Origin of the sequence: Nocardia sp. NPDC051929 (genome assembly GCF_044548645.1) — a bacterium.
GTDB classification, from domain to species: Bacteria; Actinomycetota; Actinomycetes; order Mycobacteriales; family Mycobacteriaceae; genus Nocardia; species Nocardia sichangensis.
In genome coordinates this window covers 274116-330956 of record NZ_JBIUCG010000002.1, presented here as the reverse complement: position 1 = coordinate 330956, position 56841 = coordinate 274116, and the positions used below count along the sequence as shown (strand labels likewise).

Annotated in this window: 60 protein-coding genes (2 of these 60 running past the window's edge); 33 read left to right on the top strand and 27 right to left on the bottom strand. The window is 66.6% G+C overall.

Annotation, left to right across the window (positions count from 1 at the left end; genetic code table 11):
- Positions 1-1338, bottom strand: the 5' portion of a protein-coding gene (mqo, locus tag ACIHAX_RS03695) for a malate dehydrogenase (quinone) (protein WP_397275631.1). Its footprint begins 177 nt before the window's first position; 1338 of the gene's 1515 nt are visible here — the first part of the coding sequence; it begins with the start codon at positions 1336-1338; its stop codon lies beyond the left edge, outside the window.
- Between the two features lie 295 nt (positions 1339-1633).
- Between mqo and ACIHAX_RS03690 the strand changes: the two genes are divergently transcribed.
- The gene (locus ACIHAX_RS03690) at positions 1634-2695 is read left to right on the top strand and encodes an alpha/beta hydrolase (protein WP_355070041.1); all 1062 of its coding nucleotides are present in this window, start codon (positions 1634-1636) and stop codon (positions 2693-2695) included.
- Here ACIHAX_RS03690 and ACIHAX_RS03685 read toward each other — a convergent pair.
- The 5 genes from ACIHAX_RS03685 to map all read right to left on the bottom strand — a co-directional run bounded on the left by ACIHAX_RS03685 (position 2675) and on the right by map (position 6498).
- Positions 2675-3238, bottom strand: a complete 564-nt coding sequence (locus tag ACIHAX_RS03685; RefSeq protein WP_355070039.1) for an alpha/beta hydrolase — start codon at positions 3236-3238, stop codon at positions 2675-2677. The genes ACIHAX_RS03690 and ACIHAX_RS03685 overlap by 21 nt on opposite strands.
- A 56-nt stretch (positions 3239-3294) precedes the next feature.
- Positions 3295-3687 carry a PIN domain-containing protein gene (locus ACIHAX_RS03680; RefSeq protein WP_195149221.1) on the bottom strand — a complete coding sequence of 131 codons (393 nt, stop codon included), beginning with the start codon at positions 3685-3687 and terminating at the stop codon, positions 3295-3297.
- Positions 3684-3917 (bottom strand): AbrB/MazE/SpoVT family DNA-binding domain-containing protein, encoded by a 234-nt coding sequence (locus ACIHAX_RS03675; RefSeq protein ID WP_364427036.1) that lies wholly within the window; start codon positions 3915-3917, stop codon positions 3684-3686. The genes ACIHAX_RS03680 and ACIHAX_RS03675 overlap by 4 nt, the downstream gene beginning before the upstream one ends.
- Before the next feature lie 141 nt (positions 3918-4058).
- Positions 4059-5597: a cobyric acid synthase gene (locus ACIHAX_RS03670; RefSeq protein ID WP_397275628.1), complete on the bottom strand. Its 1539-nt coding sequence runs from the start codon at positions 5595-5597 to the stop codon at positions 4059-4061.
- Between the two features lie 37 nt (positions 5598-5634).
- Positions 5635-6498 (bottom strand): type I methionyl aminopeptidase, encoded by an 864-nt coding sequence (gene map / locus ACIHAX_RS03665; RefSeq protein ID WP_355070033.1) that lies wholly within the window; start codon positions 6496-6498, stop codon positions 5635-5637.
- Positions 6499-6710: 212 nt separating this feature from the next.
- Between map and ACIHAX_RS03660 the strand changes: the two genes are divergently transcribed.
- Both ACIHAX_RS03660 and ACIHAX_RS03655 read left to right on the top strand, forming a co-directional pair.
- Positions 6711-7415, top strand: a complete 705-nt coding sequence (locus tag ACIHAX_RS03660) for a hypothetical protein (RefSeq protein WP_397275625.1) — start codon at positions 6711-6713, stop codon at positions 7413-7415.
- 176 nt (positions 7416-7591) lie between these two features.
- A complete protein-coding gene (locus ACIHAX_RS03655; RefSeq protein WP_397275623.1) occupies positions 7592-8200 on the top strand; it encodes a DUF4126 domain-containing protein in 609 nt (202 codons plus the stop codon).
- A 218-nt stretch (positions 8201-8418) separates the two neighbouring features.
- Here ACIHAX_RS03655 and ACIHAX_RS03650 read toward each other — a convergent pair whose 3' ends face one another.
- The 3 genes from ACIHAX_RS03650 to ACIHAX_RS03640 form a co-directional block, all read right to left on the bottom strand.
- Positions 8419-8778 carry a DUF4254 domain-containing protein gene (locus ACIHAX_RS03650; RefSeq protein WP_397275738.1) on the bottom strand — a complete coding sequence of 120 codons (360 nt, stop codon included), beginning with the start codon at positions 8776-8778 and terminating at the stop codon, positions 8419-8421.
- A 556-nt stretch (positions 8779-9334) separates the two neighbouring features.
- On the bottom strand, positions 9335-9715 hold the full coding sequence (locus ACIHAX_RS03645) for a DUF1304 domain-containing protein (RefSeq protein ID WP_356961375.1): 381 nt from the start codon (positions 9713-9715) through the stop codon (positions 9335-9337).
- 93 nt (positions 9716-9808) lie between these two features.
- The gene (locus ACIHAX_RS03640; protein ID WP_356961373.1) at positions 9809-10624 is read right to left on the bottom strand and encodes an amidohydrolase family protein; all 816 of its coding nucleotides are present in this window, start codon (positions 10622-10624) and stop codon (positions 9809-9811) included.
- A gap of 279 nt (positions 10625-10903) precedes the next feature.
- Between ACIHAX_RS03640 and ACIHAX_RS03635 the strand changes: the two genes are divergently transcribed.
- Positions 10904-14326, top strand: a complete 3423-nt coding sequence (locus tag ACIHAX_RS03635; protein WP_397275621.1) for a protein kinase — start codon at positions 10904-10906, stop codon at positions 14324-14326.
- Between the two features lie 115 nt (positions 14327-14441).
- Here the strand turns inward: ACIHAX_RS03635 and ACIHAX_RS03630 are convergent, their stop codons facing one another.
- The 3 genes from ACIHAX_RS03630 to ACIHAX_RS03620 form a co-directional block, all read right to left on the bottom strand.
- Complete coding sequence (locus tag ACIHAX_RS03630; protein ID WP_356961371.1) at positions 14442-15719, bottom strand: diguanylate cyclase domain-containing protein; 1278 nt, start codon at positions 15717-15719, stop codon at positions 14442-14444.
- Between the two features lie 115 nt (positions 15720-15834).
- Positions 15835-16950, bottom strand: a complete 1116-nt coding sequence (locus tag ACIHAX_RS03625; protein ID WP_364427061.1) for a terpene synthase family protein — start codon at positions 16948-16950, stop codon at positions 15835-15837.
- Between the two features lie 305 nt (positions 16951-17255).
- The gene (locus tag ACIHAX_RS03620; RefSeq protein WP_397275736.1) at positions 17256-17927 is read right to left on the bottom strand and encodes a PAS and ANTAR domain-containing protein; all 672 of its coding nucleotides are present in this window, start codon (positions 17925-17927) and stop codon (positions 17256-17258) included.
- Positions 17928-18501: 574 nt separating this feature from the next.
- Between ACIHAX_RS03620 and ACIHAX_RS03615 the strand changes: the two genes are divergently transcribed.
- The 3 genes from ACIHAX_RS03615 (at position 18502) to ACIHAX_RS03605 (ending at position 21453) form a co-directional block, all read left to right on the top strand.
- Positions 18502-19371, top strand: coding sequence for a helix-turn-helix transcriptional regulator (locus ACIHAX_RS03615; RefSeq protein ID WP_355070013.1), 870 nt, complete (start codon positions 18502-18504; stop codon positions 19369-19371).
- A 102-nt stretch (positions 19372-19473) separates the two neighbouring features.
- Complete coding sequence (locus ACIHAX_RS03610; RefSeq protein ID WP_397275618.1) at positions 19474-20859, top strand: APC family permease; 1386 nt, start codon at positions 19474-19476, stop codon at positions 20857-20859.
- A 96-nt stretch (positions 20860-20955) separates the two neighbouring features.
- Positions 20956-21453 (top strand): hypothetical protein, encoded by a 498-nt coding sequence (locus tag ACIHAX_RS03605; RefSeq protein WP_397275616.1) that lies wholly within the window; start codon positions 20956-20958, stop codon positions 21451-21453.
- Here ACIHAX_RS03605 and ACIHAX_RS03600 read toward each other — a convergent pair whose 3' ends face one another.
- From ACIHAX_RS03600 to ACIHAX_RS03590, 3 genes are all read right to left on the bottom strand, one after another.
- The gene (locus ACIHAX_RS03600) at positions 21454-21897 is read right to left on the bottom strand and encodes a DUF4254 domain-containing protein (RefSeq protein ID WP_356961367.1); all 444 of its coding nucleotides are present in this window, start codon (positions 21895-21897) and stop codon (positions 21454-21456) included. It abuts the gene before it with no gap.
- 270 nt (positions 21898-22167) lie between these two features.
- Positions 22168-22971, bottom strand: coding sequence for a phosphotransferase (locus ACIHAX_RS03595; RefSeq protein ID WP_397275613.1), 804 nt, complete (start codon positions 22969-22971; stop codon positions 22168-22170).
- 484 nt (positions 22972-23455) lie between these two features.
- Positions 23456-24220: an SDR family oxidoreductase gene (locus ACIHAX_RS03590; RefSeq protein WP_397275611.1), complete on the bottom strand. Its 765-nt coding sequence runs from the start codon at positions 24218-24220 to the stop codon at positions 23456-23458.
- 63 nt (positions 24221-24283) lie between these two features.
- Between ACIHAX_RS03590 and ACIHAX_RS03585 the strand changes: the two genes are divergently transcribed.
- From ACIHAX_RS03585 to ACIHAX_RS03575, 3 genes are all read left to right on the top strand, one after another.
- On the top strand, positions 24284-24634 hold the full coding sequence (locus ACIHAX_RS03585; RefSeq protein ID WP_355070001.1) for a helix-turn-helix domain-containing protein: 351 nt from the start codon (positions 24284-24286) through the stop codon (positions 24632-24634).
- Positions 24635-25190: 556 nt separating this feature from the next.
- Positions 25191-26249, top strand: a complete 1059-nt coding sequence (locus ACIHAX_RS03580) for a MerR family transcriptional regulator (RefSeq protein WP_397275609.1) — start codon at positions 25191-25193, stop codon at positions 26247-26249.
- A gap of 269 nt (positions 26250-26518) precedes the next feature.
- The gene (locus tag ACIHAX_RS03575; protein WP_364427082.1) at positions 26519-27010 is read left to right on the top strand and encodes a hypothetical protein; all 492 of its coding nucleotides are present in this window, start codon (positions 26519-26521) and stop codon (positions 27008-27010) included.
- Positions 27011-27058: 48 nt separating this feature from the next.
- Here ACIHAX_RS03575 and ACIHAX_RS03570 read toward each other — a convergent pair whose 3' ends face one another.
- Positions 27059-28405 carry a TIGR03118 family protein gene (locus tag ACIHAX_RS03570; protein WP_379251431.1) on the bottom strand — a complete coding sequence of 449 codons (1347 nt, stop codon included), beginning with the start codon at positions 28403-28405 and terminating at the stop codon, positions 27059-27061.
- Between the two features lie 107 nt (positions 28406-28512).
- On the opposite strand from ACIHAX_RS03570, the gene ACIHAX_RS03565 reads away from it, so the two are divergent.
- Entirely contained in the window at positions 28513-29019 is a 507-nt protein-coding gene (locus ACIHAX_RS03565; protein ID WP_397275734.1) for a peroxynitrite isomerase, read from the top strand.
- Here the strand turns inward: ACIHAX_RS03565 and ACIHAX_RS03560 are convergent.
- Positions 29008-29454 carry a DUF4254 domain-containing protein gene (locus tag ACIHAX_RS03560; RefSeq protein WP_397275606.1) on the bottom strand — a complete coding sequence of 149 codons (447 nt, stop codon included), beginning with the start codon at positions 29452-29454 and terminating at the stop codon, positions 29008-29010. The two genes, ACIHAX_RS03565 and ACIHAX_RS03560, sit on opposite strands and share 12 nt — an antisense overlap.
- The gene (locus ACIHAX_RS03555) at positions 29451-29912 is read right to left on the bottom strand and encodes a DNA-directed RNA polymerase subunit beta (protein WP_364427089.1); all 462 of its coding nucleotides are present in this window, start codon (positions 29910-29912) and stop codon (positions 29451-29453) included. Before ACIHAX_RS03555 ends, ACIHAX_RS03560 begins: the two co-directional genes overlap by 4 nt.
- 281 nt (positions 29913-30193) lie before the next feature.
- Here ACIHAX_RS03555 and ACIHAX_RS03550 point away from each other — a divergent pair, with 281 nt between their 5' ends.
- From ACIHAX_RS03550 to ACIHAX_RS03500, 11 genes are all read left to right on the top strand, one after another.
- On the top strand, positions 30194-31042 hold the full coding sequence (locus ACIHAX_RS03550) for a helix-turn-helix domain-containing protein (RefSeq protein WP_397275604.1): 849 nt from the start codon (positions 30194-30196) through the stop codon (positions 31040-31042).
- Positions 31039-31251, top strand: a complete 213-nt coding sequence (locus ACIHAX_RS03545) for a DUF397 domain-containing protein (RefSeq protein WP_397275602.1) — start codon at positions 31039-31041, stop codon at positions 31249-31251. Before ACIHAX_RS03550 ends, ACIHAX_RS03545 begins: the two co-directional genes overlap by 4 nt.
- Positions 31252-31489: 238 nt before the next feature.
- On the top strand, positions 31490-32029 hold the full coding sequence (locus ACIHAX_RS03540) for a DUF3558 domain-containing protein (protein ID WP_397275600.1): 540 nt from the start codon (positions 31490-31492) through the stop codon (positions 32027-32029).
- Positions 32030-32069: 40 nt separating this feature from the next.
- Positions 32070-32549 (top strand): hypothetical protein, encoded by a 480-nt coding sequence (locus ACIHAX_RS03535; RefSeq protein ID WP_397275598.1) that lies wholly within the window; start codon positions 32070-32072, stop codon positions 32547-32549.
- Positions 32546-33712, top strand: coding sequence for a hypothetical protein (locus ACIHAX_RS03530; protein WP_397275596.1), 1167 nt, complete (start codon positions 32546-32548; stop codon positions 33710-33712). The genes ACIHAX_RS03535 and ACIHAX_RS03530 overlap by 4 nt, the downstream gene beginning before the upstream one ends.
- A gap of 97 nt (positions 33713-33809) precedes the next feature.
- Positions 33810-34586: an ESX secretion-associated protein EspG gene (locus tag ACIHAX_RS03525; protein WP_397275594.1), complete on the top strand. Its 777-nt coding sequence runs from the start codon at positions 33810-33812 to the stop codon at positions 34584-34586.
- Between the two features lie 94 nt (positions 34587-34680).
- Complete coding sequence (locus ACIHAX_RS03520; protein WP_355069975.1) at positions 34681-34938, top strand: hypothetical protein; 258 nt, start codon at positions 34681-34683, stop codon at positions 34936-34938.
- 784 nt (positions 34939-35722) lie between these two features.
- Positions 35723-36037 carry a hypothetical protein gene (locus ACIHAX_RS03515; RefSeq protein WP_355069971.1) on the top strand — a complete coding sequence of 105 codons (315 nt, stop codon included), beginning with the start codon at positions 35723-35725 and terminating at the stop codon, positions 36035-36037.
- Positions 36034-36909, top strand: coding sequence for a WXG100 family type VII secretion target (locus ACIHAX_RS03510; protein WP_397275592.1), 876 nt, complete (start codon positions 36034-36036; stop codon positions 36907-36909). Before ACIHAX_RS03515 ends, ACIHAX_RS03510 begins: the two co-directional genes overlap by 4 nt.
- A gap of 17 nt (positions 36910-36926) precedes the next feature.
- Positions 36927-37469, top strand: a complete 543-nt coding sequence (locus ACIHAX_RS03505; RefSeq protein WP_397275590.1) for a hypothetical protein — start codon at positions 36927-36929, stop codon at positions 37467-37469.
- A 159-nt stretch (positions 37470-37628) separates the two neighbouring features.
- Positions 37629-38231 carry a hypothetical protein gene (locus ACIHAX_RS03500; protein ID WP_397275588.1) on the top strand — a complete coding sequence of 201 codons (603 nt, stop codon included), beginning with the start codon at positions 37629-37631 and terminating at the stop codon, positions 38229-38231.
- A gap of 76 nt (positions 38232-38307) precedes the next feature.
- Here the strand turns inward: ACIHAX_RS03500 and ACIHAX_RS03495 are convergent, their stop codons facing one another.
- Entirely contained in the window at positions 38308-38610 is a 303-nt protein-coding gene (locus ACIHAX_RS03495) for a hypothetical protein (protein ID WP_397275586.1), read from the bottom strand.
- Positions 38611-38904: 294 nt separating this feature from the next.
- A complete protein-coding gene (locus ACIHAX_RS03490; RefSeq protein ID WP_355069961.1) occupies positions 38905-39117 on the bottom strand; it encodes a hypothetical protein in 213 nt (70 codons plus the stop codon).
- Between the two features lie 32 nt (positions 39118-39149).
- On the opposite strand from ACIHAX_RS03490, the gene ACIHAX_RS03485 reads away from it, so the two are divergent.
- The 7 genes from ACIHAX_RS03485 to ACIHAX_RS03455 all read left to right on the top strand — a co-directional run bounded on the left by ACIHAX_RS03485 (position 39150) and on the right by ACIHAX_RS03455 (position 46342).
- Positions 39150-39278 carry a hypothetical protein gene (locus ACIHAX_RS03485; RefSeq protein WP_397275584.1) on the top strand — a complete coding sequence of 43 codons (129 nt, stop codon included), beginning with the start codon at positions 39150-39152 and terminating at the stop codon, positions 39276-39278.
- Between the two features lie 169 nt (positions 39279-39447).
- On the top strand, positions 39448-40185 hold the full coding sequence (locus ACIHAX_RS03480) for an IPT/TIG domain-containing protein (protein WP_356961338.1): 738 nt from the start codon (positions 39448-39450) through the stop codon (positions 40183-40185).
- Between the two features lie 786 nt (positions 40186-40971).
- Positions 40972-41193: a hypothetical protein gene (locus ACIHAX_RS03475; protein WP_355069956.1), complete on the top strand. Its 222-nt coding sequence runs from the start codon at positions 40972-40974 to the stop codon at positions 41191-41193.
- Entirely contained in the window at positions 41190-41627 is a 438-nt protein-coding gene (locus ACIHAX_RS03470) for a hypothetical protein (protein ID WP_355069954.1), read from the top strand. Before ACIHAX_RS03475 ends, ACIHAX_RS03470 begins: the two co-directional genes overlap by 4 nt.
- On the top strand, positions 41624-41929 hold the full coding sequence (locus tag ACIHAX_RS03465; RefSeq protein WP_355069953.1) for a hypothetical protein: 306 nt from the start codon (positions 41624-41626) through the stop codon (positions 41927-41929). Before ACIHAX_RS03470 ends, ACIHAX_RS03465 begins: the two co-directional genes overlap by 4 nt.
- Before the next feature lie 334 nt (positions 41930-42263).
- Positions 42264-45212, top strand: coding sequence for an IPT/TIG domain-containing protein (locus ACIHAX_RS03460; RefSeq protein ID WP_397275581.1), 2949 nt, complete (start codon positions 42264-42266; stop codon positions 45210-45212).
- 122 nt (positions 45213-45334) lie between these two features.
- Positions 45335-46342 carry a hypothetical protein gene (locus ACIHAX_RS03455; protein WP_397275579.1) on the top strand — a complete coding sequence of 336 codons (1008 nt, stop codon included), beginning with the start codon at positions 45335-45337 and terminating at the stop codon, positions 46340-46342.
- 18 nt (positions 46343-46360) lie between these two features.
- Here the strand turns inward: ACIHAX_RS03455 and ACIHAX_RS03450 are convergent, their stop codons facing one another.
- The 5 genes from ACIHAX_RS03450 to dxr all read right to left on the bottom strand — a co-directional run bounded on the left by ACIHAX_RS03450 (position 46361) and on the right by dxr (position 52995).
- A complete protein-coding gene (locus ACIHAX_RS03450) occupies positions 46361-48148 on the bottom strand; it encodes a penicillin-binding transpeptidase domain-containing protein (protein ID WP_364427135.1) in 1788 nt (595 codons plus the stop codon).
- A gap of 74 nt (positions 48149-48222) precedes the next feature.
- Entirely contained in the window at positions 48223-49086 is an 864-nt protein-coding gene (locus ACIHAX_RS03445) for a GNAT family N-acetyltransferase (protein ID WP_355069946.1), read from the bottom strand.
- A gap of 68 nt (positions 49087-49154) precedes the next feature.
- The gene (ispG, locus tag ACIHAX_RS03440) at positions 49155-50312 is read right to left on the bottom strand and encodes a flavodoxin-dependent (E)-4-hydroxy-3-methylbut-2-enyl-diphosphate synthase (RefSeq protein ID WP_355069944.1); all 1158 of its coding nucleotides are present in this window, start codon (positions 50310-50312) and stop codon (positions 49155-49157) included.
- 109 nt (positions 50313-50421) lie between these two features.
- On the bottom strand, positions 50422-51621 hold the full coding sequence (locus tag ACIHAX_RS03435) for a site-2 protease family protein (protein WP_355069942.1): 1200 nt from the start codon (positions 51619-51621) through the stop codon (positions 50422-50424).
- Positions 51622-51855: 234 nt separating this feature from the next.
- A complete protein-coding gene (gene dxr, locus ACIHAX_RS03430; protein ID WP_356961328.1) occupies positions 51856-52995 on the bottom strand; it encodes a 1-deoxy-D-xylulose-5-phosphate reductoisomerase in 1140 nt (379 codons plus the stop codon).
- Between the two features lie 144 nt (positions 52996-53139).
- Between dxr and ACIHAX_RS03425 the strand changes: the two genes are divergently transcribed.
- Positions 53140-53406 carry a DUF2631 domain-containing protein gene (locus tag ACIHAX_RS03425; RefSeq protein WP_355069939.1) on the top strand — a complete coding sequence of 89 codons (267 nt, stop codon included), beginning with the start codon at positions 53140-53142 and terminating at the stop codon, positions 53404-53406.
- A 132-nt stretch (positions 53407-53538) separates the two neighbouring features.
- Positions 53539-53853 (top strand): hypothetical protein, encoded by a 315-nt coding sequence (locus ACIHAX_RS03420; protein ID WP_355069937.1) that lies wholly within the window; start codon positions 53539-53541, stop codon positions 53851-53853.
- A 51-nt stretch (positions 53854-53904) separates the two neighbouring features.
- Here the strand turns inward: ACIHAX_RS03420 and ACIHAX_RS03415 are convergent, their stop codons facing one another.
- Entirely contained in the window at positions 53905-54828 is a 924-nt protein-coding gene (locus tag ACIHAX_RS03415) for a LysR family transcriptional regulator (protein WP_397275575.1), read from the bottom strand.
- Between the two features lie 61 nt (positions 54829-54889).
- Between ACIHAX_RS03415 and ACIHAX_RS03410 the strand changes: the two genes are divergently transcribed.
- A complete protein-coding gene (locus ACIHAX_RS03410) occupies positions 54890-55303 on the top strand; it encodes a DUF5997 family protein (protein ID WP_397275573.1) in 414 nt (137 codons plus the stop codon).
- 79 nt (positions 55304-55382) lie between these two features.
- Here ACIHAX_RS03410 and rlmN read toward each other — a convergent pair whose 3' ends face one another.
- The gene (gene rlmN / locus ACIHAX_RS03405) at positions 55383-56492 is read right to left on the bottom strand and encodes a 23S rRNA (adenine(2503)-C(2))-methyltransferase RlmN (protein WP_355069932.1); all 1110 of its coding nucleotides are present in this window, start codon (positions 56490-56492) and stop codon (positions 55383-55385) included.
- Between the two features lie 125 nt (positions 56493-56617).
- On the opposite strand from rlmN, the gene ACIHAX_RS03400 reads away from it, so the two are divergent.
- A protein-coding gene (locus tag ACIHAX_RS03400; protein WP_355069930.1) for a lipopolysaccharide assembly protein LapA domain-containing protein crosses the window boundary here: on the top strand, positions 56618-56841 show its 5' portion. Its footprint extends 133 nt past the window's final position; the window shows 224 of its 357 coding nt (coding positions 1-224); it begins with the start codon at positions 56618-56620; its stop codon lies beyond the right edge, outside the window.

The window sequence follows — 56841 nt, the reverse complement described above, 5'->3', positions numbered from 1 at the left end:
CGGGAAGCACCGCTGCAGCACGTCCAGCATTGCGGTCACGCAGGTGGAAGCGCCCGGGGACGCGCCGAGCAGACCGGCGATCGTGCCGTCCTGGGCGGCGATCACGGCGGTGCCGAACTCGAGCACGCCACCCGCGCCCTTGCGCCGGATCACCTGCACGCGCTGGCCCGCTGTAATCAGCTCCCAGTCCTTGGCCTCGGCGCGCGGGATGAACTCCGACAGCGTGATCACCTTGCCCGCCTCCGACTTCAGCAGCTCGCTGACCAGGTACTTGGTCAGGCCGAGTTCGGTGACGCCGACGCCGAGCAGCGAGAAGATGTTGTTCGGCCGCACCGACTTGAACAGGTCGGTGTTCTTGCCATCCTTGAGGAACTTCGGCGTCCAGCCCGCGTACGGGCCGAACAGCAGGCCCGGCTTGCCCTTGATGACGCGAGTGTCCAAGTGCGGCACCGACATCGGCGGAGCGCCGACCGCGGCCTTGCCGTACACCTTGGCCTCGTGCTGGTTGATCAGCGCCGGGTTCACGCAGCGGAAGAACTGACCGCTCACCGGGAACCCGCCGAAGCCCTTCGCTTCCTTAATATTCGCCTTCTGCAGCAGCGGCAGCGCGCCGCCGCCCGCGCCGACGAAGACGAACTTGCTGATCAGCGTGCGACTTTCACGGGTGCGTACATTGCGGACCGTGACCAGCCATGATCCGTCGGACTGCTTGGACAGGTCACGCACCTCGTGCCCGAAGGCCAGGTCGGCGCCGGAGGCGCCGAGGTAGGCGAGCAGTTCCTGGGTGAGCGAGCCGAAGTCGATGTCGGTGCCGCCGTCGGTCCAGTTCAACGCGATCGGATCGGAGAAGTCGCGCCCGCGCGCCATCAGCGGCAGGCGGCGGGAGAACTCGTCGGGGCTGTCGACGTACTCCATGCCCTCGAACAGCGGGTGCGGCGCCAGCGCCTCGTACCGCTTGCGCAGGTACTGCACGTCGTCGGCGCCGTGCACGAAGCTGACGTGCGGGATGGGGTTGATGAAGGCGGACGGATCGCGCAGGATGCCGTTCTCCACGCCGTAGGACCAGAACTGGCGGGAGACCTGGAAGCGCTCGTTGATGTCGACGGCCTTGGTGATGTCCACCGAGCCGTCGGGCCGCTGCGGGCTGTAGTTCAGCTCGCACAGCGCCGAGTGTCCGGTGCCCGCGTTGTTCCACGGATCGCTGCTCTCCGCGGCGGCGGCGTCGAGCCGCTCGAACAGGGAGATCGACCAGTCCGGCTGCAGCTGCCGCAGCAGCGCGCCGAGGGTGGCACTCATGATGCCGGCACCGATGAGTACTACATCGGTCTTTTCAGTCATGGCAGCGTTCGGCACGGGTAGATCGACTTCCTTGTCTGCGCGGGCCCACCGGGCGGGTGGACCAGCCTGGGCACGGTGTAGTTGTGGCTCGGTTCCGGCGTCCGCCGGTTCCGAACGGCATGGCGGGAGTCAGGTTACCCGCCGTTCACCTAAGCCCAATTGTGCACCTCACCACGCCGCCACCCCGCAGCGAACCTGCAGAATGTGCGGAATGCGACAGAGACGGTCGTCACTTCGGCGGCCGGGCGGCGGCCGCGGACTGTCCGCGTTCGACACCGTCCAATAGATTGGTCGCGTGACGAACGAACAGTCGCTTGCCGAGCCGGTCAGCACCTCCCCGGATGGCGCAGGCTGGCGCCCCGACGTCCTCGGCCCGCACTATCAGCAGCGCACGCTGGACCTCGGTCCCGACCCCGACGGTGAGGGCGAGGTGGTCGCCACGCTGGTGCGCTACGTCCCGTCCGGCGACGTCGAGCAGACCGCGGGCGCGGTGCTCTATGTCCATGGCTTCACCGATTACTTCTTCCAGGAGCACCTGGCCGAGCACTTCACCGCGCGCGGGTTCCAGTTCTATGCTCTCGACCTGCGTAAATGCGGGCGGTCGCTGCGTGAAGGGCAGACCCCCCACTATGTGACGGATCTCGCTTTCTACGACCGCGAGCTGGCGGAGTCGCTGCGGATCGTCCGGGCCGAGACCGGTGCTCCCGTCGTGCTCAACGCCCACTCGACCGGCGGCCTGGTCGTGTCGCTGTGGCTGGACCGGCTCAATCGGGCCCAGGGCACGGCCGCCGCGGGGATCACCGGCGTCGTGCTCAACAGCCCGTGGTTCGACCTGCAGGGTCCCGCGTACTACCGGAGCATCGGAACGCCGATCATCAAGGCCGTGGGACGGTTCCGGAAGATGGTCCAGCTGCCCGGCGGCAAGATCAGCACCTACGGCGACAGCCTGCACCACTCGGCGTCCGGTGAGTGGGAGTACAACCTGGACTGGAAGCCGTTGCAGGGCTTTCCAGTCCGGCTCGGCTGGCTGCGCGCGATCCGCAACGGCCACGCGCGGCTGCACCAGGGCCTGGACATCGGGGTGCCCTCCCTGATCCTGCGCTCCCGGATGACCAAGTTCGCCAAACAGTACGGTCCCGCCGTGGCCGTGGCCGACGCGGTGCTCGACGTCAAACAGATCCAGCGCTGGTCGGGTTGCCTTGGCGACCGCACCAACATGGTGCCGATCGACGGCGCCAAGCACGACGTGTTCCTGTCCGGCCCGGAACCGCTGGCCCAGGCGTTCCGCGAGCTCGACAGCTGGCTCGACTGGCTCGCGGACTACCAGGGCGCGAAGTCACCAGAGGCTGGTGCGTAGCACGATCTCGGTGGCCAGCTCGTGGTCGGCTTCGGTGGCCACGTCGGTGACGTCGACCTCGACCACCCGGAATTCGCCGTAGACGAACCGCCCCGACGTGTCGGCCACCGAGCGCGGCAGATTCTTGGTCACCAAGAGCGTGGTGGGCACCTCGACCGGACCGGTGGACGCATCCACCACCGTTCCGTCGGCGCCGGGAGTCGCCGGGTGGCCGCGATCGGCCACGACCAGGCTCTGGAAGCGGCCGAAGCCGTGTGCGCACGCCTGCCAGGCCAGCACGGCACCCGCGCCGCATCCGGCCACGTTGACCCACGGCAACCCCAGCTCATCGAGGATCGCGGTCACACCGGCCGCGTCGAGGCCGTCGATCGACTCCACCGCGAAGGTGCGCAGATCCGAGGTGTGCAGGCGAGCGCACACCCGATCGAAGACGTCCGCCGGCTCGCCCGCGTCGGGCAGCAGCAGCACGCTGTGCCGGGATTCCGGTCCGTCGATCCGCACGGTCCACGCCCGGTCACCCACCGTGATCTGCCGAGATTCCATGCCGATTCACGCTACACGGCTCGCGGCGCCGTGGCGGCGGGTCCGGGGTGGCGGAATCAGGCGAGCAGGCGCATCCCGGCCCGCTCACCTGCGTTGTGGTCGAAGGTGACGGTCAGGTCACACCCGGCCTCCTGGCCGAGCTGCTGGATCAGCGCGTCGGCGAAGTCCGCGCCGTCGGCGGCCCGGCGCAGCGCCTGGCGAACGGTGTCGGCGCGCTCGACCACGATCTCGCTGGAATCGAGCAGTCCGAGCAACACGTCGGTGACCGCTTCGGGATCCTGTTTGTAGCCGCGGCGCAGCACCCAGTGGATCTCGGCGAGCACGATCATCGTGATGTAGCCGGGTTTGCTCTCGCTGAGCCCGTCGATCACCTGATTGGCGCGGGCGGATTGCTCCGGGTCGTCCTGGGTGAGGTAGCGGATCAGCACGTTCGCGTCCAGGCCGATCATTGCGCCTTCCCTTCCACCACGTTGCCCGCGATGGCCTCGTTCATCTCCCCGAGGCCGATCGGCGAGCCGGACCAGCCCACGATGCCCTTCAGCGACTTGATCGTGCGCGTTTCGGGCACCAGTTCGTAGGTGCCGCTGGGCGTGGGGACGAAGGCGACCCGCACTCCGGTACGCAATCCCATCGCCACACGCACGTCGATCGGGATGGTGATCTGCCCCTTACTGGTCACCGTCGCCGACACCACATTGCCCCCTCGGCTGTTGGGTCTCTTCTCCGCCGCCATCATCCTCGCACCCGACCGCACTCGCTCGACCCAGCCTTACCTGGAGCCGAATTCCTTACTGCAAGGTAAGGCGCGGGGTGGCTCCCGTCAACCGATACGGTCGCTCGCGAGCACCACGTCGGTGGCCATGATCGGCAGACCGGCGGGCGCGCCCTCGGCGACCAGGCGCTCGAGCGCGGCGAGGTCGAGGTGACCTTCGATCAGGTCGGCCAGCAGATCGAGTTGCGCGGCGCGCACCCCCGCGACCGAAACATCTTCGGCCACAGCGAATCCCGACCGGCCTGCCGCGGCGGCGACCGCGCGGAGCCACCCGCGGCGGAACTCGTCGGACTCGAGCAGCCCGTGCAGGTGTGTGCCCCACACCGCGCCGCGGACGCTGCCCTCCGGCTCGCGGTCGATCGTGAGCCACGCCGGGTCGCCGCGATGCGTGACGCGGCCGTGATGGATCTCGTAACCGCGCACGGCGACGCCCGCCGCGTGCCCCGCGCTGCGGCGCAACACCTTCGACTCGGCGAAATCGACGGTGAGGTCGAGCAGCCCGAGCCCGTCCACCGCGCCGGCGCCGGACTCGACGCGGTCGAGAACGCGGGTGCCGAGCATCTGGTATCCGCCGCACACGCCCAGGATCGGCCCGCCCGCGGCGGCGCGCGCCACCAGCGCGTCGGCGATGCCGGTACGCCGCAACCACCGCAGATCCGACACCGTCGCCTTACTGCCGGGCAGCACCACCAGATCGACGTTCGCCAGCCGGGACGGCTCGGTCACCCAGCGCACCGCGACGCCCGGTTCGCAGGCAAGCGCCTCGACGTCGGTGGAGTTGGAGATGCGCGGCAGCCGGATCGCGGCGACGGTCAGCCATTCCTCGCCCACCGGCGGCCGGGGGCGGCCCACCGGCGCGTCGGCGAGGGTGCCCAGCGAGTCCTCCGCGTCGATCCAGAGGTCTTCGGCGTACGGCAGCACACCGAGGGTCGGGCGACCGGTGAGTTCGGTGAGACGCTCCAGTCCCGGCTGTAGCAGCTCAACCGCGCCGCGGAACTTGTTCACGATGAAACCCGAGATCAGTTGCTGGTCCTCGGGTTCCAGGATGGCGACGGTGCCGAACAGGTGGGCGAGCACGCCGCCGCGATCGATGTCCCCGACCAGCAGCACCGGCAGGCCCGCCGCGCGCGCGAGGCCCATGTTCGCCAGATCCGTCGCGCGCAAGTTGATCTCGGCGGGCGATCCGGCGCCTTCGCAGACGACCACGTCGAATTCGGCGCGCAGCGCGGCGAGTTCCGCGGCGACCACATCGCGCAATTCCCGCCGATGCCGGAAGTAGTCCTCGGCGCCGACGGTGCCGATCGCCTTGCCCCGCACCACCAGCTGGGAACGGCGGTCGCTGCCGGGCTTGAGCAGGACAGGATTGAACCGCACGCTGGGCTCCAGCCCGCATGCCTGAGCCTGCAACGCCTGCGCCCGCCCGATCTCCCCGCCGTCGAGCGTGACCACGGAATTGTTGGACATGTTCTGCGCCTTGAACGGCGCGACCCGCACGCCGCGCCGCGCCAGCATCCGGCAGATCCCGGCCACGACGACGCTCTTCCCCGCGTCCGAGGTCGTGCCCGCGACCAGCAGCGCGCCCTTCATCGCGGGCCGGTCTTCCGGCGCACGGCCGGGCCTCCGGTCACGGGAGGGTCAGGATCTCGGTCCCGGAATCGGTGACCACCAAGGTGTGCTCGAACTGCGCGGTCCACTTGCGGTCCTTGGTCACCACGGTCCAGCCGTCGTCCCAGATCTCGTAGTCGATGCCGCCGAGGTTGATCATCGGCTCGATCGTGAACGTCATGCCGGGTTCGATGATGGTCTCCACCGCGGGCTGGTCGTAGTGCAGCACCACGAGCCCGCTGTGAAAGGTCGGGCCGACGCCGTGGCCGGTGAAGTCGCGCACCACGCCGTAGCCGAAACGGTTGGCATAGGACTCGATGACGCGGCCGATCACGTTCAGCGCCCGACCGGGACGCACCGCTTTGATGGCCCGCATGGTGGCCTCCTCGGTCCGCTCGACGAGCAGGCGCACCTCCTCGTCGACGTCACCGGCGAGGAAGGTCTTGTTGGTGTCGCCGTGCACGCCGTCGATGTAGGCGGTGACGTCGATGTTGACGATGTCGCCGTCCTCGATCACGGTCGAGTCCGGAATGCCGTGGCAGATGACCTCGTTCAGCGAGGTGCAGCACGACTTCGGGAAACCCTTGTAACCGAGGGTCGACGGGTAGGCGCCGTGGTCGCACATGTACTCGTGCGCGATGCGGTCCAGCTCGTCGGTGGTGACACCGGGGGCGACCGCCTTACCCGCCTCCTCCAGCGCCTGCGCGGCGATCTTGCCCGCGATGCGCATCTTCTCGATCGTCTCGGCGGTCTGCACCCAGGGCTCGCGTCCCTCGTTGGCGGTCTTCTTCCACGCGTATTCCGGGCGCTCGATGGCGCGCGGGACTTCACGGGTGGGCGACAACGTACCGGGAACGAGAGGCTTGCGGGTGCGGACAGACATAGCGAACAGCGTAATCGGCCGACACCAGCGGTGCCGAGGGCCTCCGGGGACAGGGCCGGACCACGGGCACCGTGCTGATCGGCACACCCTCGGAACGAGCTATCCCGGCACGTCGGCACAGGCGACACCCGAGCGAGTAATTCCGCCGACCACGTCCTCCGTCCACATAAGATCATCTGTCGACCGAAAGCCCTCTTCCGGTGGGAGTGAAAATGGCCACTGAACCAGCTCCTCCACCGCACCGAGACAGAAATGAAGCGGCTTCGTCGCCCGAGATACCCCCCGACCAGTCCGAGGAAAACTCCACGACCGCGAAGGCCGCGCAAGAGGACGTGCTCCCGCGCGAGGCGGACGCGACCACCAGAAGTGGACGCTACGCGCTCATAGCGGCCCTGTGCGCTGCGCTGATCTCCAGTGTCGTGTCGGCGTCGGCGGCCGTGTACGTCACGGTCAACAAGGCAGACAGAGACCAGCAACTAGCGTTGATACAGGTGACTCGCGAGAATCGCCAAAAGTCATACTACGAATTTCTTGCGAGCACTTTCAATTTCGTGGAGCAGACGGGAAAGATGGCCGGTCTCCTTCGCGTGGACAACCTCGACGGCTTCCGCTCGGCGACAGTCGAGTTCAGCCAGCGCATGAACAAGTTCCTGTCCACTCTCTATATGGCCTCCATGACATCCAGCGAAGACATGATCCACCTGTTGGCCAAATTTCCCGAAGAGACCAAAGAATTGCTGGACAAGCACTACATGCCCTTCGTGCAGAAATATACGGTCAGGACCGAGGCCCCTTCCGACAGCGATGAACGGAAGCTCGACGGCGCCGCCCTCGATACGGTGCTCATGAATTTCATCAACAGGCTCGATTCTTTGGTGAGCGACTTCATCGAGCAGGGCCGCAGGGACCTCGGCTAGCCTGCCGGTCCGTGATCGTACGGAATGGGCATGCACTGCCTCCGAGTCGAGCATGTAGGGTCGCCCAACCCGGTAGCCGCGCCGGGCAGCGGAGTCCACCCCCTTGTTCGGCTCGGCAGCCTGGCAACGAGATCACGCCGCCGACACTGCACTCCCGGTCGCCCTACCATGGGCGCGTGTCCGCACTACCTCTCATCTTCACCGCAGGCTGGGCCAGCGGAGTGAACGCATACGCGGTGGTCCTGCTGCTCGGAATCTTGGGCCGGTTCGGATTCACCGATTCGGTACCGGATGGATTGCAGCGCACCGATGTCCTGATCGCGGCGGCAGCGCTGTTCCTGATCGAGGCCGTGGCGGACAAGATCCCGTATCTCGACTCGTTCTGGGACGCTCTGCACACCGTGGTGCGGCCGATCGCGGGCGCCGTGGTCGCGGCTCTGCTGGCCGGACAGGACGGTTCGCTGCCGCAGCTCGCCGCCGGCGCGGTGGGCGGTACCGCCGCGCTGGTGAGCCACCTGGTGAAGGCCGGAACGCGCATGGCCGTCAACACCTCGCCCGAGCCCGCCAGCAACATCGTGGTCAGCACCGCCGAGGACGTGACCGTCGCGGGTGTGGTCACCCTGGCCGTGTTCCACCCTCTGGCGGCGGCGGTGATCGCGGCGGTGCTGCTCGTCATCGGTCTGGCGCTGGTGTACTTCTGCGCGAGCCGGATCCGTCGCTATCTGCGCCGGCGGCGCGCCCGCCGGGCAGCGCGCGCGGGCAACCGAGTCGGAGTCGCTGAATAATTGCCACGCAGGCGAATCCGTCACGGGCGTGCCGCGCCAGTCGACCACGCGGCACGCCGGGCGGGGCGCCCCGTTGCGCCCGCCGTCACTGTGCCGGCGACATGAGCGCCCGGCTGGAGCCGCCGGTCGTGGGACTCGGCGCCGGGACGTCGCCATTCGGACGAGTGACGCTGCGGGGCAGTGTCACTACCGCGGACGAGACCACCGTCGCGACGAACTCATTGTTCGGGCAAACGGCGGCGGCCACCGGCCACGTCGGTTACCAGGTCAGTGTACCCGTCGACGAGCTCGGCCAGTTGGTACCAATGTTTATGGGTATTGTCGCTGCGCCCGCCCTCGATGTGGATGACCTGATTGGCATCCACCCAGCTACGCGCCATCCGGTCCACCACGGCGCCGAGGCTTTCGGTGTGCAACGACGCGCCGTTGCGATGCTGCGGGATCTCCTGCGCGACCCAGTCGTTGATGTCGTCGACCAGTTCGAGTCGCCGGCAGTCGATTTCGGCGATGAGTGCGGCGTCCACCACCTGCGCGCGGCGCTGGTGCAGCTCGGCGAGTGCGTGTGCGGACCGCAGCAGTTCCCGGTCTTGGAAACGCCGTCCCTGGAAAGCGCACAGCAATTGCGGCGCGGTCGGTAAGGCGCCGACCGTCGGCGCGCTCACCGCCGCACTCCGAGTTGACCCGACCCCAACGCTCTTTGTACCAACATAATTGGCTCTCGATTCGGTTATCCCGGCCATCGGATGGGTTGTCACAACTAGGCTAGCTGGATCATGCACGTACAGATGCAAGAACGCAAGATTGCGTCTGCATTTCTGCGGTCAAGGGCTCCATACGGCGCGCGGAGGCCCAGAGCAGACCGGTCGCAACCTTTTTCGGCTCACCGATCGAGCGCTTCCGGCGCCGGTCGGCGCTGACGAGCACCACCACTCGTTCCCCATTTCCGGCCGCCCGCTCGGCCGGTCGCCGGCCCGTGCACACGAATTCGCCCACTGCTGTGCACGTTCGGTAGCCGACAGTGCGCTGTCGATCTTCCTTACGACGTGGGAAGCCCCTCGCGGTCGCCTTGCCACGCGCGCCGATACCGAAGCGTCGCACCGATCCTCAGCCGCTGGCCCGACTACGCGGCCACGTTCACAGCTGGGTCACGGCGGCGAGCAACGTCAGCGCGGGCAAGGCGCCCTGCACCACCGCGCCCCTGGCGAACCGGCGGTCGTGCGCCACCAGCACCACCGCCGCGGCCAGCATCGATCCGCAGCCGGCGAGCACCAGCGCCCATCCCGCCGCGGGCACCGTCCGCAGGATGGCCACGCCGACCAGTGTCGTCACCGCGAGGAACAAGTTGTAGAAACCCTGATTGAACGCCCACGGCCGCGCCGCGGGCAGTTCGGCTCCGGAAACCCGGAATACCCCCTGGTACACCTTGGGGTCGCCGAACCGCACGGACTCCATGACGAAGATGCCGACATGGAGTAGGGCGGCCGCGACGGCGAACACCTGTACGACCCAGAGCATTCGACCTCCTCACGATGCGCGCCGGGGAATCCTATGGCCCCCAGCCGCGGAACGCCGCGCAACACACCGCCGACACGCCGCCGCGCTAGTCGGTCAACCGGCCAGTCCGAAAACGCGTCGGGCATTGCCGCCCAGGTACAGCTCGCGAGTCTCGTCGTCCAGGCCGAGCGCGGCGAGGCCGTCGAGCGCGTGCTGCGGGAAGATCATCGGATAATTCGTACCGAACAACACCTTGCGGCGGCCGCTACCGGACTTCAGGTACGACACCAGTTCCGCGGGAAGGCGTTTCGTCGTGTACGCCGAGGTATCGATGACGACGTTCTCGTGCTTGCGCGCGACCGCGATCATCTCCTCGGTCCACGGATAGCCGATATGCCCGCAGACGATCGTCAGCTCCGGGAAGTCGAGCGCGACCTGATCGATGTACGGGATGGGGCGCCCGGTTTCCGACGGCCGCAACGGTCCCGTGTGCCCGACCTGCGTGCAGAACGGGATTCCCGCATCGACGCACGCGGCGAACAACGGATAGAAGCGCCGATCGGTCGGGGGCACTTCCCACAGCCACGGGAGCACCCGCAGCCCCTTGAAGCCCTGGTCCACGCGGCGGCGCAGCTCCCGTACCGCGTCCATCGGCCTGCGCAGATCCACCGACGCGATGGGGAGCAGGCGCTCCGGCGCCTCGGCCGCCCAGGCCGCGACCTCGTCGTTGGAGATGAGGACGCCTTCCGGCGCGTGCCACGCCGAGATGAGCGCTCGGTCGACGCCTGCGGCATCCATCGCGTCGAGAGTGAACGACAACGGGATCTCGTCGGTCGGTATAACGGCCCCGGTCCACCGCCGCAGCGAGGCGAACATGTCGTGGGCGAGGAATCGCCGAGTCGGATGCTGCGCCCAGACGTCGATGGTCATGCGCGGATTCTGACATACGTCATAGCGCCCCGGACACCCCCGCTACGACGTATGTCGTGGAAAGGTACTTTCGCGACAAACGGTGCGAGACAGCGACTTCCATCGCGACGTACAGATATTGCCGAGTCACGTCAGCCACACCGCGCCCGCCCCCGAAACCGACGATAATACCCTTCCCACCTCATGGTCTATATCAGCCGTAATAACCAGGGAAAGGGTTCGCTGGGCATAAACTGGGTATCTACCGCAGGACCACAGACAGCCGACAAGAGCAGGGCCATGGCAGGTTCGGACCCGTTCGCCACACAGCACGATCGACCTCCAGGTATCGAGCGGGAACTGGAGGGCGCGGGTCTCGACGACCCCGAAGTGATCGGCAAAGGCGGGTTCGGCGTCGTCTACCGCTGCAGGCAGCGGGCGTTGAACCGCAGCGTCGCGGTCAAGGTCCTCACCGCCCGGCCGGATCTGGAGCCGGAGAACGTCGAGCGATTCCTGCGCGAGCAGCAGGCCATGGGCGCCCTGTCCGGGCATCCGAACATCGTGCCGATCCTCCAAGTGGGCACCACCCGCAGCGGACGCCCCTACTTGGTGATGCCGTATCACTCGCACGGTTCGCTGGAGAACCGTATCCGCCGGGAAGGCTTTCTGCCGTTGCCCGAGGCGATCGGGATCACCGTCAAGCTGGCGGGCGCTCTGGAGACCGCGCACCGGGCCGGGATCTTGCACCGCGACATCAAACCGGGGAACGTCCTGCTCACCGACTACGGCGAGCCGCAACTGACCGATTTCGGGATCGCCCGCGTCGAAGGTGGTTTCGAGACCACCACGGGAGTGGTGACCGGCTCGCCCGCGTTCACCGCCCCGGAGGTGCTGCGCTCCGGCGTTCCGTCCGTCGCCTCGGACGTCTACGGGCTCGGCGCGACGCTGTTCGCCATGATCACCGGCCACGCGGCCTACGAGCGACGTTCCGGTGAGCAGATCGTCGCGCAGTTCCTGCGCATCTCCGCCGATCCGCTGCCGGACCTGCGGCTCGACGGCATCCCCGACGAGGTCGCGGCCGCCATCGAGGCCAGCATGGCGCACAATCCCGCGGATCGTCCGCCCTCGGCCGCCGCCTTCGGCGAGATGTTGCGCGAGATCCAGCGCGGTAACGACATGCCGGTCGAGCACATGACCCTGCCCACCGGCGAGCAGCCCGCGCCCGAAGACCTCAGCACGCGGCCGCTCACCGCCACAGCGCGTTTTCCCACTCCCCACCCCAAGACGCCGCCGACACCCGAGACCAAGTTCCGCCCGGCGATGCCCACCCGGCCGCTGGTCCAGCGCGAGCGCCTCATCGACGCGTTGCAGACCGAGCCGCGGCCCCGCCTCGCCGTCATCCACGCCCCGGCCGGGTTCGGCAAGAGCACGCTCGCGGCCCAGTGGGCCAAGCGTCTCGCCGACACCGAGAAAGTGGCCGTGGCCTGGTTGAACGTCGACCGCGACGACAACAACGTGGTGTGGTTGCTGACCCACCTGATCGAGGCGTTCAACCGCGTGAGCCCCGCGCTGGCGCCCGGCCTTGCCCCGGTCCTCGAAGAGGGCGACACCAGCGCAGCGCGCTACGTGCTCACCACGCTGATCAACGCCATCGACGAACGCGACGAGCGGTTCGCCCTGGTGATCGACGACTGGGACCGGATCACCGACCCCGCCGCTGTCGATGCCCTGCTCTACCTGATCGACCAGGGGCCGCGGCACCTGCAGATCATCCTGACCAGCCGATCGCTGGAGGGCCTGCCGCTCGGCACCCTGCGCGTTCGTCACCAACTCGTCGAAATCGACGCCGCCGCACTGCGTTTCGACGCCGGGGAGGCGCGGGCCTTCCTCACCGAGCAGACCGGTCTCACCCTGGCCGACACCGAGAGCGCCGAGCTGCGCGACTACACCGAGGGCTGGGCGGCGGCCTTGCAGCTGGCCTCGCTGTCGCTGCGTGAGCATCCCGATCCGGCCTCGCTGATCGCCCACCTGTCCGGGCGTCATCACGCCATCGCGGAGTACCTGGCCGAGAACGTGCTCGACACCGTCGAGCCCGAACTGCGCGAGGTCCTGCTCGCCACCTCGCTTCCCGAACGGATCTCCGGCGGCCTCGCCACGGCGCTGACCGGGGACCCGCACGGGCAGGCCCTCCTCGAGAATCTCGAACGCCGTAACCTGTTCCTGCGCCGCGTCGACGAAGGCGGCGAATGGTTCCGCTACCACCATCTGTTCGCGGAGTTCTTGCGCCAGCGCCTCGAGCGCGACCATCCCGAGCGCGTGCGCGAACTGCATTGCAAGGCAGCCTCGTGGTTCGGCGACAACAGGATGCTCAGCGAGGCCATCGACCACGCGCTGGCCGCCGACGACGGCGACATGGCCGCAGACCTCCTCGAGGCGAAATCCCGCGCTCTGGTGCAGGACGGGCAGCTCGCCACGTTCCTGGGACTGCTCGACAAGCTCCCGCCCGGCATCGCCGCCAGCCGCCCCATGCTTCAGGTCGGTGTCGCCTGGACGCACGTGCTGCTGCGGCGGCCCACCGAACTGCATGCCGCGTTACGGCTGGTACGGGCGTCGCTGGAGAACGAGCCCGCCGCAGATCCCGATGTCGCGCTCGAAGCCGACCTCATCGAGAGCGTGGAGCGCGCCTTCGGCGACCACCCGGAAGGACTGGACGCCGTGGTCGGCAAATGCCTGGCCCGGGCCGACACGTTGGGGCCGTGGGCGCTGTGCGCGGCCGCCAACCTCGCCGCGTTCTCCGCGATCACCAAGTTCGACTACGAGCGGGCACGGGAGTGGAACGACTGGGCCACCCCCTTCTATCGCAAGAACCGCAGCACATTCACCTTGATGTACAGCCACTGCCTGGTCGGCATCGCGGCCAGGGAACAACTCGACATCGCCACGGCGGAACACAGCTTCCGCACGGCGGTCGAGATATCCACCACCTCGTCGGGCCCGCGGTCTTATGCCGCTCGCTTGGCCGGCGCCCTGCTCGGCGAGCTGCTCTACGAACGCGACCAGCTCGCCGCGGCCGAGCGCCTGCTGGACGAAGCGGGCAGGCTCGGCACCGAGGGCGGCCCGGTCGACCTGCTGATGGCCAACTACGCCACCGGCGCGCGGATCAAAGCCCTGCGCGGTGACCTGGCCGCCGCCGCGCGACGGCTGGACGAAGGCGCCGAGTTGGCGCGGGCCATGAAGCTGCCGCGCCTGGCCACCCGCGTGGCCAACGAGCAGGTCCGGCTGGGCCTGACGGCCACCTACGTCACCGAACCGCCGGCCGGAGAGGGCGGTATCGCCACGATGGCCGCGGAAATGCGTGAGGACTCCGCTATCCGCATGCTGCTGCGTTCGGGGGCCGCCAAAAGGGTGACCGCCGCGTCCACGCGCGCCCGTCAGCTGCGGGATTCGATCGACCCCGATCGACGTCCCCGCGCCGCGGCACAGGCATCGCTGCTGCTCGCCTCCTGCCTCGCGGCGGCGGGAAAGACCGAAGCGGCCAAGGACGAGCTGGCCCCGGTAGTGGTCCGGTACGCCGATGCCGGTCTCATCCGGCCGCTGCTCGACGAGGGCCCCTGGATCATGTCGTTGCTGCACAGCCTGGACTACGACCTGCGCGAAGGCCTCTGGGACGAGGAACGACCGATGATCCCGCCCGCGTTTCTGCGCAGGTTGCTGGCCCGCTGAGCGCCATCGGCCGCCTGAGTCGCCACCCGCCGCGCTACCTCTGCTCGAACGCGGACGCCGGACATCGCTCGGCCGCGACAGTTCGCGCCGACGGGCGGTGGATCGCTTCCGCCCCTCACAACACCGGTTGCGGACCGAGCGAAGTGTCGGTGTCCAGAATGTGCAACACCCACCGGCCCTTGCCGTCGGCCTTCGCTCGGTAGAGGCCGGTGTCGGCCGCGTCGAGCAGCGATTCGGCGTCCGCGCCCGCGACCGCGGTGACGACCGCGCCGATGCTGATCGACATGCGTAGTCGCCGGTCACCGGCCGTGATCGGGTCGACAAGCGCCTCGAGCAGGCTGTTCGCCACGGTGGCCACCCGGTGATCGCTGGCGGGCGGCGGGATCAGCGCGACGAACTCGTCCCCGCCGATGCGGGCGACCAGACACCCGGATCCGCGCACACTATCCTGCAGACGTCCGGCGACCGCGGTCAATATCTGGTCACCTGTGCCGTGGCCGTAGCGGTCGTTGATGTGCTTGAAGCGGTCGATGTCGACGAAACACAATCCCGCCCGATCCCCGTTGCGCGCCTCGTCGATCATCGCGTCGATCCGTTCGATGAGATGCCGCCGGTTCGGCAGTCCGGTGAGCGGATCGTGCCGGGCCTGCCGGTGCAGTTCCTCGCGCATCCGGTGCTGTTCGGTGACGTCCTCGCCGACCGCGAGCAGGTAATCGCTCTGCCCCTCCGCGCCCTTGACGAAGGTGATGGCGAACGACGCCCACCCGTAGCTGTCGTCGGCGCGCCGGATGCGCTGTTCCAGTTTCACCGTGCCCGCACCGGCCGGGACCAGTTTCTCGTACACCAGCGTGCGGATGCCCTCGCGGTCGTTGGGGTGCGCGAAGTCGTAGACCGACACCCCGCGCAAGCTTTCCACCGGGACTCCGATCATCTCGGCCAGACCCCGGTTGACATCCAGCAACGTACCGTCGGTGTCACCGATGGCGATCGCGATCGCTGCGTTGTCGAACACCACACGGAACCGCTCGTCATCGGATCGGTGCGCGTCCTCGTTCGCGCGCCGCTGGGCTTCGTATCCCTGACCGACCTCCGCGAGCAGCGCCGCGAGCCGTCGGCCGGCCTCCGGAGCCGTCGCCTGTTCGGCCAGCCCGTACAGGACCTGGGCCGACGTACTGGGCACGGCCGGGTCGTCGAGTCCCGCGGAGGCCAGCGACGCGCCGACACGCCTGCCGACGCTCGCGTCGAAGGGTTCGGCTTCCAAGCCGGAAGCCAGCTCCTCGACCATCCCGAGTAGCGCGAGCTCGGGGTCCGGTACAGACGCGGACCCACCGGCGACGGCCTGCAGAGCGCGCCACCACATGTTCGCCATCCTGGCGAGTTCGATCTGTTCCACCGCAACCCCCTCACCATTCAGGCCGGAGATAGCCCCCGACGCATCGTATCCACACATGTTCGAGACCGTCGAGTACTGCCGCCTGGAAGCATTCCCAGGAATGGTGAGAGTGGAGCTATAACTGCAACCCGTTCTCCCGGAAGATCGACGCCCCCTTGTACCGCAGAGTCTTCACCTGCCAGACCCAGGTCGCCTGGACGCAGGCGACCAGATCGGCGAGGTGGGTCGCGACGGTGGACGCCAAGGCGGCGTCCACCGCTGCCAGTCGGTCGCACCGTTCGGTGGCGACCGCACACAGTTCCCGGAACTCGGCCAGGCGCGCGCGCACGATCTCCGTGGCGCCCCGCACGGCGTCCTCCAGCGAGTATCCGGGGTGGTTCAGCAACACCGCGGGAATCAAGTTGAAATCCGCCAGATCGACAATGCACTCCTTCTCGAAGGAGAACACGTCGTTCATCAACGCGCCGATCTCGACGGTCAGCACCCGCAGCCGGAGGAGGTCCCCGGCCAGCCCCGTCCGCCGGATCAGCTCCCAGGGCAGATAGTCGTCCCGGCCGAACTCGCACAGCGCGATCGCCGGGTACATACCCGAGACCTGAGCCCGCAGATCGATGTACTCCGCGACGCTGAGCAACCCGCCGCGCGCCCGGGCGTTCTGGTCCTGGATCGCGGGCCGCAGGTGCGCGACGGTGGCTTCGATGAACCGATCGAGCCAGTCCGCGTCCGCGCGGGCGGACAGCATCGTGAGGAACGCCGAGGTCGAGGTCTCCAACGGGGTGGCGTCCGCCGGTGCCGACCCCGTGCACAGGAGCGCGCACAGCCGATCGATCGCCACCCGCGCCTGTCGCTGTTCGTCGTCGCCGAGGTGCCCGAACTTCTCCCGGCCGACAGTGTCGTTGAGCCAGAACAGGATCGCGTTGTACAGGCCGATGATCGTCATCCGCTCGGCGCTGACGGCGCCGGGGTGCAGATAGGGCGTCATGCTGTTGTAGTGCGGGCCCGCGGGCTCGAGCCAGATGCCGTGCTCGCGGCAGAAACGTTCCACCTCCGCACAGGCTTGCTCCCCGAACCGATTGGGCCGGAAGTCGCGGCAGTAGTCGATGATGTCCCAGTCGGGTGTGCCGAACATCGCGCGCAACGACCACTGCCGCCCGGTCCGCAGCAACATCTCGTGTTGCCCGCGCATGTCGACGATCTCCCGCTCGAGTGCCGATGTGTACTCACTGACCACAACGACTCCCTCCCACTATGGTTACTTCTAATGAATTGTCTCCGACTTATCGGTAGTGGGACCGGTCGAAGGGCGAAGATCACGCAACACTCGCGCCCTGAATGGCATTGGTGCATCGCGTATTCGACGGCGACACCGCGGCAAACGAGAGCTCGGTCCGCAGCGCGGCGCCACGGCTCGAGAGTCGACATGGCGCATGGACGCAAGCGGCCGGTACGGGACGCGCAGGGTGCTCCGGTGCCGATGTCGCCGGACGCGACCTCCCCGTAGGGCCGCCTATCGGGTATCGGTCACCGGTACGGCGCTCACTTCGACGCCAGGACGTCGTGCATGGTCAGCAGCAGATGGTCGAAGCGCGCCCGTTGCGCCGCGGGACCGCCACCCATCGCGGGAACCTCGCCGACCAGTTGTTGCGCCAGGGTCCGCAACTTGATGTTGGTTTCCTGGGAGCGCCATTGCAGCACCCGGAAGGCCTGTTCGGCGTTGATGCCGTAGACCACCATGAGCACACCCTTGGCCTGCTCGATCACCGCCCGTGATTGCACCAGTTCGGGCAGCGTGTCGTCGAGGATCTCCTGCCGGTTCTCCTCGAGTGTGCCGGACACGTCGATGAGATAGCCCGCGGTGCCGACCACCGACTCCTGGTCGTCGAGCATGCGATCGGCGACGACGATGACGTGATGGGTGCGCCCGGCGGTGTCGATGACGCGGTGACGTCCGCAGAACGGCTCACCGGTTCGCACGGCGGAGGCGATGGACTCGGCGACGAGAGCGCGGTCGTCGGGATGCTTGTGCGCCAGCAACAGCTCCGTACTGGGTCGCGCACTCCCCTCGGTGTAGCCGTATATCGCGGCCGCCGCGTCCGACCATTCCCATCGCTGATCCTCGAACCAGAAGCGGAAGCTGCCCACGCTCTGCGGCGTGCCCGCGATGACGCTCTCGATCGCGGAGGCGCTTCTCAGCGCGAGGTCGTCCATCCTCGTCACGCGGTCATTATCCATCGGCGCCCGAGGGCCACGGCCGGGAACACGAGATGAAACCAAATTGTGGCAAACTTTCGGCATCATCACGAAAAGGCCCTCTAGCTCGACACTATGGACTTAGTTCATATGTATGAATGCATTGGCAATTAATCCGCAATGGGCGTGATGCCGGGCGGTCAGCGCTATTGCCCACGCCCCGAGCCGGAATCCACACCGGCCGCGTTGCGTCGCCCAGGCGCGGCAGCCGGGCCTCTCCCGGCCCGCACGGACGCGCGGCGTCGTCCGGCGATCACGTTCGAGCGTGGCGTTCCCACCGCCCGGAAAGCGGCTCCGCACAGTTCGGCGAGTCTCCACATACCCCCGCAACCGAGCGGTCGGTCCGGTTCGCCCCGCGATATCGCCCAGCGGCCGTAAACGCACACGAAAACACCGACCATAAGGTGCATCACGGGAGGTAGTCTCTGTTGCTGTGCCCACACCAGGCACAGATCCGCTGCACGCAGGCCGCATTCGAGGTCGAACGTCAGAACACGTTCCAGCAAGTGCGCACACCGAAGGGGTTGGACTGATGGCAGGCAAGCGCACCGTACTGACCGTCCGGTTGCGGCGGCTGGCGGCGATGCTGCACGAGATGCGCGAGAACGCTCAGCTCAGCAAAGAAGAGGTCAGCGCGAAGACCGGGATCAACGTCACCACGCTGTACCGGATCGAGACCGCGCAGGCGCGGCCGCAGCGGCGCACCCTCATGGCGATGCTCGACCTCTACCGCATCGGCGACGAGCAGCGCGAGGACGCGCTGGAGCTGCTGTCCGACGCGCTGAAGCCCGGCATGTCACGCGCCTACGAGGGCAGCGTGTCGGAGGTCTACGCCGCCTACATCAATTTCGAGTCCGAGGCGTTGTCCGCGCGGCACTACCAAACCTCTTTCATTCCAGGCCTTTTGCAGACCTACGAGTACGCCACCGCCGTGATCGACACCTCCATGCCGAAGCTGGAGGCGTCGGTCATGGAGAGTAGGGCGAAGGCGAGGATGGATCGCGCCGTCAACCTGACCAAGGACGACCCGCTCGAACTCTGGGTCGTCCTGGACGAGGCCGCCATCCGCCGCACCGTCGGCGGGCCCGCGGTGATGCGGGGGCAGCTCGAGCGACTGCTGCAAGAGATCAAGCGCAAGAACGTAATCCTGCAGATCCTGCCGTTCGACGCGGGCGCGCACCCCGGCATGGCGGGTTCGTTCACCTTGTTGGACTTCCCCGACCCCGCCGATCCCGAGCTGGTCTATGTGGAGGGCATCGCGGGTGACGAGCTGATCGAGGGCCACTCCGAGATCCGTCGCTTCGGCGTGATCTTCGACCAGCTGCGCGCCATGGCGCTGAGCCCGCGCGACTCCGCGGCCATGATCGTGGAGGCCGCGGGGCAGATGGATCGGGAGGGCTAGCAGCCCGCCCCTGGCAGGTGAAATCCAGGCGAAATACGGCCCGGTGCACGACTATTCCGTATCGGAATGGGTACCCTCGCCCTACTGCCGAGGGGAGGACGCATGTCCGAAGTCACAGCCGATCCGACGTCCGACTCCGGGCCCGAACTCAAACGGGTAATGGGGCCGGGATTGCTCTTGTTGTTCGTCGTCGGCGACATCCTCGGCACCGGCATCTACGCGCTCACCGGCAAGGTGGCCAACGAAGTCGGCGGGGCGGTCTGGGTGCCCTTCCTGGTGGCGTTCCTGGTCGCGCTCATCACCGGTCTCAGCTATCTGGAGCTGGTCACCAAGTACCCGCACGCCGCGGGTGCGGCCCTCTACACGCACAAAGCGTTCGGCATCCACTTCCTCACGTTCATGGTCGCTTTCGCGGTGATGAGTTCCGGCATCACTTCCGCGTCCACGGCCTCGCGGGCTTTCGCGGCCAACTTCGCCGAGGCCTTCGATCCGGATCTCGGCAGCGGCACCGCGGTGACGGTGATCGCGCTGCTGTTCATGGCCGTGGTGGCGGCGATCAACCTGCGCGGGGTGAGCGAGGGTGTCAAGCTCAACGTGGTGCTCACCTGTGTGGAGCTGACCGGGCTGCTGATCGTCATCGGGATCGGCTGCTGGGCATTGGGCGTGGGCGACGGCGACTTCTCCCGCATCGTCGAATTCGACACCGGGGAGCGCAACGCGGTCGGCGGCGTCATCGTGGCCACCACGCTCGCGTTCTACGCGATGGTCGGTTTCGAGGACTCGGTGAACATGGCCGAGGAGTGCAAGGAGCCCACCCGCATCTTCCCGAAGGTGCTGCTCGCGGGACTGATCATCACCGGGCTCATCTACGTGCTGGTATCGATCAGCGCGGTCGCACTCGTGCCCGCAGACCAACTCGGCGAAGGCGACACGCCGCTACTCAAAGTGGTCCAGGTCGGCGCGCCGAGCTTCCCGACCCACATCTTCGCCTACATCACCATGTTCGCCGTCGCCAATTCGGCGCTGATCAACATGCTGATGGCCAGCCGACTGATCTACGGCATGGCCCGTCAAGGCGTGTTGCCCCGGCCGTTCGGCCGCGTGCACCAGCGGCGCCGGACGCCCGTCACCGCCATCGTCTTCACCACGCTGCTCGCGCTGGGGTTGATCCTGTTCGTCGGCGAGGTACCCGAACTCGGTGGCACCACGGCCCTGCTTCTGCTGGCGGTGTTCACGGTGGTCAACGTCGCGGTGCTGGTGTTGCGCCGAGACCCTGTGTCGCACAAGCACTTCAAGACGCCGACGCCGCTGCCGGTCGTCGGCGCGCTCAGCTGCGGCTTTCTCGTCACACCCTTCACCGACCGCAATCCGGCGCAATACGCCATCGCCGGCGTGCTGCTGGCCATCGGGGTCGCACTGTGGGGCCTGAACTACCTGGCCATTCGGGCCATGCGGGCACAACCCTTGGACAGCGGGTCATCCGCTTAGTGACCGATCGCGTTGTCCCGCCGCGGATCACCTTTTGTCGGTATGCCCGGATTCCGCAGATGACTAGTCGCCGACCGATGGGTAAGGTGGGCGCCGATGACCAGCATGGAAGCCCGTTTCGGCGATGCCACCCGGACCGTGCCCCTCCCGAACCCGTGGAATCTGACCGCTTACCTGGCCGCGGTGGCCGCCCATCGCGGCCGCTCGATCAGCCTGCATCCGGTGCCCAAGGCGATGTTGGCGGACATGGGTTGCGGCGGAGGCGGCTTGTGGGTGGCACGCAAGCACGACGACATCATCGTCTACGACGCCGCGGCGACCGGCCGCAACGCCGATCACGTCATCTTGCACGAGATCGGTCACATGCTCTTGGGTCACCACAACGACCAAGAACGCGGCGATCCGTTGCCGCCCTCGTTGGCCGTCGTCCTGCCCTCGATTTCGCCGCAATCGATCGACCACGTCCTCGGCCGTGCCGAGTTCGGCGTCGATCGCGAGCGGGAGGCGGAGGTCTTCGCCGACATGACCATGGTGTACGCGACTCTGCCACGTCGGCGCCGCCGCTCGTTCCGGCTGTTCGGGCGAAGTCGGTAGCTACCAGCGGTCGTAGCGCCCGTCGGGTAGTCGTCTGGCTCCGGCACGCAGGTCGTCGATGAGATCCTGGTAACCGTCGGCCAATTCGTCGATTCGGACCCATGCGTCGTAGAAGACCGATTCCGGCGCGTGCGCCAGCGCCACGAACGCCTGAGCGGCCAGCATGGCCAGCCGGTCGACGATGTGGCCCACGGTCTCGGCGTGTTCGGGCGCGGCCGGCGGCGGGATCGGCGTCGCCAGGGTGACCCAGCGGTCGATGCCGCGCACGAGCTGCACTCGACGCCGGTCGAGTTTGTCGCACCGGCTCGCGGGAGTGCGTTCGCGTGTCTGGTGCAGCTGAGCCAGTTCTCCGGCCGCTTCCAGCATCGGATGATCCATGTGCGGCAAGCCCCGGAAGGCAGCCAGCAGGAGTTCTTTGCCCGGAATCACCCGGGCCTCGGACACCTGTTCCATTCTCCGGACCCCCATTCCGACCAGCGTGGACGCGTCTCGGTCGCGCCCGCGATGCCTTGCCTCGCCGGTGTCCCGGCACTGCCCGAACATCCACATATGCCCAGCGTGACCGAGAGTGGCCCGGGTCGCGTCGAATTCGATCACTTCCGCGCACGCGACACGCCCATTGACCGATTTATCCGGTCACACACCACCCTCCAAAGCTTTGGCAAACATCCAGTGACCTTGCGTTTTTCGACGATAGCGCCATATCTCCTGGGATTATGGCCAGCCGAGACGACACGCCAGCCACGCTCCGGCGAGCCGGGCAAACACTGACTGATGCTCACGCAACCGCGGCGAACGCGGCGGTCCCGGCTTCCGGCAAGCCGCCGCCCAATACCCGGCGAGCGCGCAGACGAAAGCGTCGACCGCCACGGGGTCCACGTCGCGAGTCACTGAATGGGTGGCGATGATCGGATCCGGATCCACACCGGCGGCCGCGATGGACGGCGCGAGCGCGACGAGGTCGATCCACGCGGCGCCCCGGCAGGCCCACGCCCAATCGACCGCCAGCACCGCACCATCGGGCCGCCGCAGCATGTTGTCCGGCCGAAGATCCGTGTGCAGCAAAGTGTTTCCTTCCGCGGCCGTGGGCCACGCGGCTTCCAGTTCGGCCAATTTCGTCAGGTGACGAAGCGACCAACTGTCCAAGTCCGCCGGAGGCCCTTCCGTCACGAACGTTCGCCAGCCGGTCAGCTCCGGTCCGTAGGCTTCCGCAACCGTCGGCACATCAGCCAGCGGGCTCGGAGTCAGCTCCGCCGCCAATCGCGCCACCAGCTCGAGAGTGTCTCGCAACTCCCCCGGCTCGCCGAGTCGGGGAAACGCTCCCTCGACATCGTCGAAAACCGCGACGAACCACCCCGCGATCTCCGTCGCGAACCGGCATCGCGGTGCGGGCACCGTCGCCGGGAGCCGAGCCGCGATCCGCGCTTCCTGCCGATACATCACCGCGAGACCGTCTTCCGCCTCGATCGCCTTCACGAAGGCAGCACCACCGCCGACGGTGCGCAAGCGCGCTGCCACACCGTGGCTGAAACCCTCCGCGCTGATTCTCGGCAGTGTGGACGGCGTCTCCGAGTACGCGCTCTACTTCCGCCCGTACCGGCTCCGGCGCCTCGGCCCATCCGATCCGCAGAGCGGTGCCCTGGTAATCCACCATCACTCGATCGTCCGAGCCGCACCGGGAACTCACCACCGAATCACGCGCCCGCATGCGCTCGGATCGGCACTGCACCGCCGCACTTCTTCATGAGGCAAGGCCGAACGCAAGGGCGACCTCGTCACACACGGGCAAGCCCTTCGACTCTGGGCAATTCAGCTTTCGCGCCGCAGGGCGTCTCCGCATTCGAGGCGCTGGCGTCTGATGGTGCGAATTCGAAGCGCGCGTTCCGGATGGTTCTCCCGGGCACTACCGGAGCGCTTCTATTCCCCGCGGCGCGATCGACACGCGGCGTGGCAGGTTGCCGCCCACGGCCGGAGTGCGTCATGCCTGCGGGTCGGCATCGCCTCAGGATGTGATCTCTTGCGCGTCGAGATAGTCCAGACCGCCGATGTAGATGGTGTGGCCGGGGTCAGCGGTGGCGGCGGTGGCATCGGCGACCGCGGTGGCGAACTCCGTGACCGTGGGCAAGTCGCCATGCTCGCGGCGCGCGGCGACGGCGTCGGGATTTCGGCGTTCCAGCAGTTGGACGATGATCGTGCCGTCGATCATGTCGCCGGAGACCACGTGCAGGGCGATGCCCCTGGCATCGAGTTCCGGGATCATGGCGCGCAGCGCGTCCTCGCCCGCGCGCTTGCTGGCGGCGATGGGTTCATAGTCGGCGGGGACGGGCTTGCGGCCGTGGAAGTGCGCCTGATGGCTGGTCACGAAAACGATCCGCGCACCGGAAGGCATGTGCGGCAGTGCAAGCCGCACAAGCCGTTCCTGCGCGTCACGATTGAGGGCCATGGCGTAGTCGGGCCGGGCATCGCGCTCCAGCCCACCCGACGCGTTCAGCACCAGCACATCGAGACGGCCGAACTCCTCGGCGACCCCGGCGACCAGCGCCCGGGCCGAATCCGCGTCGGCGATGTCGGCGCCCGCCGTCGAGGCACTGCCGCCCGCCTGCCGAATCGACCCCGCCAGCGCGTCGGCCCGCTTCGCCTTCTCCCGGTAATTGATCACCACATGGTCGCCGCGCGTACCGAGCACCCGGGCGGTCTCCGCGCCGATGCCGCGGGAGGCACCCGTGATCAGAACGATTCGCCGACCGGTCCTCTCGTCCACCGTCACCCTTTCGGTCCGCCCGGCACCCGGGCCAGTGCTTCTGATTCAGAACCACTATGCTGGTTCTAAATGAGAAGCGCAAACGAACCCAAGCCGCCGCGTGGGCGGGACGACCCGGCGAACGCGCCGTTACTGGCCACGATGGACTTACTCGGCCAACGCTGGATCCTGCGCATCCTGTGGGAATTGGAACCCGACCGCCTCGGCTTCCTCGAACTGCGCCGACGGATGGGCAACTGCTCCTCGAGCATGCTTTCGGTGCGCCTGCAACACCTGCAATCCGCGGGCCTCATCGCGAAGAACCCCGACAAGTCATATGAACTGACCACCGCGGGCGCCGAACTCGGCACGGCACTCGGATCGGTCTGGGACTGGTCGCGCCGCTGGCGCGTGACCCCCATCGAGGCCGGGGCCGACTGACTCGCGCCAGGCTCGACGGTTCGCGGTTCTGCGAGTGGCGACCTCGTATGCGTGAGACGCGAATCACAGCATGGTCAGGATGAAGGAACCGTTCACCGGCGCGTTTTCCCCCACCCTTGGCCCCTCTGTTAGAGCACGTCCGAGTGACAGGCGACGGCCGTGTGCTCTACCTCGACCAGTCGCGAAACTTTCGCGACACCGCCCGAAGGCGGAGACCGGCCGCCGATGCTGGATCTCATCGCAATCCTGCCGCAAGTGCTGAAGCTCGTCGATGCTTTCACGTGGCCGGCGCACATACGCGGCCGGATGTCGAGCGCCTCGGTCTGCCCGTCCAGTTGCCATGTCCTGCGGTTGTGCACCACCTGATTCGCGGCGGGCAACACCGACAGCCCCGCGAAGTCGCGGACACTGCGCCCTGGCGGGCTGCGGCAACTTCGGCTTTCCCGCAGCTCGGCAGCGTGCGCATCGCGTTCCAGCAGCGGAACACATGGACTGCGATTGGTTGCTCCACCCGCGAAGTTGACCTTCGAGTTGGTTGAGGCTCCATGATGGCCGGGTGGTGAGTACGGAGTCGACAGGGTTGATCACGATCGGCGTGCTCGCGCGAGCCAGCGGGCTCACGGCGAGCGCGCTGCGGTTCTACGACGACTGCGGCCTGCTCGTTCCGGCCAGAGTCGATCCGCTGACCGGATACCGCTACTACACCGAGGCGCAGCGGGAGCGGGCGGTGCTCATCCGGCAGCTGCGCTCGATCGATCTGCCGCTGGACACCATCGCGGAGATCCTCGCCGGTGACACCGACCGGGCACGATACCTGCTCGATCGTCACGTCGCGGAACTGGCGCGGCGAGCGGACGAGGCCGCGCGCGTCGCCGCCGTGGTCGAACAGTCGCTCGGCACGCAGGTGGCGATCGATGCGGCGACGCTGGCCGAGGCGCTCGACCAGGTCCGCACCGCGGTGGCCCGTACCCGCGAGATACCCGTGCTGGCCGGTGTTCTGCTGGAAGCGGGCGCCAACGCGGTAACCCTGACCGCGACCGATCGCTACCGGCTGTGCACCCGCACCGTGGTGGCGAACCGGCAGCACGGCGGCGAGTGGTCCGTGGTGCTCGATTCGAACGGGCTCGAGTCGATCACCGACCGATTGCGCGGCATGGACGAGGTCGTCGCCGCACCGTCCGGCGGCGGGCTGCTTCTGACGGGAGGCGGCGCGGAACACCGACCTGCCGTCATCGACGCTCCCTTCCCCGACCACCGCGCCGTACTGGCGGGATTGGGACCGGTGCGCACCAGAGTGGTCGTCGCGCGGCATTTGATGCTGCGGGTTCTCGAGAAATCGGATGAAGCACTGCAATTCGCGATTGATCCGACCGAAATCTCGGTATCGGTGCCGGGGGACGTGCAGAGCCTGCCCACGAAGGTGACCGGCTCCGCCGTCACACTGTCGTTCGACCCCGCGACACTGCTGCCCGCCGTCCACACCGCGCTCGGCCCCGACCTCATGCTCGACATCATCGCCGCCGATCAGCCGGTGGTGCTGCGCTCCGCCACCGACGGAGACCTCACCACCCTGGCCATGCCGGTCCGGTCTCTCCACCACAACGCCTCCGCATAAGTCGTCCGCGCCGACGGCCATCGCCCGCGCAAACCACTGCGCGGCACGGACCACCGCGTCCCTCCCGCTCTGTTGGCACCGCGATCCGATCACCCATCTCGGTATCGCAGGTGCCCGCCCACCGCCACTACTTCCGATCGATCACCCATCTCGGAATCGCAAGTTCCCGCCCACCGCCACTACTTCCGATCGATCGGCCGCCCGACGCCGACCGTTCGGCCTCGCACACGAAACGATCCGCGTCCATCCCCCACCTGAAGGAGTTCCGCATGAACGACCACACCATGAACACCATCACCAGCGCCGTCGCACTCGGCCGCGAAGGCCGTCCGGACGACGCGCGGGAAGCTCTGCTCGCCGTATGGGCCTCGCTCGGCCCACAGGGCGACCCACTGCACCGGTGCACCCTCGCCCACTACCTGGCCGACTTGTACGACGACGCGGCCGAAGCGCTCACCTGGGACATCCGCGCACTGGACGCCGCCGACAGCCTTTCGGACGCTCGCGCTCGAACCTTCGACGAATCACTGCGGGTGACCGCGTTCTACCCGTCGCTGCACCTCAATCTCGCCGACGACTATCGCAGGCTCGGCTCGTTCGACGCCGCACAGCGCGAAATCGATGCCGCTCGCACACGTCTGCACACGCTCGCCGACGACGGCTACGGGGCGACGATCCGAACGGCGGTCGACGAAGTCGAGTCGGCTATCCGCGAACGGCGCACCGAACCCCGGGCCTCGGCCCCGAACGGAGGCCGCTGAAGCGCGAGCAGCCCGCACCGATTCGGTGCGGGCTGCTGCGGAGCGCGACTACTTCAAGCGAAGCTTGCCGAACAGACCGTCCTTCTCGTCGTCCGGTCCCGCGGTGAAGTACAGCGAGTCGGCGTCACCGAGGCTCTCGCCGTTGCCGAACATCAGCGCCCACAGTCCTTCGATGGCGACCGGCTTGCCGTCGGCATCGCGCAGGTAGTCGGCGAACTTGCCGGTGGTGTCGTCGTAGGCCAGCACGTGCCCCGCGCCGCCGAAGTTGCCGACCAGCAGTTTGCCGCTGAGCGGACCGAACCCGTCCGGCGCGATCGTCACCGCCCACGGGGCGTTGAGGCGCTTGCCGTCGTCGATGATGCGCACCAGTTTGCCGCCTGCGTCGAACTCGGCGAGCTTGCCCTTGTCCGGCTTGCCGCCCTCTTTGTCCTTGTCCAGCGAGTCCTCCTCACCGGCATCGAACTTGGTCGCGTCCTTCTCGTCCGGCTGGGTGGTGGCATAGGCGACGAAGACCCGGTTGCCGATGGTCGAGACGTTGAACGGCGCGGGATCGCCGGGCTTGGCCTTCTTGCCCTTTTCCGGCGCGGCCGGGTCGATCGCGTCGCCGGTGGCGAACGGGTTGGCGAAGCCGGTGGTCGGGATCAGCTGCCAGTTCTTGTCGAACGTCCGCACCTGCGGGTCGGCGCCGAAATCCGCGGCCAGTAGCTTGTCACCGGAGGGAGCCAGCGCGATCCCGAAGAACTGCATCCCCTGCGACTGGCCGTCGAAGACCAGGTTGGCGGGGCCGTCGTGGCGCACGATCCGGCCCTCGAAGCCCAGCTCGGTCCAGGCGGAGATCTTGCCGGAGTCGGTGGCGAAGATGAACCGCGCCGAACCGTTCAGCGGCCCGCCTTCCTCCTCCACCGGCTGGTCGTGGACGACGAACAGGTCGGAGGTGATCGGCGCCGGGTTGAACACCACGCCGGTGGTCTTGCCCGCGCTCTTGTCCGAGGTGTCGGCGTCGGCGCCGGGGATGGTGACGATCTTCAGCGGGTCCTGGAAGAGCTTGTGCACTTTGTCGTCCGAGGACTTGGTCACGTCGCCGACGAACTGGAACGACTTGCCGCCCGCGCCGACCCAGAAGTGCCCACCGGCGCCCTTGGGGCGGTTGGCCAGCCCCCAGGCGTTCACCAGGTCGGGGAAAACGAACTGCGCCTTGTACTCCGCGTTGTTGGCCGCGAGATTGGTCTGGACGTATTTGTTGCCGTCGAGCGCGGGCACCTCGTCCGACTTCGAGTCCGAGCAGCCGGCCGCCACGACCAGCGCGACGCCAAGCGCCGACGCGCGCAGCAGACCACTTCGGGTCCGCGACCGGGGCGTACCGCCACGGCGCGACTCATTCCAGCGTCCGTTCAACTTCTTGTTTCCTTTCCGACCACACCACATTGGTGATAAGGCGAAGCTAACCTTAGCCTGCGGCAAATTCGGGAGTACCCGAACGGTTCGATGAGGACGGGTTTAGGCTGTTCGCCGTGGCCGAACCCCAGCCTGCGATTGCCCTGCATCCCGATATCGCTCCGCTCGCTCCACTGCTCGGCACGTGGCGCGGTAATGGGCAGGGTGAATACCCGACCATTCAGCCGTTCGGCTATGTCGAGGAAATCCGGTTCGGCCATCTCGGCCGCCCGTTCCTCACCTACCGGCAGAAGACCCGCGCCACCGACGACGGCAGGCCGCTGCACGCCGAGACGGGCTATCTGCGTTGCCCGCGCCCCGACCGCGTCGAATTGATCCTCGCCCATCCCACCGGCATCACGGAAATCTGCGAGGGCTCGCTCGCCGTCGAGGACGGCACGCTGCGCATGGAATTGGACTCCACCGCCCTCGGCCGCAGCAGCACGGCGAAACTCGTGACCGCCCTCGGCCGATCGCTGCACCTCTCCGGCGACACCATCGACTACACACTCCGGATGGCGGCGGTCGGCGAACCACTGCAACATCACCTGGCCGCCACTCTGCTACGGAATTGACCCCGGCCGGAAGGTGCTCGGCAACCGGCGCCGCCCACTGCTCAGCTCGCTGACCAGGTCTTCATAAGCGACCGCTGATTCGGCCAGCCGCTCCCACGCGAACCAGAGGTCCCACTCCTGGTCGTCGGCCATGGCCGCGTGCGCGTACGCGCTCAGCCGCGCCAGGCGGTCGACCACCGAGCCGAACGATTCGGTGTGCAGATAGGCTCCGCCGCGCGCGGCGGGCAAACGAACCTCGACCCAGCGGTCGATGTCCCGAATCAGCCGTGACCGGCGCTCATCGCGGCCGCAACTACATTCCCCATCCACCCGGATGCGGCGAATATGGAGGTCAGCCAAGGTGCGCGCCCGCAGCAGCACGGGATGTCCCGGTGGCGGCACGTCTTCTCTACAGGCGCGCAGTAGTTGACTTCGCGTCGGCAGTCCTTCGCTCATACCGCACCTTTCCCACCCGCGCGGGCCAGCACGCAGTTCACGATCACCATCCCGGACGGACGAAACGTATCCCGCGGCGCCACCACCCAGCGGCGGAATACGCCGTTCGCGTCGGCGGGTGACGGCAGCGCGATTTCACTGCCGAACGGCACGATCGAAACGTCGATCCGGAACAACGCGGCGAACAACCGCACGTCGTCGGGTAGATCCGGTCGGCACAGGAAAGTCCATCGGCGAGAACGGATATGCGCGATCACCGGGCCGATCGAGTGGCCACGGAAAAGCATGTCGTCGCGCACGCGCTGCCCCAGCCTGTCGGGCATCGTGATCCCGCCCACCACGCCCGCCTTCACGACGATGCGGCCGATCTCCGGATGTATACCGGCGGGCAACCCACAGGTGCGGCGGTAAAACGCGCAGCGGGACGCGGGAGTGTCCGCGAATGCCGCATGATTCATTCGCCAGCCTCGATTCACATAGTTCGGTACGCGAAATCCCGGTCGCTGGACCTGGAACCGTTGGCGCGGTTAAGGTTTCAGCACTTCTTCGATTGGGTCCGGGCGCGTTCAGTGAAGCACCGGATATCGCTGGGCGGGAATGTTCTCAGTGGTGGAATCGGGCGGAAACGGCCCAGGTTCCAAGGCCCCCCGCCACAAGGTTCCAGTTAGGTACCCGACCACTAGTTCGGCTACGAAAGGGATTAGTCGTGACTTCAACAGGTTCCACCCTGCCTCGCCGGATGCTGGGGCGTCAGCTCCGGGCGCTGCGAATCAACGCGGGCATCAGCGCGGAATACGCCCGTGACGCGATCGACGTGAGCAAGCAGACCCTGTGGCGGATCGAGACCGGGCAGTCCGTCCGGCTTCATCCGCTGGTCATCGAAGGGCTGTGCAAGCTGTACGGGGCGTCCGAGGAACGCACCGCCATCCTGCTCAACCTGGTCGAAGAGACCAAGCACACCGGCTGGTGGCATGCGTTCAATGACATCATTCTCGAAGACTTCAACCTCTTCGTGGAGTTGGAGGCGACGGCCAAACGTGTCGCCTCTTTCCAAACAACCCTGCTTCCTGGACTACTGCAAACCGATGAGTATCGGCGCGCCTTGATCTGGGTCCGCTTCGCGGCGATGTCCGGAGCTGAGGTCGAACGAAAGATAGCGGCATTCAGGCAGCGGAAGTCACGCTTGGACAACGACTCCGACCCGGTGCGCTTTGAAGCCGTCATCGATGAGTCCGCACTGCGCCGGGCGATCGGCGGACCCTCGGTCATGGAAGGTCAGCTCCGACACCTGCTGCGAATCGGTGAACGACCCCATGTTTCGGTACGGGTGGTTCCTCTCGCAGCGGAGGTGTACGGGGGGCTGAATGTCGGCTCGTTCGTGATTCTCGACTTCCCTGAGCACCCGATCGCTCATCTCACCCAACCACCGATCGTTTACGTGCAGGGATTCACCGGCGACCTGTATCTTGAGAAGCCTGACGAGGTCCGGCGATACCGTCAGGCGTACGCCGACATCCTGCGATCGGCCCTCGACCAGGAGAGCAGCCGATCCCTCATCCGCAAAATCGCCGAGGAGTATGCCGAATGAGCGCCAGCGTACCCGCTGCTGCCTGGTTCAAGAGCAGCTTCAGCAGCGCGGATAGGGACTGCGTCGAGGTCGCGTTTCTCCGCGAGGGCTGCGTAGGTGTACGTGACTCGAAGAATCCCATCGGCCCGGCGCTCGTGTTCGGACCGAGCGAGTGGGACTCGTTCACTGTCTGGATAGCCAGCGGCGACCTAGACCCGTCGCAGCCCTGAAGCCGCTCGTATCGTGCACCGCCCGAGCCGCCACCTCGCACCTCGCGCGAGGCAGGGGCACTCGCTGAAGTGGGCGGATCGGTCACAGGTGATGCATGTCAGGTCGCTTGCACCCGGCAAACGCCGCCGGTAGCGTCAACATTCACTGCAGGGGGCGGAGGAGCCGGTCCGGCCCTGGAGAAGCCAGGAACAACCGGTGCGAGGGGAACCAATGACATCAGGGCGGACTTCGCGGCGATTGACCATCCTCGCCGTCGGTACCGCGCTCGTTCTGGCGGGCTGTGGTCCGGCCGATGACGATGCCGCACCGACCGGAACCTCCTCCGCCGTTCCGAGCTTCGCCCCTGACGCACCCACTGGCTACGACCCGTGCACCGACATCCCGCAAAGCGTGCTCGATTCAGAGAACCTGCGCAGCAAGGATAAGAAGGACGCCAATGCATCGGGGGGTGTCAAGTGGCGTGGTTGTATGTGGGCGCAGCCTGATGGATACGTACCAACAATTCGCACAACGAATCTCACCGTTAACATGGTGCGGGACAAGAAGTTCGCAGATACCCGCGAATACGCCATCGGCGGTCGCCGAGCGATCTCGACACGGCAGGTCGAGGAGCACCTCAACGCCGTATGCACGATCAATGTGGAGATGAAGGGCGGAAGCCTGGAATTCTTCCTCAGCAACCCGCCGTCGAATCGCAAGACCGGCCAACTCGACACCTGCGCACTCGCGAAGACTCTGGCGGAGAAGGTAGTTCCGACAATGCCTGCCACTGTTTGACATACGTCGAAGCGATCGACTCACCGGGAGGGAATAACACATGGGTGACGACAATGCGCAGCCGCCTCGGCCTATGGCCAACATATTGAACGCCGCACAAGAGGGCCAGCTAGGTATCCAGATGTCCGCAGAGGACTTCATCTACATAGACCGTGACTGCGAGTATTTCAAGATTTCCATTCGAAAAATCCAAGCCTCTATGGATCTTGTGGCAGGACAGGATCACTGGGGCTTGGGCGAGGGTAACGGCGACATGGTCTCGGCAGAAACCTTGGTCGACAGATTCAAGAAGAAGGCTCGGGGGGCCGAGGATCGCAACAGTGTCCATCAGATCATGGAAGATCACTATCGGATCGTCGAGGACATCCAAGAGGTGCATCGGCTCGCCCGTGATCGAATCATGCAGGTAGACAGCGACTTTGCCGCAGATTTCAACCGGTTGAACACCACACTGCCCGAGCGCCCGCCCGTCGGTGTCCAGTTCTCACCGCCCAGGCTCCCGAATGGAACGGACAAATGAGCGGCTACGAGAACAAGCGCATCCCGAACGGTGGTGAGCACGCCGACAGCTGGGAACACTCCCGCATCACCGACACGTTCAAGCCGCTCGACCCCACCGATACGTTCACCCAAGCTGACACGTACTGGCAAGCTCGCAACGAGTGGGAGCGAGGTGTTGAGACTTTCGCGCGCTCCATCCAGACTTCCATAGCGCAAGCCTGGTCCGGCCCCGCAGCGGAGCAGTCCAAGAGCTCCATCGCCAAATACACCAGCGACGCACAGAATCTGACGACATCCCTCGAGGAGCTGTACTACCGGGTTCGCGACGCCGCCACCGCGATCACCGATACGAAGAAGGCCATCCCCGATCTCGTCAATATCCCGTTCGAGGATCGCATTTTCAATCCGAGGCGCTGGAATCTGTCGAGCGAACGCTTCCTGGCCGAGCAATCCGCGCGGGTCGCGATGCAGGAATACTACGTTCAGCCGTTCAGCGAGATGGACGGCAAGATTCCGGTGCTGCCCACTCCGGTCGGCCCGACCGCGTCGGTGGACATCCCAGCGCCCCCTCCAGGCGGATACCACAGCGACGATAGCGGCGGCCCCTCGTCGAACGACTCCGGCAACGGTCCTACCAGCACCGATTCCGGTACTCCCGGCGACAAGGACGGCGACGGCAAGCCCGAGACGACGAGCGCCGAAGAACAGCAGCAGTCCACCGACGAGTCGACCCAGAACCAGCAATCCTCCGACACGGCGGCGTCCGATACCACGACCAAGCCCGCAGGCGTCGACCCCACGTCGACCACTCCCGCCTCCACCACGGACCCGACGAAGACCACGTCGACGGGCACCCCGACCCCACACAGCCCGGGCACACCAGGCAGCCCCGGCACGCCCGGCACAACGAACCAGCCGCAACCGGGACGCAGCATCGCGGGCACACCGGGAACGCCGAACACATCAATGAATCCGGCAGCCGCGGCGCGGACCACCTCCGGACTGCGAGGCACGAGCGGAACGTCGGGCATGATGCCGCACGGCTCTCGCGGCAGCGGCAAGGACGATGAATCCGAGCACAAGACACCGGACTACCTGATCACCCAGGAGAACACCGACGAGCTGCTCGGCGAGCCCCCGAGAACGCTGCCCGGCGGCGTCATCGGTGGCACCCCCGACTGACTGCCCGCACACTTCTCGACTCGGCGCACGCCCGCATCCACAGGTAGCGGGCGTGCGTGGATAGTGGCCGCTCCGACGCGGCCGGATTGGACCTCACATGGCTGAATGGACCTGGGAACCGGACGATTTCGCCGCTCTCTGGTACGGCGACGCGCACGATCGCATCCCCAGCCCACTGCGCTACACCAGCCGTTTCGCCTTCCGCGACGACTTCGCCGCCCACCGCGCCGCCGTATGGGAGCGCTACACCGCGGACGAACTGGACGAGATCGCCGCGGCCTTCCACACCCTCGGCGACTCCGATCTCCGAATCGAGATCCTCGGCGGCACCTGCAAGCACAAGAACAGCACCGGCCCCGACGACATCCGCGAGTACCGAATCCTCGGCGCCCGCGACAGCTACCGCGCCGTCGTCCTCAGCCAAGCGGGCAACCAACACGAGCACGGCCCGATCCGCGGCCGCATGTTCCCCGCCGAACAACTCCCGGCACGCCTCGTCAACGCCATCCCCGCCTGCGCCCCCGGAGGGGAGAAACCCGCCACCTTCCACCCCGACGACCTGATCCCCCGCCGCGACACCTACCTCCAGGACAACGCCCGCAACACCCCCCGCGAGCAATACCAGCGCCTCCTCGGCCGCCCCGTCGACGGCGGCGGCACCGCCGTCCTCATCACCGCCCCCCTGCACACCCACACCAAACCCACCAAAGTCCTCCAGTGGCACGATATCTCCGCCGACGGCCGCTACACCGAACACCGCACCGACCACATCACCGTCCGCCCCACCACCCCCACCGACCTGACCACCCACTTCACAACCTGGATCGACCAAGCCCTCCAACGCCTCGAAGCCGCCCGCCCCGAAAGCTGGTAGCAATCCATTGGAACCGAACCGGGTCCCGCGGCGTCCAACTAGTTCAGATAACCGCTGTAGGTCGCTCAAGAGCGACCGAGGAGAGGATGCCGCAGTGAATACTGAGGGTGTGCATGCACCCCGTTGCGAGGTGGGATCGAAAGTAAATGAACAGGTCGGTATCCGCACGGTCGGTACGGGTTCGTTCACCGTGAACCTCCATGACGGTCGACTTCCCGTCGCCGTCGATGCGGATCGGACCCACCACACTCGCTTGCACCCGCCGGGATTTTCCGCCGCCGCGATGACCGCGATTTCGGACCAGACGAATATTTGCACATCATTGACTGACAAACGCCGCGAGGTACTCTGATGGCGGTTCAAGGCCACTACAATCACTACGACGACCCCGATGAATTCTGGGATGACGAGCCGCTCGAACCGAGGCGAACTCATCGCCCACGGAGCGCCGCGGTGCCACCTTCTACCCGTCCGGAATCATCAGCGTCTTCGCTTGCGCCGCTGTCGCAACAGGCAGTACGGAGCGATCGAGAAACCCAACCACTCGCGATCCAATATGCTGCCGGATCCTCACTCGTCTCGATGGATCTCGATGGCGGATTTCTACCAGTCAGCATCGATTTCAGTTCTGGGTGGCGCACTCACGTTGCTCCCCATGAAGTGAGCGACGAGTTGATGTCGGCATACAGGGCGGCAGCATCCATGCGCCTGGATCGGTTGTACTCTACTGGCCGTTTACCTTCCCCACAAGAAATTTCAGAGACGGCGGTTCCGGACCGGCGGAAGATACTTATGGTGCTGCTGGAGACCGAAACCTGGGAGCAGTTCAGTGAAACGTCCAGCAGGATGCTAAGAGACGCTGAATATCAGGTGTACGGTAGGGCGGAAACTTCTGACAGATATTTCGCTGAAGTGGTTGCCGATCGAACCTACCTACGGTCTATCAAGATTTCGTCGTCCTGGCCCGGGTCCACTGACCCTCATCAACTCTCCGACGAAATTTTGCGGTGCGCGCAGCAAATCCGCTCGTTGCGCCCGACATTCGAAGCTCGGCGGGACTACTCACGATACACCGAAGCAGATCTCGAGTACCACTTGGATCGCCACAGAGAACGACTTCTGGACGAGAGGCCGATATGACATCCGACAAGGTAACTGTCTCACTGAATCTGATGCAGCACGCTGTGAACAAATGGAATGAGGCTGCCGATCATCTGAACCGCGCGGCTATGAGAACCTTCGCCGTCGACATTCCCGAGGGAAAAGCCGGCGCGTTCGCCCTCACCCTGGAAAAGTACAGACCCGCCCCGAGCTACTTCCTCGGCAGAATGCTTGAAGGAAAGACCGTGTTCGAGGACATAGCCTCGGTACTCAAACAGGCACACGATACATATGAGGCAGAGGATATCGCTGGCGCGCATGCCATCCAAAGCAAAGCCGGTGAACTGTGACTACTACCCGCGAGGAGTTGATCAGACAGATAGAGGCCATTCGGTCGAGTAAGAACGACATCGGCAACCTGCCCCAAAAAGTACAGGACTGGCATGGGGATTTGGTCAAGCTGATCCGCGCGGAGGGGTACACCGGCGGATTGGTCACCGGTGGCGTGTTCACGACCGAAATGCAAGTAGATTTGGTATGGGCGAACCGCGATCAGATCAATAAGGCACTGGGTGAAACCTGGGACAAGCTTGCTGAAATGGAACCCGGACTCGAAGTCCCGGTTACTTTTATCGACTATGCGAACGAATGGCGCAATATAAGGAACGATATCTTCAATGCAAGCAATGCATTCTCGGAAACAGACCTCACAGGCGAATGGGAAGGCGATGCCGCCAACCGATACAGGGAACTGCGCATGCGACAGAAGCTCGCCCTGGACACCATGCCGCAAGTATGCGAGACAATAGCGACAAGCCTTGAGAGAATTGCCCAGAACGAGCTCGCCCTCTACACTGATCTCGCGACCAAATCAAAGGATCTGGTAACGAAAGTTCTGACTGTCGTTACAAGTCTAATCAAGTCCTTCTTCAATTTCCCTCTCGGTCCCATATCAGCCTCAACCGACCTGGTGGCGGCAGTGGATGCATCGAGGACCTTCATCCTTGGAGCTGCTACGTCCATTGCAACAAACGCTCAGACAAATATGATCGAAGGCAACAAGATTACACAAAATATATCGGCCCAAGCTGGCCTCCCTGAAAACAAATGGCCTCCGGGAGTCGTCGCAAGTTACGGCGAGGGTATCAATGGGCTTCGTATCGCACTCGGCGATGCATCGGTGAATGATGGCGACAAATCAGATTGGAAGCTCCAGCTGTGATCGGAATCTTTCGGTTTATGACGGTGGCCGTAGTTGCTGCAGCACTGACAGCCGGATGCGCCACGTCGCCTTCGCCTTCGCCACCATCTCCAGAGCAGCCGGCCGCTGTAACCCAGGGCGCCTTGTGCGATTCGCTGCTCACTTTCTTTGGCAACCAACTCGGCGCAGTTGACTTGACCGCGGTGCCGCTCTTCAATCGTGAAGAAACGATTTCACCCGGCGGGATTTGCACAGTCATCAACAGCACGAGCCAGAGGGCGAATGGCAGGGTATCGTTACGGAATGCACCGAACGCCCCGGACCCGACTGAAGGTGTCGTAGGATTTAGAAAAACGACCGGACTGAATGATCCAGTTTGGGTTCAGGATATGCGCACCGACACTAGAAATCCCGGTATCGAAGTCGTTTTGGCAACCCGGATCGGAGAGTGGAATGGACAATTCAGGATCACCGAATCCGAAACCCGAACCGCAACTGGCATCCTGCATCTAACGGATGAGGACATTAATAGGGCTGCCCATTTTCTCGTCGAGCTGACCAGAAAGGTTTCAAAGGCTTAGCGGTCAGCTCCGCGGGTGGAAGCTGCCGACGCGGCCAAACCTGTTGCCTGAGGTGAGTTCGTTCGAAGAAGGTGTTTCAGTGGGGTATTCACATTCCATCAACAATCGGTGGCCGCGCAGCTCTTCCGACGACTTCAACACCAACTCTCCCAGCTCCGAATGGCAGGCGACGTGATCTTCCGGAAGCTGCTTGCGATTTCGGCTCTGGGAGTGCTGCTTTCGGCCTGCGATTTGTTTTCGCACACTCATCCCGACAAGTATGAGATACCGACGAGCAGCCACACAATTCAGGAGTTGTGCGACTCTGCGAAACAGTTCTTCGTCACTCGAGCTGGTGCCGAAAATCTGCAGGTCAGCGCCGGCGCTGGCGGAAAATCGCTGACCGATAAGATCGGCACCGGCAATGGGTGTGTCTATGAGAAGGCAGACGGGTCCGCGTGGCCGTCTGCCCTCGGATACATATCCCTGTTTCGCGTCACCGTCAGCGGTAACACCCTGTCCACACCTCCCGCGTCGACAGATAACTACCCGACCAAGGTTCTGACCGTGAACGGCGCGAGCGTCAAGGTCGCGACCGAGCCACTGCCCAAGGGGGGCGACCACGCCACCACACTGCTCGACGTCGACCTCACCACCACGGTCGACGGCTGGAAGGGCGAACTCCAGTTCCGAGCCACCGAAGCCCAAACGACGCGAGATGACCAACTGACCCGAGAAGGCGCGCAGGTGCTCATCGACACGATCCGCGCTCTCAGGGGTTGACGGCAGGCCCTCCGTCAGCGGACCGCGACCGACGGCAGTGCGCGGCCGGTCTCGCTGTGCTCCAATGGGTTGTCGTTTATCGCCGCCGAAGCATCGCGTGATGGATGTAGTACTTGTCGACCTGGCGGGTGAAGACGCTCACCATTTCCCAGCCGAAGTACGTGTCCAGCCATTCGATACAGGAAGCCAGTATCGACAGATTTCCGTCGTGGTTGGCTTTCAGCAGGCCCGCATCCCAGGCGAGACCTCGCCGGGGTTGCGCGTAGATGACCAGGTACTTGCGCCGGTAGGTGCGCATGTCGACAGTTCCGTTCAGGACTGCCCTGGCGTCGAGCACCGTTCCCGGGCCCGCAGGGAGCAGTGGGGGCTGACCGTTCACGCTTCCGCTCCTACCCGCGCGGGTCGGGAGGCACGACCGAACCGTGCATCGGTAGCAGGCAGACGGAGGACGACCGGCCCCACAGTGATTCCCGCACCGGTTCTCCCGATCAATAAATCCCCCTCGGACGCAACGCACTCGGACAGCACGACCGGGTCCACGATACCGCTTTCCTGCTGTGCCGACGGGCTCCAGCCGCCGAGGCGTCGCCCGAGCTGCCATCACATCCGTCTGTGTCGCCGGACCCGGTGACGGCGTCGGAAGGTCGCCGCCGGGGCCGGTCAGAAGAGCCCGTCACCAGGGTGCGATGGTCCGGCGGGCTACGTGCCGGGCGACGGTGGGATTCTCGAGATCCAAATGCCGGCTGGGCACCAGCAGATAGACGCTCGCGGCCGCGTCGGCTACGGCGCCATGCTGGTGCGCCTGGTGACCCGTCTCGACCCTCGCGCCCTCACCGTGCCGACCCTGGTGATCGCCGGACGTACCGACCGCATCGCGCCGGCGCATCGCCCTCGCCTCCTCGCCGAGAAACTGCCGCGGTGGTGGAACTGGTCGAGTTCGGGACCAGGCACTACGGACCACTCGAAGCACCGGACGAGGTGGCGGCGTTGCTGGCGTATCTTTCCGGCCGCGGCCGAGGCCATGTGACCCCGCGAGAACACCGCTGATAAGCGTTCACACAGAATGGATTCGAAAACAGACAAAAACGGAGTGGCTGACTTATTGCCGAGGTAGCGGCGGTGGGCGCTAATGGAAAGAGCCGGGCCACTGAGTGAGTCGGGGCGCCCTCCCCCCGGCGTAGAGAAAACAATCTCCACGAAACCAGGAGGCATCGCCGTGCCCACAATCACTTCGATCACACCCACCTCGGGCCCCACCACGGGAGGCACCAGCGTCACGATCGCGGGCACCGGGTTCACCGGTCCGCTGACCGTGCGGTTCGGCTCCACCGCAACGACTTTCACCATCGACTCCGCCATACAGATCACGGCCGTCGCTCCCGCGGGGTCGGCCGGCGCGGTACAGGTGACGGTCAGCGATTCGGGCGGGACCAGCAACGGTGCCACCTACACCTATCTCGCCGTCCCGGCTTTGACCTCCATCGCCCCCGGCCAGGGGTCAACCGCCGGCGGGACGTCGGTCACACTCACCGGGTCCGGACTGACCGGTGCCACCGCCGTCACTTTCGGCACCACACCGGCGACTTCGTTCACCGTCGACTCGGATACGCAGATCACGGCCGTCGCCCCGGCGGGCACGGGCATCGTGTCGGTCACCGTCACCGCTCCAGGCGGCACCAGCAACGGGGTCACCTTCATCTATGTCGTGGTGCCCACCATCACGGCGGTCTCCCCTGCTTCGGGTCCCGCATCGGGCGGCAACAACGTCACGATCTCCGGCACCGGGTTCACCGGCCCGCTGACCGTCCGGTTCGGCAGTACCGCCACGACCTTCACCGTCGACTCCGCGTTGCAGATCACCGCCATCGCTCCCGGAGGTGCGACCGGATCCGTGCAGGTCACCGTCACCGGCTCGGGTGGCACCAGCAACGGCGTCACCTACACCTACGTCTGATCGAGACAACCCACGGGCCGTCGCCGGGAATCCGGCGGCGGCCCGATCGCGTTGAGCGCCTGATTCACTGCGAGCTTCTCGCAGTCCCTCTCGAGCAGACCGTCCGCAACAGCAGGGTCCTTCCTTCACACCGGCGACCGACAGCGGCCACCTGCCCGGAAGCCCACGCGCCGTGGAACGGCTCGGCACCGATAATGACTGCGCGCGACTGGATTCCGTCCGCAGGAGGGACGGTCGGCTGCCAAGGCGACAGTCCCAGCCTGCCATGTCGGCGAGAACAACTCCGGGGCAAGGCCCGACGATCCGTTCCCGGCGCTGGTCAACACGTGGCAACAATCTGGAAAACGGACAAAAACGGATCATCCTACACGTTGCCGACGCGCTGTTACTGGGGCATAACGGAGTTAACCGATCCAACACCAGCTTCGGGCACCCCCCGCTTTGGAGGAACCAGCAAACAGAGAGGCAGCGCCATGCCTACATTCCTCTCCCCGTCTTCGGGACGGCACGCGCGGGCTTCTCGTGTCACGGTGGCGACCGGCATTCGAGTGGACAGCATCGCGGTGGTGCGGGCGACAGCATCGCATCACGAACCGTCCTCCACCGCACACGGGTTCAACTAGATCCCGCTCGGGGTGGATTCCACGACACCGACACGGTCCGAACTCGCGACCGTGTCCCAACGGACCCCGACGCCTGGGTGCGGCGCACAGTTCCCCAGTCATCGGGCTTCCAGACCGGCCGGCGGCACCCCGATGCCGCAGCAAGAAAGAAAGGAAAGAACCGATGAACAAAGTAATCACGTTCCTGCACAGTGAGCCCGTCCGCGCATTGTTGTACCCACTGCTGGTCGCGCTGATCGGGTACGGAGTCGCCAAGGGCGTTGTCTCGTCCGACCTCTCCGGATTCGTCCTCGCCATCATCGCGGCGGCGCTGGGCCTGCCCGCGGTCGAGTCGGCACGCCACCGGGTCAGCCCGGCGCCACCGGACAGCGGTGAGCCAGCATGAAAGCGACCAAGGAGAAGACCCGCCACGACCCCTTCGAGGTGGTGCTGTGCGCTGTCTTCGGCGCCTCGATGCTCTTGCAGTGCGTCTACGGGCCGCCACCTGATTCGGCGACCGCGGCCATGCCGTCGGGGCTCCGGACACTGTGGCTGGTTCTCATGCTGATCGGCTGCGCCACGACGCTGGTCGGTTTGTTCGCCCGGCACGTCTGGGGGTATCTGATCGAGCAGGTCGGTCTCGGGGCGCTCGGCTGGTCCCTGGTGGCCTTCGGTGCGCAGCTGCTGCTGTTGCAGCTCGAGAACCGAAGCCTCGGCACGGCCACGTTTCTCGGCGGTCCGCTGCCGATCGCGCTGGGCGTCGCGTTCCTGTGGAAGCGCCGCCAGGTGCTGCAAGACGTGCGGACGCTGCACGCGGTGAAGGTGAGGGAGGCGTCATGAACCTGGTACAGCAGTCGCCGCTCTTCGCCGCGCTGGTGCTCATCGCCAGCTCATCGGCGCTGTCGGCGGCGGTGACGGCGTGGTTCAAGCGCGGCGACGTCGACGCCAACATGACCAAAACGAAGGCCGACGCGGCGAAAGTCCTCAGCGACCTGGCCATTTCGCAGACACAGCAGATGTCCGAGCAGATGGGCGAGTTCCGCATGGCGCTGCGGGCACACCGGGAGTGGGATCGGAAGATGGTGAGCCGGGTGCGGCAGGCGGGCATCGAATTCGACGATCCGCCCGAACTGTTCCTGTGACGCGGACAGGAGCTCGACGAGCGGGACACCGCGAGGCCATTTTCCAGTGGTCGCCGAATGTTCGCGGCTCTCCGCGCTCCGGCCACCCGCTTCGCGTCGGCAAATAATCGGCGGCGTCGCGACGCCGCCGAAAACTTCGCTGCCGCAACGTGTGCCAAGTAGTTCACTTCGCAAACAGACACGCCGGCACCTATCCGAAAACGGACCAAAACGGATTCCAGACATGTTGCCAGCCCCCGTATCTCGGAGTGAGATGGAAACCAGCCGGGCCATGGAATTGTCGGCGCCCCCGGTGACAGAGGAACAAACACCACGGCAACAAGGAGGCAGCGCCATGCCTACCATCACCTCTCTGTCCCCGACATCGGGACCGACCACCGGTGGTACGAACGTCACGATCACGGGCACCGGATTCGGCGGTCCCACCACCGTACGATTCGGCAGTACCGCAACCACGTTCACGCTCGATTCCGCCACCCAGATCACTGCGGTCGCCCCCGCCGGTTCGGTCGGCACCGTGCAGGTCACCGTCACCAACTCGGGCGGGACCAGCAACGGGCTCCCCTACACCTATGTCGCCGTTCCCGCGTTGAACAGCATCACTCCCAATCAGGGGTCGACCGCGGGCGGAACGACCGTCACTCTGAACGGATCCGGCTTCACCGGCGCCACCGCGGTCACGTTCGGCAGCACACCGGCTACGTCCTTCACGGTCGTCTCCGACACGCAGATCACGGCCGTCACCCCGGCCGGAACGGGGATCGTCCCGGTCACCGTGACCGGTCCCGGCGGCACCAGCGGCGCGGTCCCCTACACCTATGTCGTGGTCCCCACGATCACGTCCATCTCGCCGACTTCCGGTCCCACCGCGGGCGGTAACAGCGTCATCATCACCGGCACCGGGTTCACCGGCCCGCTGACGGTGCGATTCGGCAGCACCGCGACGCTTTTCACAATCAACTCCCCGACTCAGATCACGGCCGTCGCACCCGCCGGGACCGGCACCGTGCAGGTCACCGTCACCGGATCGGGTGGAACCAGCAACGGAGTCGCCTACACCTACGCCGCGGTGCCCACGCTGACGAGCATCGCCCCCAGCACCGGGCCGGTGACCGGCGGGACGACGGTGGTTCTCACCGGAACCAACCTGACCGGAGCCACAGCGGTCACCTTCGGTGGCACCCCGGCGACCTCGTTCACCGTCAACTCCGCCACCCAGATCACCGCCGTCGCACCGGCCGGAACCGGAACGGTATCGGTCAAGGTCACCACACCGGGTGGAATCAGTAACGGCGTCGCCTACACCTACGTCGCGGTGCCCACCCTCACCACGGTGGTCCCGAACACCGGACCGGCCGCGGGCGGAACAACGGTGATACTCACCGGAACCAACCTGACCGGAGCCACAGCGGTCACCTTCGGTGCCACACCGGCGACCTCGTTCACGGTCAACTCCGCGACCCAGATCACCGCCGTCGCACCCGCCGGAACCGGAACAGTGTCGGTCACCGTCACCACTGCGGGCGGGACGAGCAACGGAGTCGCCTACACCTACATCGCCGTTCCCGCCCTCACAGCGGCAGTGCCGAACGTGGGTCCGGTGTCGGGCGGAACGACGGTCGTTCTCACGGGAACGGGACTGACCGGAGCCACAGCGGTCAGCTTCGGTGGCACACCGGCGACCTCGTTCACCGTCAACTCCGCCACCCAGATCACCGCCGTCGCACCAGCCGGAACCGGAACCGTATCGGTCACCGCCACCACACCCGGTGGAACCAGCAACGGAGTCGCCTACACCTACGTCGCGGTGCCCACCCTCACCACGGTGGTCCCGAATGTCGGACCGGTGTCCGGCGGAACAACCGTCGTTCTCACGGGAACCGGACTGACCGGAGCCACAGCGGTCACCTTCGGTGGCACGCCGGCGACCTCGTTCACCGTCAACTCCGCCACCCAGATCACCGCCGTCGCACCAGCCGGAACCGGAACCGTATCGGTCACCGCCACCACACCCGGTGGAACCAGCAACGGAGTCGCCTACACCTACGTCGCGGTCCCGACCCTCACCACGGTGGTCCCGAATTCGGGTGTGGCAGCTGGTGGGACGACGGTCGTCATCACCGGCACCGGGTTGTCGACAGCTACTGCGGTCACCTTCGGTGGCACACCGGCGACCTCGTTCACGGTCAACTCCAATACGCAGATCACCGCCGTCGCACCCGCCGGAACCGGAACCGTATCGGTCACCGTCACCACAGCGGGCGGAACCAGCAACGGCCTGCCCTACACCTACATTCCGGTTCCCACCCTCACCACGGTGGTCCCGAATATCGGACCTGCCGCGGGCGGAACAACAGTCGTCATCACGGGAACCGGGCTGACCGGTACCACCGGGGTGGACTTCGGCGGTGCACCGGCGACCTCGTTCACGGTCGACTCCAATACGCAGATCACCGCCGTCGCACCCGCCGGAACCGGTACAGTGCAGGTCACCGCCACCACATCCGGCGGAACCAGCAACGGCCTTCCATACACCTACATCGCAGTTCCCACGCTGACGGCAGCTGTCCCGAATGTGGGCGTGGAAGCGGGCGGTACGATCGTCGTTCTCACCGGCACAGGGCTGACCGGAGCCACAGCGGTCGACTTCGGTGCCACACCGGCGACCTCGTTCACCGTCGACTCCGCCACCCAGATCACCGCCGTCGCACCCGCCGGAACCGGAACGGTGCAACTCACCGTCACCACAGCGGGCGGAACCAGCAATGGCGTGGCCTACACCTACATTCCGCTCCCCACCCTCACCACGGTGCTGCCGAATGTGGGATTGGAAGCCGGTGGGACGATCGTCGTCCTGACCGGGACGGGGCTCTCCACCGCCACCGAGGTCACCTTCGGCGGCACACCGGCCACCTCGTTCACAGTGCTCTCCGATACGCAGATCACCGCGGTCGCGCCCGCGGGGACCGGCACCGTACAGGTCACCGTCACCACCGCAGGAGGTACCAGCAACGGAATCGCCTACACCTACCTCGGGGTTCCCACATTGATCACGGCGCTGCCGAACGTGGGGTCGGCGGCGGGCGGGACGACGGTCGTCATCGCCGGAACGAACCTGCTCGGAGCCACCTCGGTGGACTTCGGCGGCACACCGGCGGCGTCGTTCACCGTCGACTCCGCGCTCCAGATCACGGCGGTCACACCCGCCGGAACGGGCACCGTACAACTCACCGTCACCACTGCAGGAGGAACCAGTAATGGTCTTGCGTTCACCTACATCTGACGGCTGAAGCGGCTGGGCCGTCGGCAGGCTGTTGCCGGCGGCCCAGCTTCGTCGCGGTCGAGCGACTACGACACGAGTCTCCGCCACCGTGGACGGAGGCTGCAGGGGTTAAGGGGGTTTCGTTGGCGACCGTACTAAAGATGCTGCTGGCGGAGCGGCATCTCAAGAGTCATCACGATTTTCTGGCCGCGTACGACCGGTGCGCGGCGCGGCTCGATCCGCCCATCCCGCCCGGGCACGGGCCGGCGAAGGCGCAGTATTACCAGTGGCTGTCCGGGCGCATGATCGGGCTGCCGCGCGACTATCACTGCCGAGTGCTGGAGCGGATGTTCCCGGGCTGGACCGTTGAGGGATTGTTCCAGATGGCCAACTCCGCACCCGTCGACATCCCTTCGCACGAGACGGGATTCTCCGGCGTCGAGGCCTCACTCGAGGCTTTCCTCGGCGCCGAGATGATCACCAACGGAACGACGCTGGTGTACTCGGCATTCGAGTTGGCACGGCCCGCCGCGCAAGCACTTCGAGCGGCGGGCATCGGCCAGCAGCGTGTGTTTCAGAAGCATGGCGGCGCGTTCGGGAACCGATACGTCGACCTCCCGTCGGTGGTGGCGGAGAACGATCTGCGGGGATTGCTGTATGTGCTTTCCTTCCTGCAACGCCACACCAGCATCCCGGTCGACGTCCGCAGCGACCGCGATCTCGTCGCGCGCCGCGACCGCCCGTGCATCAGCTTCGGGCTGACCGGCAACGACTGCCTGCGGTTGTATCTGGACACCGTCGAGCGTCCGCTGTTCACCGTGCGCGACAGCGTCGCCGAGGACGGTTTCCGTTCCGTGCAGCTGCGACTGGCCGACGGAAGCGGGTACGACTCCGACGACGACCGCAACATCGGCGTCGTCGCCCGGGTACGCCCGAGCCCCGATCGGCATCCCGGCCGCTACTGGATGCATTGCGGCGGTTTGGGTCCACGGGGCACCGCCGGAGCGGGGTGGTATCTGGCCCACTCGTGGGGGGCTCTGCAACAGCGTGCCGGTGATCACGACTTCGTCGCCGTCATCGGTGTCGACCAGTACTCCGACCACACGGTCAGCTTGGAGCATCTGCTGATCGGGCCGGCCTCCGGTGAATGACAGTGTGGCGGCGATGCGTCAGTATCCGGGTGGCAGCGCCGCCAGCATGTCCCGTGTCACCGCGACGGCGTTGTCGGAACTGCCCCCTTCGACCAGCAGCGTCGCGAAAGCGATGTCGCCACGGAAGCCGACGAACCAGGAGTGCGACCCGCCGTCCACTTCGGCTTCGCCGGTCTTGCCGTAGACCTCGCCCTGATCGGCGATCCGCTCGGCCGTACCGCCCAGGACCACCTTGCGCATCATCGTGCGCAGTCCCTCGATGACGTCGGGAGCGAGGGGCGGACGGTCGCCATCGACCTGGGTGGGCCGCCCCGCGATCAGGTACGGCACGGGCACCGAGCCGTGCGCGACGGTCGCTGCCATGAGCGCCATGCCGAACGGGCTGACCACCACTTTGCCCTGACCGATGCCGTCCTCGGTGCGCTGGATCAGGTCGTCCGAGGCGGGCACCGAACCGGTGGTCGTCGGCAGCCCCACCACCGTATACGTGGGTCCCACACCGAGCTTCGCGGCGGCCTCGTGCAACGCGGGACCGGGCAGATCACTGGCGAGTTTGGCGAACGAGGTGTTGCAGGAGCGCTCGTAGGCCGTGGACATCGGCACATTGCCGACGGTGAACAGGTTGTAGTTGGGGATGGTCCGCTCCCCGATCACGATTCGGCTGGGGCACGGCAGCACCGTGTCCGGGGTCACGAGGCCGTTCGACATGGCCGCGGCGGCGGTCACCGTCTTGAACACCGAGCCGGGCGGATACTGGCCGATCGTCGCGAGGGGACCATCTCGATCGGCGGCCTTGTTCTGCGCGACCGCCAGGATCGCGCCGGTGGACGGGCGCACCACCACCATCATGGTCTGCTCGGTACGCGCCTGCACGGCACGCTGTGCGGCGTTCTGCACGTTGCGGTCGACGCTGAGCGAGAACGACGGCGCGGGTTGCGAGGGCACCTCCATCAGGACATCGGTGTCGGCGCCGTTGGCGTTCAAGGTGACCACGCTCCACCCCGCTTTGCCGTCCACTTCCGCGATCACCGTTTTACGCACCTGGGTGAGCAGATCGGGCGCGAACTCCCGATCGGTGGCGACCAGATCCCACTGCTGGGTCAACGTGACGCCGGGCAACCCGATCAGATCGGTGGTCACCTCAGCGGATTCGAGATCGTTGAGCAGCGCGACCGTGTAGGCGCCGTGCGCGGCCTCGGCCGCGTCGAGAATCGACTGCGGCGTCAGCGACTTGTCGAAACGGTACAGCGCGGCGGAGAGCGCGGTGGCCACACTTTTCGGATCGGCGGCGTCGGCCGCCACGAACGCGACCCGGGACACCTTGCCGGGCACCATGATGTCGCTGCCGGACTGCTCGTTCACCCGCGCCCGCGGCGGCGGCTCGGATCGCAACGCCATGGTCTGGGTGTCACCGAGTTTGGGATGGATGTCGGAAGAGGTCCAGCGGACCATCCAGCGCCCGTTGCTGCGTCCCATCTGCAACTGGCCCGAGTACTTCCAGGTCCGGTTCTTCGGTAGCCGCCACTCGTAGGTGTAGTCGACGGTCGCGGTGTCACCGGTCACGCGCGCCGCGCCGGTGCGCGCCGTGAGCTGTTCGGCCTGGAGTTGATTCCAAGCGGAACGCAATGCTGCGTCTGCCTTTTCCGGCAGGTTCGTAAGGTCGGCGGCGGCGCTGACCCGGTGCTCGGCGAACGCTTTGACGAACGCGTCCGCGACGGGAACCGGCCCCTGCGGCTTGCTCGCACAACCGGCGGCCGCCACCGTGAGGGCCGCGACGGCGACCGAGAGAAGCATCCGAGTGGACATCGGCACCGATGGTAATAGTCACTGATGGGCAAACGCCTGCGGCACTCCGGGATTCGCCGCGGAGCCGGCCACGCTCAGTCGACCAGCACGGTGGCGAAAGTCGCGATCTGCCGGAACCCGACGCGGCTGTAGGCGCGGCGAGCGATCGCGTTGTAGTCGTTCACGTACAGGCTGGCAGTGCGGCCGGAGGCGACCACGGCGTTCGCGACCGCCGCGGTACCCGCGGTGCCATGCCCCTTCCCCCGATGATCCGGGTGCACCCAGACGCCTTGGATCTGGCCCGTGCGCCGGGACAGCGAGCCGACCTCCGCTTTGAAGACCACTTCCCCGTCCTCGAAACGAGCCCAGGCGCGGCCGGATTCGATCAAGCTCTGGATGCGGCGGCGATAGCCGCGTCCGCCGTCACCCGCGCGCGGATCGACGCCGACCTCCTCGATGAACATGGCGATCGCGGCCGAGAGGTAGCGGTCGAGCTCGTCGCGACGCACCCGGCGTACCTCCGCGTCGGGCGTGGCCACTGGTGGCTGGGCCAGTGCCAGCAGCGGTTGTTCCCCGCGTAGCTCACGTTCCGGACCCCAGTGCCCGGTCAACATCTCCCACAGCGGCAACGCCAGTTCCCTGCGCCCGACCACCGAGGAACAGACGCGGGGCCAGCGCATAGCGCGGTCGGCGAACGCACGCAGTGCGCCACGATCCCCCAGCAACGGCACCAGGTTCGCACCCGAGAAACACAGCGATTCCGACGGGCCGCCCCTGCTCCACAGCTCCCCTTGGCCGCACCGGTTGTCCAAACCGAACTCTTGCAGGCGGGCCGCGACCATGCACGAGGCGACCGGATCCGCATCCAGCACACGTAGCACCTGAGCAAGATCCCGATTAGCGAGCTGCCGCGCAGGGGCGTATTTGGCCCGTCGCGCCGGCTCCAGCAGACTCCGCACGATGACAGCCTGCCACGAACCGGCGCTATCCGGTATGACTAAGCCGAAAGCGCTGGTTAGGCGCGTCCTCAGCCGACGGTGACGACCGGTTCGCCCGCGCCCGAGTCCTCGCCCATCTCCTCGGCGATGCGCATCGCCTCTTCGATCAGCGTCTCGACGATCTGCGCCTCGGGAACGGTCTTGATGACCTCGCCCTTGACGAAGATCTGGCCCTTGCCGTTGCCGGAGGCCACACCCAGGTCGGCCTCGCGCGCCTCACCGGGCCCGTTCACGACGCAGCCCATGACGGCCACTCGCAGCGGCACCGCCATGCCCTCCAGGCCCGCGGTGACCTCGTTGGCCAGCGTGTACACGTCGACCTGCGCGCGCCCGCAGGAGGGGCACGACACGATCTCGAGCTTGCGCGGGCGCAGGTTCAGCGATTGCAGGATCTGCCCGCCGACCTTGACCTCCTCGGCGGGCGGCGCGGACAGCGAGACGCGGATCGTGTCGCCGATGCCCTCCGCCAGCAGCGCGCCGAACGCGACCGCCGACTTGATCGTGCCCTGGAACGCAGGGCCCGCCTCGGTGACGCCGAGGTGCAGCGGGTAGTCGCACTGCGCGGCCAGCTGCCGGTAGGCCTCCACCATGATCACCGGGTCGTTGTGCTTGACCGAGATCTTGATGTCACCGAACCCGTGCTCCTCGAACAGGCTCGCCTCCCACAGCGCCGACTCCACCAGCGCCTCCGGCGTGGCCTTGCCGTACTTCTCCATCATCCGCTTGTCCAGCGAACCGGCGTTCACGCCGATGCGGATCGGGATGCCCGCCGCACCCGCGGCCTTGGCGACCTCCTTGACCCGGCCGTCGAACTCCTTGATGTTGCCGGGGTTGACCCGGACCGCGGCGCACCCGGCGTCGATCGCGGCGAAGATGTAACGGGGCTGGAAGTGGATGTCGGCGATCACCGGGATCTGGGATTTCGCGGCGATCGTGGCCAGCGCGTCCGCGTCCTCCTGACGCGGGCAGGCCACTCGCACGATGTCGCACCCCGACGCGGTCAGCTCCGCGATCTGCTGCAGGGTGGCGTTCACATCGTGCGTCTTGGTCGTGGTCATGGACTGCACCGAGATCGGGTGGTCGCTGCCCACCCCGACCTTGCCCACCATCAGCTGGCGGGTCTTACGCCGTGGAGCGAGCACTGCCGCGGGGGCGGTCGGCATCCCCAATCCGATTGTGCTGGTCACCTTCGGCTGCCTACTTTCGTCGTGTCCGGCCGGTTCGGTGCCGAGTCTAGCCGTGGCGCGCGACGCCCACCCTACGTCGCCGGTCACACCGCCTGATCAGCGGCGCCGGTCAGAACAGCTTGATCGGGTTCACGATGTCGGCGGCCAGGGTGAGCAGCATGTACGCACCGCCGATCACCACGACGACATAGGTCGCCGGCAGCAACTTCAGGTAATTCACCGGCGCACCCGGCGCGAGTCCCTTCCAACCGCGGATGGTGTTGCGGATCTTCTCGTAGATCACCACCGCGATGTGGCCCCCGTCCAGGGGAAGCAACGGCAGCAGGTTGAAGATGCCGAGGAAGAAGTTCAGGCTGGCCAGCACCAGGATGAAGACGTTCCACAGGCCGCGTTCGGCGGTCTCGCCACCGATCTTGCTGGCGCCGTACACGCTGACCGGGGTCTCCGGATCACGCTCGCCTCCGGTGACCGCGTTCCACAGCGCGGAGACCTTCGCGGGCATCTCGGTCAGCGAGTCGACCGTGCGCAGGAACATGTCGCCGGTGAACCCGGCGGCGGCGGGGACAGCGCCCAGCAGGTCGTATTGCACGGGGTCGTAGCGCTCGGGCGCCACGCCGACGGCGCCGACCACGCGGCCCTCGCCCCCGCCCTCGGGGTAGCGCACGACCCGCTCCGGGGTCACCGGAATGGTGAGGGTGCTGCCGTCGCGCTCGATGAGGTAGGTGAAGGGGCCGGTCTGCTTCTGGGTCTCGGCCTGGAACTGCCGCCAGGTGTCCACCTTGACGCCGTTCACCTCTTTGACGATGTCACCGCGCCGCAATCCGGCGCGCTGCGCCGGGCCCGTGCCGGTGCAGGACTCGGACGAGCCGTCCGGCTTCCCTTGCGGCACGCAGCTCATGACCCCCAGCGCGGTGGCGGGGGGTTCCTTCAGATTGGGCAGCCCCCAGCCGACAGCGAGCACCACGATCAAGATGAAGCCGAGGACGAAGTTCATCGCGATGCCGCCGGACATCACCACCAGCCGCTTCCAGGTGGCCTGGCGATACATGGCGCGGTCGAGTTCTTCCGGGCGCAATTCGTCGAGCGCCGTCATGCCCGCGATGTCGCAGAAACCGCCGAGCGGAAGCGCCTTGAGTCCGTATTCGGTCTCGCCGCGGCGGAACGAGAAGATCTTCGGCCCGAATCCGATGAAGTACCGCCGCACCTTCATGCCGGTCGCCTGGGCGGTCCACATGTGCCCACATTCGTGCAGCGCGATCGACACCGTGATGCCCAGCGCGAACAGCACGAACCCCAACGCGAACACCATTTGCTCTACAGCCCTCCTGCGTATGCGCAGCTCGAATATCCCGCACGCGCGCGTCCGCTCCTGGCCGCGAGCACTCTGACCACTTTAATGGGTGCTGTCGGACGTAGTCCGTCTTCAACTCGCGCATGGCCGGAGCGAAGGCGGAGGTACGCCTAACGGGACAAAGCTCTGTCCTGTGTGTTCAGTGTGCCAGGACGCCGTCGCTTCGCGCGTCCGATCCGGCGCCGAAGGGCGTCAGCCGCGTACCCGGGCGGCGGCGAACTCCCGCGCCCAGGTGTCCGCGGCGAGGACTTCGTCGAGCGATTCCGGCTCCGCGCGCCACTGCTGGGCCGCCTCCACCGCGGCGGCCACCGTGCCGACGATCTGCGGGAAACGGATGGCGCCGTCCAGGAATGCCTGCACCGCGACCTCGTTGGCGGCGTTGTAGACCGCGGTGACACTGCCGCCGGCCTCGCCGGCCGCGCGGGCCAGCTCGACCGCGGGGAAGACGTCGTTGTCGACCGGTTCGAACGTCCAAGTGGACGCGGTGCCGAAATCGCAGGCCGCGGCCGCGCCGGGCACCCGGTCCGGCCAGCCGAGCGCCAGCGCGATGGGCAGCTTCATGTCCGGCGGGCTGGCCTGGGCGAGCGTGGAGCCGTCGGTGAAGGTGACCATCGAGTGCACTATCGACTGCGGGTGCACGGTGACGTCGATGCGGTCGTAGGGCACGCCGAACAGCAGGTGCGTCTCGATCAGCTCGAGTCCCTTGTTCACCAGCGAGGCCGAGTTCAGGGTGTTCATCAAACCCATCGACCAGGTGGGATGCGCTTTGGCCTCGGCGGGCTCGACCGACTCCAGCATCTCGGCGGTCCAGCCGCGGAACGGGCCGCCGGAGGCGGTCAGCACCAGCCGGTCGACCTCGTCGGCGCGACCGCCGCGCAGGCACTGTGCCAGCGCGGAGTGCTCCGAGTCGACCGGGACGATCTGTCCGGGGACGGCGGCGCGGGTGACCAGGGAGCCGCCCGCGACCAGCGATTCCTTGTTGGCCAGCGCCAGGCGCGTACCGGACTGGAGGGTGGCCAGGGTCGGCTCCAGCCCGAGCGAGCCGACCAGAGCGTTCAGCACGACATCCGCCTCGGTGCGGCGCACCAGTTCGGTCACCGCACCCGGGCCGCCCAGCCGCAGGTCCAGCCGCTGGGCCGCGGCCGGATCGGCCACGGCCACATTGCGTGTGCCCGTGGCGGCCATCTGGGCGGCGAGCAGCTCGGTGTTGCCGCCGCGCGCGGCGAGTCCGACCACCTCGAAGCGGTCGGGATTGGCGGCGATCACCTCGAGCGCTTGGGTGCCAATGGATCCGGTGCTGCCCAGCAGCAGGACTCTCACGATGTCGGACACGCCTTCATTGTGTCCTACCTGGGGAACGTGTTCGACCGGCGCGGGCCGACTTACAACGACGCACCGTCGTATGTCACGATATGCGGCAGCAGCTCATCGAGTGCGTACCGGAATATCGGTACAAGTAACAGTTAAGGAGCGATCGTGGCCGCCACGGAACTCGAACACGTCGAAACCGAGCGCGTCGTCACTCGCGTGGATCCCGCCGAAGTTCCCTCCGCCGCTTGGGGCTGGAGCGGCGAATCGCGTCGTACCTTCCGTATCGCGGGCTGGATCGTCGCGCTGATCCTGCTGGCCATGCTGGTCGGCAACCACAAGGGCAAGATCGAGGACATCTTCCTCGTCGGCTTCGCCGTCCTGATCGCGGGCATCCTGATCCGCGACTCGGTGCTCCAGCGCAAGCCTCGCTAGCCGAAAAGTCCTCTCGCACAATTTCATTCGTCCTGTATCGCGGGCTGCGGCCCGGTACCGTGTGCGTCCGAGGTCCGCGTCCCAGCCGGGTCGCGGACCTCGGTTTCTGTTCGCACGACTACTTAGGACGCAATGATCAAGATCTGTTCGGCCGCCCTGCTCGCCGCGAGTGCGTTCGGCTCGCTGCTGTTGTCGCCCGCCGCGCCCGCGTATGCCCAGTCACCGGCGTGCGGCGCGGCCGTCGACGCGATCAACGCCGCCATCGACGAGTCGGGCGGGAACCTGGACCCGACCGTGCAGCAGTCCCTCGCCGCCAAGCTCTCGGCCATCCAGGCCGACGGCGCCGAGAAGGAAGCCATCGCCGCCTACGCCCGCGCTCTGACCGACGACAAGGTCACGAGCATGGACGCCGCGACGGACGAGCTGAACCGAGTCTGCAAGAGCTGATCGTCGGCGGCGCGGACCCGGGCCGGGTTCGCGCCGTCGCCGGACGGATCGCTAGCGTCCGCGGCGTCGGGCAGGTTTCTGCTTGGCCGGGGCCGAACGACCGACCACCTTCTTGGCCGGGGGCTTCTTCCGCGACTCGTCCTTGTCGGCTCGGGCCTGGCTGCGGGAACTGCGCTCGGAACGGCCACGGACGACGCCGACGAACTCCTCGACCAGATCCGTGGTGCGGCCGGCGGGCCAGGCCAGCGCGACCTCCGTGTCGGGAACGTCGAGCATCGGACGGTAGACGAGGTCGCGGCGATGATGCAGGCGAGCGAGCGAGTGCGGCACGATCGCCGCGCCGCCGGCCGCCGCGACCAGCTCCAGAGCGCCGCCGATCGCATCGACGTCCGAAGTGTCCTGGAGACGCTCGTCGGCCAGGTCGGCCATGCGCACCTCGTCGAACACCGACAGCGGGTGTTCCTTCTGCACCACCACGACCGGGACCTCACGGTAGAGCGGGATCGCGCTCATGCCTTCGCGGTCGATCGGCAGCCGGACGAAGCACATGTCCACGCTCCCCGCACGTAGCGCCGCCTCCTGATCCGCCTGCGCCAGCGCGCTCACCTCGAGCGGGATGTCCGGGAACCGCTCGGCCCAGATCCGGGTCCATTTGGACACCGTGACGCCCGGCACGAAACCCACGCGCAGGGCGGCCGATGCCTCCGGATCGTGCCGCTGCGCCGCCGACTCGGCGCGCGCGATGATCTCGCGGGCCCGCTCCAGCAATTCGCGGCCGTCGTCGGTGAGCTGGGTCGGTTGCGCGCCGGGCACGAAAAGCTTTGTGCCGAGTTCGTTTTCCAAGTCGATGACGGTATGGCTGAGCTTCTGCCGCGAGATGTGCAGCGACTTCGCCGCGCGCGCGAAGTGCAACTCCAGCGCGACCGCGACGAACCAGCGCAGGCGCACGACATCGATCGACTCCAACGGGCTCATTCGTGGAAGCGTATGCCACCGCGCGGTCGGGTCCCGCAGGGCCGCCCAGTAAGCTGGGTCGGTGAGCCCGGACAAGAAACCGCAGATGATGAAGCCGTTGACGGCGGCGAATAAGCTCGGCATCTACCTTCCGGCCGCACCCGAGGAGTTCCGCAACGCGCCGATCTCGCGCACCCAGCTCGACGCGCTGCGCGCCGATCCCCCCGAATGGCTCACCGAACTGCGCCGCACCGGCCCGTTTCCGCGCGATGTGGTGGCACGCAAACTCGGCGTCTCCAACACCGGCTTGACCCGCGCCGGGGTCTCCGACCATCTCACGGTCGAGGAGATCGACGCCCTGCTCGCCGACCCGCCGGAGTGGCTCGTGCGCGAGCGGGAGAACTACGCCGCGGTCCGCGCGGAGAACGAGCGCATCAAGACGAAGGAAGCCGAACGTCGCGCCGCCACCAACCGTCCGGCGAAGAACCGCGGCTAACGCTTCCGTCGGGGAAACGCTGGCCCTGCAATGGGCGGCGCGAGGCTATGCCGCCACCCATCATGCGCGGCCGAGTATTTCAGTTCTCCGCGGCCAACTGCCCGCAGGCGGCGGCGATCTCTTGGCCGCGGGTGTCGCGGACCGTGCAGGGCACGCCCTTGGCGTTGACACGGCGGACGAATTCCTGCTCGACCGGCTTGGGGCTGGCATCCCACTTGGAGCCCGGAGTCGGGTTGAGCGGGATGACGTTGACGTGGACCCGGGAGCCGAGCGCCTTGTGCAGCTTCTCGCCCAGCATGTCCGCGCGCCACGGATGGTCGTTGATGTCCCGGATGAGCGCGTATTCGACCGAGACGCGGCGGCCGGTCTTGTCGGCGTAGTAGCGGGCCGCGTCGAGCACCTCGGCGACCGGCCAGCGGTTGTTCACCGGAACCAGGGTGTCGCGCAGTTCGTCGTCGGGAGTGTGCAGCGAGACCGCGAGCGTCACCGACAATCCCTCGTCGGCCAGTTTGCGGATGGCCGGAGCCAGCCCCACGGTCGAGACCACGACATTGCGCTGGGAGATGCCGAGTCCGTCCGGCGCGGGCGAGGTGATCCGGCGGACCGCGGCGACCACCCGCTTGTAGTTCGCCAGCGGCTCCCCCATGCCCATGAAGACGATGTTGGACAGTCTGCCCGGCCCACCGGCCACTTCCCCGTCCCGCAGCGCGGCGGCCGCGGCACGCACCTGGTCGACGATCTCCGCGGTGGACAGGTTGCGGTTCAGCCCACCTTGGCCGGTGGCACAGAACGGGCACGCCATGCCGCAACCGGCCTGGCTGGAGATGCACAGGGTCGCGCGATCGGGGTAGCGCATGAGCACGCTTTCCAGCAGCGTGCCGTCTCCCGCACGCCAGAGCGTTTTGCGAGTCTCCCCCTCGTCACACGCGACATGCTTGACCACGTCGAGCAGCGGCGGGAACAGTGCCGCGCCGATCTTCTCCCGGACCGCGGCGGGCAGATCCGTCATCCGCGCCGGATCGGCCTGCAATCGCGCGTAGTACTGCCGGGCGATCTGATCGGCACGGAACTTCGGCAGGCCGAGTTCCTCGATGGCCGCGCGCCTGCCATCGGCGTCGAGGTCGGCGAGATGACGCGGCGGCATGCCACGGCGCGGAGCGTCGAAAACCAGGGGCAGGGAGAGGGTCATAATCGTTCCATTCTCCCATCCGAGGCAGACACCCCCGCACTCGACCACATACGCACGTCTCGACATGCTCGGTTCGTCCCGAGGAAATGCGTGCGGGCGTGATAGCCGTCGGCCATGATCGAGATATGTCCACGCATGCCGAACACCCGCCGGAACCGGATCCGGACCTGTCACAGCGTCAGCGCACGACGCCGCCGGGCGCCCCGCCGGTCGTTCCGCCCGCCGTCCCGGTCAAGAAGTCTCTTGCCTCGCGCACCGGTTACGCCTGGACCGGACTCGTCGCAGGCGTCTTGATCCTGGTCCTGTTGCTGATCTTCATCGTGCAGAACCTAGAGCAGGTCCAAGTGCA

Coding starts and splice junctions, on each gene's coding strand:
- ACIHAX_RS03685 (WP_355070039.1), bottom strand. CDS start 3,238: ATGGAATCTCGGCAGATCACGGTGGGTGACCGGGCGTGGACCGTGCGG.
- ACIHAX_RS03680 (WP_195149221.1), bottom strand. CDS start 3,687: ATGATCGGCCTGGACGCGAACGTGCTGATCCGCTACCTCACCCAGGAC.
- ACIHAX_RS03670 (WP_397275628.1), bottom strand. CDS start 5,597: ATGAAGGGCGCGCTGCTGGTCGCGGGCACGACCTCGGACGCGGGGAAG.
- map (WP_355070033.1), bottom strand. CDS start 6,498: ATGTCTGTCCGCACCCGCAAGCCTCTCGTTCCCGGTACGTTGTCGCCC.
- ACIHAX_RS03660 (WP_397275625.1), top strand. CDS start 6,711: ATGGCCACTGAACCAGCTCCTCCACCGCACCGAGACAGAAATGAAGCG.
- ACIHAX_RS03645 (WP_356961375.1), bottom strand. CDS start 9,715: ATGCTCTGGGTCGTACAGGTGTTCGCCGTCGCGGCCGCCCTACTCCAT.
- ACIHAX_RS03640 (WP_356961373.1), bottom strand. CDS start 10,624: ATGACCATCGACGTCTGGGCGCAGCATCCGACTCGGCGATTCCTCGCC.
- ACIHAX_RS03635 (WP_397275621.1), top strand. CDS start 10,904: ATGGCAGGTTCGGACCCGTTCGCCACACAGCACGATCGACCTCCAGGT.
- ACIHAX_RS03620 (WP_397275736.1), bottom strand. CDS start 17,927: ATGGACGACCTCGCGCTGAGAAGCGCCTCCGCGATCGAGAGCGTCATC.
- ACIHAX_RS03615 (WP_355070013.1), top strand. CDS start 18,502: ATGGCAGGCAAGCGCACCGTACTGACCGTCCGGTTGCGGCGGCTGGCG.
- ACIHAX_RS03610 (WP_397275618.1), top strand. CDS start 19,474: ATGTCCGAAGTCACAGCCGATCCGACGTCCGACTCCGGGCCCGAACTC.
- ACIHAX_RS03605 (WP_397275616.1), top strand. CDS start 20,956: ATGACCAGCATGGAAGCCCGTTTCGGCGATGCCACCCGGACCGTGCCC.
- ACIHAX_RS03585 (WP_355070001.1), top strand. CDS start 24,284: ATGAGAAGCGCAAACGAACCCAAGCCGCCGCGTGGGCGGGACGACCCG.
- ACIHAX_RS03575 (WP_364427082.1), top strand. CDS start 26,519: ATGAACGACCACACCATGAACACCATCACCAGCGCCGTCGCACTCGGC.
- ACIHAX_RS03560 (WP_397275606.1), bottom strand. CDS start 29,454: ATGAGCGAAGGACTGCCGACGCGAAGTCAACTACTGCGCGCCTGTAGA.
- ACIHAX_RS03555 (WP_364427089.1), bottom strand. CDS start 29,912: ATGAATCATGCGGCATTCGCGGACACTCCCGCGTCCCGCTGCGCGTTT.
- ACIHAX_RS03550 (WP_397275604.1), top strand. CDS start 30,194: ATGCTGGGGCGTCAGCTCCGGGCGCTGCGAATCAACGCGGGCATCAGC.
- ACIHAX_RS03545 (WP_397275602.1), top strand. CDS start 31,039: ATGAGCGCCAGCGTACCCGCTGCTGCCTGGTTCAAGAGCAGCTTCAGC.
- ACIHAX_RS03535 (WP_397275598.1), top strand. CDS start 32,070: ATGGGTGACGACAATGCGCAGCCGCCTCGGCCTATGGCCAACATATTG.
- ACIHAX_RS03530 (WP_397275596.1), top strand. CDS start 32,546: ATGAGCGGCTACGAGAACAAGCGCATCCCGAACGGTGGTGAGCACGCC.
- ACIHAX_RS03525 (WP_397275594.1), top strand. CDS start 33,810: ATGGCTGAATGGACCTGGGAACCGGACGATTTCGCCGCTCTCTGGTAC.
- ACIHAX_RS03515 (WP_355069971.1), top strand. CDS start 35,723: ATGACATCCGACAAGGTAACTGTCTCACTGAATCTGATGCAGCACGCT.
- ACIHAX_RS03505 (WP_397275590.1), top strand. CDS start 36,927: ATGACGGTGGCCGTAGTTGCTGCAGCACTGACAGCCGGATGCGCCACG.
- ACIHAX_RS03500 (WP_397275588.1), top strand. CDS start 37,629: ATGGCAGGCGACGTGATCTTCCGGAAGCTGCTTGCGATTTCGGCTCTG.
- ACIHAX_RS03490 (WP_355069961.1), bottom strand. CDS start 39,117: ATGCGCCGGCGCGATGCGGTCGGTACGTCCGGCGATCACCAGGGTCGG.
- ACIHAX_RS03475 (WP_355069956.1), top strand. CDS start 40,972: ATGAACAAAGTAATCACGTTCCTGCACAGTGAGCCCGTCCGCGCATTG.
- ACIHAX_RS03470 (WP_355069954.1), top strand. CDS start 41,190: ATGAAAGCGACCAAGGAGAAGACCCGCCACGACCCCTTCGAGGTGGTG.
- ACIHAX_RS03465 (WP_355069953.1), top strand. CDS start 41,624: ATGAACCTGGTACAGCAGTCGCCGCTCTTCGCCGCGCTGGTGCTCATC.
- ACIHAX_RS03460 (WP_397275581.1), top strand. CDS start 42,264: ATGCCTACCATCACCTCTCTGTCCCCGACATCGGGACCGACCACCGGT.
- ACIHAX_RS03450 (WP_364427135.1), bottom strand. CDS start 48,148: ATGTCCACTCGGATGCTTCTCTCGGTCGCCGTCGCGGCCCTCACGGTG.
- ACIHAX_RS03435 (WP_355069942.1), bottom strand. CDS start 51,621: ATGGTGTTCGCGTTGGGGTTCGTGCTGTTCGCGCTGGGCATCACGGTG.
- ACIHAX_RS03420 (WP_355069937.1), top strand. CDS start 53,539: ATGATCAAGATCTGTTCGGCCGCCCTGCTCGCCGCGAGTGCGTTCGGC.
- ACIHAX_RS03415 (WP_397275575.1), bottom strand. CDS start 54,828: ATGAGCCCGTTGGAGTCGATCGATGTCGTGCGCCTGCGCTGGTTCGTC.
- rlmN (WP_355069932.1), bottom strand. CDS start 56,492: ATGACCCTCTCCCTGCCCCTGGTTTTCGACGCTCCGCGCCGTGGCATG.